Source organism: Rhodococcus tukisamuensis NBRC 100609, from assembly GCF_001894985.1.
Classification (GTDB): domain Bacteria; phylum Actinomycetota; class Actinomycetes; order Mycobacteriales; family Mycobacteriaceae; genus Rhodococcus_G; species Rhodococcus_G tukisamuensis.
The window spans coordinates 228,435-285,011 of the sequence record NZ_BCXG01000004.1; the positions used below are offsets into that span (position 1 = coordinate 228,435).

The window sequence follows — 56,577 nt, forward strand, 5'->3', positions numbered from 1 at the left end:
TCCCGCCGAAGCCGACCATGCCGACGATCAGCGTCATCCACACCTGGACCCGCCGCAGCGCCCCGAGTTCGGTGACGGGATTGGTCACCGGCATTCCGTCGAGCCGCGGGATCCAGGCCGCCAGCGCGGCCACGGTGGCGACCCCGATGACGGCGACCAGGGCGAACGCGCTGCGCCAGCCGAGGCCCTGTCCGATCCACGTCGCCACCGGCACCCCGACCACGTTCGCCACCGACAGCCCCATCATCACCGTCGCCACGGCCTTCGCCCGGTGCCCGGGCTCCGCGAGGTAGGCGGCCACCAGCGCGGCCACCCCGAAGTAGGCGCCGTGCGGCAGACCGGCGACGAACCGCGCGACCATCAGCGTCGGGTAGGACGGCGCGAGCACCGACGCGACGTTGCCGACGGTGAAGGCGACCATCAGCGCGATCAGCAGCGTGCGCCGCGGCACCCGCGCCGACAGTGCGGCAATGGTCGGCGCGCCGATCACCACGCCGAGCGCGTAGGCGGAGATCAGGTGCCCGGCCGTCGGCTCGGAGATCCCGAGGCCGCTGGACATCTCGGGCAGCAGGCCCATCGCGACGAACTCGGTGGTGCCGATGCCGAAGCCGCCGAGGCACAGCGCGAGGATCGCCGGCCGCCGGGAGACACCGCGGGTGGGGCCGGGTTCGAGCTCGGGACTGGGCGACGACAACTGCACTGGGTCAATGGTGGTCGCCGCGTCCGCGGAAGCGCCAGGTGAGACGGTGTGAGTTCACTCACCGGGTACCGCGAGCCGGTCCCGGGACGACGAAACGGGACGCCCGGATGTCCGGGCGTCCCGTTTCGTCGGTCAATCATGGCGGACCAGCGGTCAGTCCTGGCGAACTAGCGAAGTGCGTACGCCTTCTGCAGGTTCTCGTCCAGGGCGCCGAGGAACTCCTCGGTGGTCAGGTAGCCCTGGTCCCCGCCGACGAGCGAGGCGAGGTCCTTGGTCATCTGGCCGCCCTCGACGGTCTTGATGACGACGTCCTCGAGCTGCTGCGCGAAGCCGATGACCTCGGGGGTGTTGTCCAGCTTGCCGCGGTGCTCGAGACCCCGGGTCCACGCGAAGATGGACGCGATCGGGTTGGTCGAGGTGGGCTTGCCCTGCTGGTGCTGGCGGTAGTGCCGCGTGACGGTGCCGTGCGCGGCCTCCGCCTCGACGGTCTTGCCGTCCGGGGTCATCAGCACGGAGGTCATCAGGCCGAGCGAGCCGTAGCCCTGCGCGACGGTGTCCGACTGGACGTCGCCGTCGTAGTTCTTGCAGGCCCAGACGTAGCCGCCCTCCCACTTGAGCGAGGAGGCCACCATGTCGTCGATCAGCCGGTGCTCGTAGGTCAGGCCCGCGGCGTCGAACTCCGCCTTGAACTCTTCCTCGAAGATCCGCTGGAACTCATCCTTGAACATGCCGTCGTAGGCCTTGAGGATGGTGTTCTTGGTCGAGAGGTAGACCGGGTAGTTCTGCTGCAGGCCGTATGCCAGCGAGGCCCGCGCGAAGTCCTGGATCGACTTCTTGTAGTTGTACATGCCCATCACGACGCCGCCGTCTTCCGGCATCTGGCACACCTCGTGCTGGATCGGCTCGCTGCCGTCCTCCGGGGTGAAGGTGATGGTGACGGTGCCCGGTCCGCCGACCTTGAAGTCGGTGGCGCGGTACTGATCGCCGAAGGCGTGACGGCCGACGATCACCGGCTTGGTCCAACCCGGGACCAGACGCGGGACATTGGAGATCAGGATCGGCGCACGGAAGATCGTGCCGCCGAGGATGTTTCGGATGGTGCCGTTGGGCGAACGCCACATCTTCTTGAGGCCGAACTCTTCGACGCGGGCCTCGTCCGGGGTGATCGTCGCGCACTTGACGCCGACGCCGTGCTTCTTGATCGCGTTCGCGGAGTCGATCGTGACCTGATCGTCGGTAGCGTCCCGGTGCTCAATACCCAGGTCGTAGTACTCGAGGTTCACATCCAGGTACGGATGGATCAGCTTGTCCTTGATGAACTGCCAGATGATGCGGGTCATCTCATCGCCGTCAAGTTCGACGACGGTTCCTTCAACCTTGATCTTGGACATGTGTACTTCGCGTCCTCCTAGGAAGTTTCCCCTGGTCACACGGTTCGAGGCCCGCTTTGTGGGCGAGGCCTCGAAGCATCTCAATCAGTAGACCTAATTCAAGGCGCACAAACCGAGGCTTCCGCGCCAAACATGACAAGCGTACTGCTAGCGGCTCGATCCGCAAGCCCCGCCCCACCCCGCCGCTACCTACCGACGGGTAACTTTGCGCTGGTCAGCGCGGATGTCGGGGACGAGCGCACCGATCCCCCGGTGCAGGGCCCAGGCCAACGGCACCGAGATCGCCATGGTCGAGGCGAACAGCAGCGCCGTCGAACCCTGGAACTGCCCGTAGCCCAGTGCCGCGAACACCAGCTCCAGCACCAGCAGGTGCACGAGGAACAACTCGTAGGAGATCTCGCCGAGCCACACCACCGGCGCGGACGCGAACACCCGCCCGAGCGGGCCGCCGTCGTCGCCGATGACCAGCGGGGCCAGCAGACACACAGCCACCATCAGGTACAGCAGCGACTTGACCACCGCCTCTCCCGCGTCCGCGGGCACGATGGTCGCCTCCCCGGCCAGCGGGGTGCAGGCCAGGGCGAAGAAGTACAGCGCCAGCCCGCCCGCCGCGTACGGGTTGCACCGCCGCACGGTGGCCGCGCCGAGGGCGAGCAGCATCCCGCCGGCGAACCAGGCGACGAAGCCCGGCAACCACAGTCGCGCGACGTAGGGCAGACCGAAGTCCCCGTGCGTGAACACCGTCCACAGCGGCGTGACCGCCACGATCCCGAGCAGCGCCGCGGCCATCCGCCACGGCCGCCACTGCCCGCGGCAGACCCCCGAGACCACCACCGCGCCCAGCGCGGGCAGCACCAGGTAGAACGAGGCCTCCACGGCCAGGCTCCACATCTGCGTCAGGCCCGCGTGCAGGTCCCCCGCCCGGTAGATCTGGGTCAGGGTCAGGTTGCGCGCGAACCCCGACCAGCCGAGCCCGGTGACCCCCGGGTCCCGGAACAGGTAGACCGCGTAGACAGCCACCACGACCGCCCAGTACGCGGGCAGGATCCGGCGGGCCCGGTGCCACAGGTAGGTCCCCGTCGCGGGAACCGCGCCGCCCCCCGCGGCGGCCCGCACCCAGGGCCGGAACAGCAGGAATCCCGAGAGCACGAAGAACACGGTGACGCCGATCTCGAGCCGGGCGTACACCGCCCCGAGCAGGTCCGGGGTGTAGCGGCCGGTCCAGAACGCGGCGTGGGTGCCGACCACCAGCAGGGCGGCGAGGGCACGTACCCCCGTGAGCGCGGCGATCCGCGACGGCGCCCGCTGCGCCGCCTCGACCTCGTCGAGACCCACCGCCATCGCGCCACCCCCCCGGTTCCGCCGACCCACGGGCCGCCGGCCGGCCACGGGTTCTCGGCCGGGCCAGACCCTAGGGCATGTCCCCCGATCCCCGTCTCGGCGCCCCCGGCGTCCAATTGCCGCGCCGCGGCACTGTCGCCGACGCCGCCGACGGAGTGTGATGGAGGGTATGTACGCCGTCGACAGGAGCTGACGATGGACGAGCATCCCGCCGCGGGCCCACGACCGGTCCGCGCGCCCCGCGGCACCACGCTGTCCTGTCGCGGCTGGCCGCAGGAGGCTGCGCTGCGGATGTTGATGAACAACCTGGACCCGGACGTCGCCGAGCGGCCCGACGACCTCGTCGTCTACGGCGGCACGGGGCGCGCGGCCCGCAACTGGGAGGCCTTCGAGGCGATCGTGCGGACGCTGCGGACCCTCGCCGGCGACGAGACGATGCTGGTGCAGTCGGGCAAGCCGGTGGGGGTGTTCCGGACCCACGAGTGGGCGCCCCGGGTGCTGATCGCCAACTCGAACCTGGTCGGCGACTGGGCCACCTGGCCGGAGTTCCGCCGGCTCGAGGCGCTCGGCCTGACCATGTACGGGCAGATGACCGCGGGCTCGTGGATCTACATCGGCAGCCAGGGCATCCTGCAGGGCACCTACGAGACTTTCGGCGCGGTCGCCCGTAAGCGGTTCGGGGGCTCGCTGGCGGGGACCATCACCCTGACCGCCGGGCTGGGCGGCATGGGCGGGGCGCAGCCGCTGGCGGTGACCATGAACGGCGGTGTCGCGATCTGCGTCGAGTGCGACCCGGACCGGATCAATCGCCGCATGGCGCATCACTACCTGGACGCGAAGACCGAGAGCGTCGAGTCGGCGCTGGAGACGGCCGTCCTCGCCCGCAACGAGGGTCGCCCGCTGTCGATCGGGCTGCTCGGCAACGCGGCCGAGGTGCTCCCCCGGCTGCTCGCGACAGGCGCGCCGATCAACGTCGTCACCGACCAGACGTCCGCACACGACCCGCTGCGTTACCTGCCCGTCGGCGTCACCGTCGAGGACTGGCACCGGCTGGCCGAGAAGGACCCCGACTGGTTCACCGAGGAGGCGCGCGCGTCGATGGCCCGGCACGTCGCGGCGATGGTCGGCTTCATGGATGCCGGCGCGGAGGTCTTCGACTACGGCAACTCGATTCGCGACGAGGCCCGGAAGGGCGGTTACGACAGGGCCTTCGACTTCCCCGGATTCGTCCCCGCCTACATCCGCCCGCTGTTCGAGGAGGGCCGCGGCCCGTTCCGGTGGGCCGCGCTCTCCGGCGATCCGGCCGACATCGCCGCCACCGACCGGGCGGTGGCGGACCTCTTCCCGGGCGACGAGCACCTGCGGAGGTGGCTCACCCTCGCCGGGCAGAAGGTCCGGTTCGAGGGCCTGCCCGCCCGGATCTGCTGGCTCGGCTACGGCGAACGGCACCTGGCGGGTCTGCGGCTCAACGAGATGGTGGCGTCCGGCGAACTGATCGCCCCGGTCGTCATCGGCCGCGACCACCTCGACGCCGGCTCGGTCGCGTCCCCGTACCGCGAGACCGAGGCGATGGCCGACGGCTCGGACGCCATCGCCGACTGGCCGCTGCTCAACGCCCTGCTCAACACCGCCTCCGGGGCGTCCTGGGTGTCGATCCACCACGGCGGCGGCGTCGGGATGGGCCGCTCGATCCACGCCGGCCAGGTGTGCGTCGCCGACGGCACCGAACTGGCCGCCCGCAAGCTCGAGCGGGTGCTCACCAACGACCCGGGCACGGGGGTGGTCCGGCACGTGGACGCCGGCTACCCGCGGGCCGCCGAGGTCGCTGCCGAACGGGGCATCCGGATCCCGATGTGGGAGCGGTGACGCCCGTGCCCGGGCAGCCCTGGGTGGTCGTCGACAACATCGGCACCCTGGTCACCAACGACCCCGCGGCGGGCACCGGCCCGCTCGGCGTGATCCACGACGCCGCGGTGGTGCTCGGCGACGGAATCGTCCAGTGGGTCGGGCCGCGTTCGCGCCTGCCCGGTGGCGGCGCCGACACGAGGTACGACCTCGGCGGCCGTGCGGCCCTGCCCGGATTCGTCGACAGCCACGCACATCTCGTCTTCTACGGCGACCGGGCGGAGGAGTTCACGGCGAGGGTGAGTGGTGTCCCCTACCGTGCGGGCGGCATCCGCGCCACCGTCGCCGCCACCCGCGCCGCCACCAATGCCGAACTCGGCGCGAACACCGCCCGCCTGGTCGCCGAGGCACTGCGCTCCGGGACCACGACGATCGAGTGCAAGTCGGGCTACGGCCAGACCGTCGCCGACGAACTGCGCAGCCTCGCGATCGCGGCCGCCTGCACCGACGAGACGACACTGCTCGCCGCGCACGTCACCCCGCCGGAATTCGAGGGCCGCACGGACGAGTACGTGCAGATGGTGTGTGAGTGGATGATCCCGGTGTGCGCGCCGCACGCCCGGTGGGTCGACGTGTTCTGCGAGGCCGGCGCCTTCGATGCCGACCAGTCCCGGGCGGTACTCGAGGCGGGCGTCGCGGCCGGGCTCACCCCGCGCGTGCACGGCAACCAACTCGGCCCCGGCCCGGGCGTCCGGCTCGCCGTCGAACTGGGCGCGGCATCCGTGGACCACGTCACCTACGCCACCGACGCGGACGTCGAGGCGCTGGCGGCGGGCGACACCGTGGCGACGCTGCTGCCCGGCGCCGACTTCTGCACCCGCGGAAGGTATCCCGACGCCAGGGCGCTGCTCGACGCCGGCGTGACGGTCGCGCTGGCCTCGGACTGCAACCCCGGCACCTCCTACACCACCAGCATCCCGTTCGCGATCGCGCTGGCGGTGCGGGAGCTTCGGATGAGCCCGGACGAGGCCGTGTGGGCGGCCACGGCGGGCGGCGCGGCGGCATTGCGGCGCAACGACATCGGCAGCATCCGGGTCGGCATGCGCGCCGACCTGATCGCGTTGGACGCGCCGTCGCACCTGTACCTGGCCTACCGGCCGGGGGTCCCGCTGGTGCGTGAGGTGTGGACGGAGGGACGACTGAGATGACCGGAGTGGACATCGCCCCACCCGAGTGGTCCGGGCGCGACGACGGACCCGGGCCGGAGCACCTGCGCTGGCACGGCGCAGTCTCCCCCTACGACGGCGGCGCGGCGCCGGGCGCCTGCGTCCTGGTCGGGTTCCGCAGCGACGAGGGGGTGCGGCGCAACAAGGGCAGGCCGGGCGCGGCCCGGGGCCCGGCGACCCTGCGTCACGCGCTCGCATCCACGGCGCTGGCGCGGCCGGTGCGCCTGTTCGACGCCGGCGACGTGGCGGTGACCGGGTCGGACCTCGAGGGCGCGCAGCAGCGGCTCGGCGCGGCGGTCGCGGGCTTGCTCGACGCCGGGCACTTCGTGACGGTCCTCGGGGGCGGTCACGAGGTGGCCTTCGGCAGCTACCTGGGCATCGCGCGCAGCGCCGCCGTCGCGGCCGGTGCCCGGGTGGGGGTGCTGAACCTCGACGCCCACTTCGACCTGCGCGACGACGCGGCGCCCAGCTCCGGGACGCCGTTCCGCCAGATGGCCGAAAACGAAGCGGCGCAGGGCCGCTCACTGAACTACGCGGTGCTCGGCATAGCGCAACCCGGAAACACCGCGGCCCTGTTCTCCCGGGCCGAAGCGCTCGGCGTGCGGTACCTGCTCGACGAGGAGTGCGGCCCGTCGAACCTGCCCGCGGTCGAGTCGTTCGTCGAGGAGTTTCTCGGCTCGGTCGACCTGGTGCACCTGAGCGTCGACCTCGACGTGCTGCCCGCGGCGGTCGCACCCGGCGTCAGCGCCCCGGCGGCGTTCGGGGTGGGCCTCGAGGTGGTCTCGCGGGTGTGCGAGCTCGTCACGGTCAGCGGCAAGCTCGCGCTGTTCGAGGTGGCCGAGCTCAGTCCCGTGCTGGACATCGACAACCGCACGGCGCGGACGGCGGCCCGTCTGATCCACCAGGTGGTCACCGGTCGCACCCAACCGGAACCCGCGACGTGAACCCCCAGCGGATCGTGATTCTCGGCGGCGGTTTCGCGGGCCTGTGGAGCGCGGCCGGCGCCGCCCGCAAGCTCGACGAGCTCGGCGCCGGACCCGACGTGGCACGGGTGACGTTGGTCAATCGCGACGGATTTCACGGCATCCGGGTCCGCAACTACGAGGCCGACATCGGGCCGGCCCGCGTCCCGCTCGCGGACGTCCTGGACCCCATCGGCGTCGACCTGGTGCGGGGCGAGGTGACCGGCGTGGATCTGCCCGGGCGGTGCGTCACCGTCGGGACGGCCGCGGGGCCGCGGGTCCTGCCGTACGACCGGTTGGTCTTCGCGCTCGGCAGCGAACTCGCCCGCCCGCCCGTCCCCGGGCTCGCCGAGCACGCGTTCGACGTCGACACCTACGACCACGCCGTCCGGTTGACGGCGCACCTCGATTCCCTGGCCGACGCCGGTCGGTACCCCGGTCAGTTCACCGTCGTCGTGGTCGGTGCCGGGTTGACCGGCATCGAGACCGCGACCGAAATGCCCGGCCGGCTTCGGACCGTTCTCGACCGGGCCGGGCAGACCGGCCCCGCCCGGGTGATCCTGGCGGACCACAACCCCCGGATGGGCTCGGACATGGGCGATTCGGCCCGGCCGGTCATCGACAGCGCGCTGGCCGAACTCGGGATCGAGGCCTGGCCGGGCACCGAGATCACCTCGATCGACCCGACCGGCATCCGGCTCGGCTCCGGCACCGACGTTCCCGCGGGCACGGTGATCTGGTGTGCGGGCATGCGCGCCAGTCCGCTGACGCGACTGTTCCCGGTCGAGCGCGACCGCCTCGGACGCCTGCACGTCGACGAGTTCCTGCGACTACCCGGCCAGCCCGGGGTGTTCGCGGCGGGAGACTCGGCGCGCGCGATGGTCGACGCGGGCCGGCCCTCGGTGATGTCCTGCCAGCACGGGCGGCCGATGGGACGCATCGCCGGGCACAACGTGGTGGCCGACCTGATCGGCGCGCCGATGATCGCCCTGCGCATCGCCTGGTACGTCACCGTCCTCGACCTGGGACCCGCCGGCGCCGTCTACACGGAGGGCTGGGACCGTCGGGTCGTCACCACGGGCGCCGCCGCCAAGGCGACGAAGCAGACCATCAACTGCCGGCGCATCTATCCGCCGCCCGGCGGTGACCGCGCGGCGATCCTCGCCGCCGCCGCGCCGCTCGTGCAGGAGCCGCCGAAGGCCTGAGCGCCTCAGCCGAGCGCCCGATCACCGCCTCGGCGCTGTCGAGCAGTGCGCCGGACGCCGCCAACTGCACGGCCGCCTCGATCTCCGGGGCCAGGTGGCGGTCCGGGCCGGGCCCGGCGACCCGCCGCCTGATCGTCTCCCGCACCGCGGTTCCGCGGTCAGGCCAGCGGCACCGGTGCCGGCTCGTCCTCCTGCGCCGCCGGCCGCCGCGCCACGAAGACTCGGTAGGCGATCGTGAGCAGCGCCAACCACACCAGGCCGACGACCAGCGCCACCCGGGTGTCGGCGACCACCGCCAGCACCGCGACCACGACCAGCAGGAAGCCGAATGCCGCCCACTGCCCGTACGGCCAGAACAGCACCGGGAACCGCAGCGCGGCCACCTCGTCCTCGCTCATCTGCTTCCGCGACGCGTACTGCGAGAGCAGGATCATCAGCCAGACGAAGATGGTCGCGAAGGTGGCGATCGACGCGATGACGAGGAACACCCGGTCCGGGATCAGGTAGTTGAGCAGGACCGCCAGCAACAGCGCGCCGGTCATCACCACGACGGTCATCCACGGGACGCCGCTGCGCGAGACCCGCTTCATCACCGCCGGCGCCTGGCCGCGCTGGGCCATCCCGTACATCATGCGGCCGGCGCCGAAGACGTCGCTGTTGATCGCCGAGAGCGCTGCGGTGATCACCACGATGTTGAGGACCGTCGCGGCCGGACCGATCCCGAGCCCGGAGAAGATCTCCACGAACGGGCTGCCCTCCGACCCGATCTCCTGCCACGGGTTCAGTGCCATGATCACGGCGAGGGTGAGCACGTAGAACAGCACGATCCGGACCGGCACGGTGTTGACCGCCCGCGGGATGGTGTGCGCGGGGTCCTCCGCCTCCCCCGCGGTGATGCCGATGATCTCGGTGCCGCCGAAGGCGAACATCACGATCGCGAAGGAGGCCACGAAGCCGCCGAACCCGGTGGCGAAGAAGCCGCCGTCGGTCCACAGGTTGCTCACCCCGACGCTGGTGTCGTGGACGCCGAAGCCGAAGATCAGGATGGCCGCACCGCCGACGATCATCGCGACGATGGCGGTCACCTTGACCAGGGTGAACCAGAACTCCATCTCGCCGAACACGCGGACGCTGAGCAGGTTCATCGCGCCGATGAAGAACACGATGGCCAGGACCCAGATCCACCGGGGCACGTCCGGGAACCAGAAGCCCATGTAGATGCCGAACGCGGTCACGTCCGCCAGGCAGACGACGATCATCTCGAAGGTGTACGTCCAGCCGGTCACGAATCCGGCGAGCGGCCCCAGGTGCTTGCTGGCGTACTCGCCGAACGACCCCGACACCGGGTTGCTCACCGCCATCTCGCCGAGCGCCCGCAGCACGATGTACACCGCGGCGCCGCCGATCAGGTAGGCGAGCAGCACGGACGGGCCGGCCTTCTCGATCGCCTCCGCGGAACCGTAGAACAGCCCGGTCCCGATGGCGGATCCCAGTGCGATAAATCGGATGTGACGCGCGGTGAGACCCCGGGTCAGCGCCCCTGCGGCGGCTTTCACGATCGGCTCTCCCCAAGGTGGTGGCGAATCACAGGCGGGCGAACTCGCGCCCGGTGGGCGCGTCTCGCGGAGTGAATACGGGCGGCCAGCACTTTAGTCCTGTAACGCCGGTCACTGACGCCCGGCTGACCGCCCCGTACCCGGTGGCGCTACGATCGGCGACAGGTCAAGAGTTCCAGCGTCAAGCCCCGGCTCGCTGGTCGGCAACCCTCCATCCGCGGTGGGGTGCCCCGGGTGAAGACCTGGTTGTTCGAAGCAGAAGTGTCGGATGACAAGCGCGGGTCCGTCGGGACGGACCCACAGACCGGGCCACGACCCACCGGAGGTTCACCGTGTGTTGCTCTCGCTGACAGTCCCCATGTGTCCATCGGCGCACCGATCGCGCCTGGTCCAAGCGCACTGACCGCGCCGACCTCCCCCATCTTCTCCTGGAGCAGAGCCCACATGAGCGAGAACACGCCCGCACTCGACCCGACCGCAGCCTGGAGCTTCGAGACCAAGCAGATCCATGCCGGTGCATCGGCCGACAGCAACACCAACGCCCGCGCGCTGCCGATCTACCAGACCACGTCGTACACCTTCGACAACACCGACCACGCCGCCGCGCTGTTCGGGCTGGCGGAGCCGGGCAACATCTACACCCGGATCATGAACCCCACGCAGGATGCCGTCGAGCAGCGGATCGCGGCGCTCGAGGGCGGGGTGGCCGCGCTGCTGCTCTCCTCCGGGCAGGCCGCCGCCACCACCGCGCTGCTGAACATCGCCGAGTCGGGCGACCACATCGTCTCCAGCCCGCGGCTCTACGGCGGCACGTACAACCTGTTCCGCTACACCCTGCCGAAGCTCGGCGTCACCGTGAGCTTCGTCGAGGACCCCGACGACCTCGACCAGTGGCGTGCGGCGATCCAGCCGAACACCAAGGCCTTCTTCGGCGAGACCATCTCCAACCCGATGAACGACGTGCTCGACGTCCCGGGCATCGCGGCGGTCGCACACGAGAACGGCCTCCCGCTGATCGTCGACAACACCGTCGCGTCGCCCTACCTGCTGCAGCCGCTCGAGCACGGCGCCGACATCGTGGTGCACTCGGCGACGAAGTACCTCGGCGGGCACGGCACCGCCATCGCCGGCGTCATCGTCGACGGCGGCAACTTCGACTGGACCCAGGGCCGGCACACCAACTTCACCACCCCGGACCCCAGCTACCACGGTGTGGTGTTCGCCGACCTCGGCGCGCCCGCCTATGCGCTCAAGGCACGGGTTCAGTTGCTGCGCGACATGGGCCCGGCGGTGTCGCCGTTCAACGCGTTCCTGATCGGCCAGGGTCTCGAGACCCTGAGCCTGCGGATGGAGCGGCACGTGGCCAACGCGCAGCGGGTCGCCGAGTTCCTGCAGGACCGGCCGGAGGTCACCTCGGTCGCCTACGCCGGGCTGGCGTCCTCGCGCTGGCACCAGCGGGCACTGCAGCTCGCCCCGCGCGGCCCGGGCGCCATCGTGGCGTTCGAGCTGGCCGGCGGGATCGACGCGGGCAAGAAGTTCGTCGATGCCCTTTCCCTGCACAGCCACGTCGCTAACATCGGCGACGTGCGTTCCCTCGTCATCCACCCCGCGTCCACCACCCACTCGCAGCTGAGCCCCGCGGAGCAGCTGGCCGCGGGCGTCACGCCGGGCCTGGTCCGGCTCGCGGTGGGCATCGAGGGAATCGACGACATCCTGGCCGACCTCGAGACCGGCTTCGAGGCGGCGACATCTTGACCGTCAGCTCCTTTTCAGGCGCCCGTTCGGGGCGGCAGGCTCTGGCCTTCCCCGCCCCGGACGGGCGCCTGACAAGCGTCGACATCGGCGAGCTGAAGCTCGAGAACGGCGCCGTGCTGCCCGCGGTGACACTGGCCCTGCAGGCATGGGGGGTGCCCAACGCCGCGCGCGACAACGTGGTGCTGGTCGAACACGCGCTCACCGGCGACTCGCATGTCACCGGACCCGCCGGCGCGTCCCACCCCTCCCCCGGCTGGTGGGACGGCATGGTCGGACCGGGCGCCCCGCTCGACACCGACGAGTGGTGCGTCCTCGCCACCAACGTGCTCGGCGGCTGCCGGGGTAGCACCGGGCCGACGACGCTCGCACCGGACGGCCGCCGGTGGGGGTCCCGCTTCCCGGAGACGTCCATCCGTGACCAGGTGGCCGCCGAGGTGGCACTCGCCGACGTGCTCGGCATCGAGCGGTTCGCGTCCGTCATCGGCGGCTCGATGGGCGGCATGCGGACCCTCGAGTGGGCCGTCGGCCATCCCGATCGGGTGGCGTCCGCGCTGATCCTGGCGGTCGGTGCCCGCGCGACCGCCGACCAGATCGGCACCCAGACCACCCAGATCGCGGCCATCACGAGCGATCCCGACTGGCAGGGCGGCGACTACCACGACACCGGCCGGGCCCCCCGGGCCGGATTGCGCATCGCGCGCCGGATCGCGCACCTGACCTACCGCACCGAGCACGAGCTCGACACCCGGTTCGGCAACGTCGCACAGCCCGGCGAGGACCCGTGGCACGGCGGCCGGTACGCGGTCCAGAGCTACCTCGAGCACCAGGCCGACAAGCTCGTGGCACGCTTCGATCCGGCCACGTACGTCCTGCTCACCGAGGCGATGAACCGGCACGACGTGGGCCGGGGGCGCGGCGGCATCGAGGCCGCGCTGGCCGCGTGCACCGTCCCGGTCATCGTCGGCGGCGTCGACTCGGACCGGCTCTACCCTCTGCGCCAGCAGGAGGAGCTTGCCGACCACCTGGCCGGCTGCGAGGGCCTGCGGGTGGTGAACTCCAAGGACGGTCACGACGGCTTCCTGACCGAGGCCGAGTGGGTCACGAACCTGCTCGGCGAGACCATGACGCTGGCCCGTGCCGGTCGCCACGGCCCCGCCGGTTAGCTCCCGACCATCCCCGCAACACCCGTCTCACACCCGTCTCACCCGGTTACCAGAATTTGCTGGACGGTCGGCCAGAATTGGCTGATTGCGCCTCCACCGACGGACCGGGTCACTACCATCGGCCCGGTGCGCTCATCTGTGATTCAACCCAGCTCTACGCCCGACTCGACGCAGACCGAGGTGGCAACGCCCCCGACCGGGCGTGACGACGTCGCGGCGTCCGCGGCCGGCGCCCGGGCCTTCGCGCCGTTCCCCCCGTCGGACGGAAGCCTGACCAGTATCGACATCGGTGCGCTGCAGCTCGAGAGCGGTGCGGTGCTGCCGGACGTGACCATCGCGATGCAGTGCTGGGGCACCCCGAACCCGAATCTGGACAACATCGTGCTGATCGAGCACGCGCTGACCGGTGACTCGCACGTCACCGGCCCGGCCGGTCCCGACCACGTCACCGCCGGGTGGTGGAACGGCATGGTCGGTCCGGGTGCGCCGATCGACACCGACGAGTGGTGCGTGCTCGTCACCAACGTGCTCGGCAGCTGCCGCGGAACGACCGGACCGAGCACGCCCGCACCGGACGGCCAGATCTGGGGATCGCGTTTCCCCGCGATCTCCATCCGCGATCAGGTCGAGGCGGAGCGCGTGCTGGCGGACACCCTGGGGATCGCACAGTTCGCGACCGTCATCGGCGGCTCGCTGGGCGGCATGCGCACCCTCGAATGGATGATCGGCCACCCCGACCGGATCCGCTCGGCGCTGCTCCTCGCGGTCAGTCCCCGCGCGACCGCGGACCAGATCGGCGGCCACACCGCCCAGATCGACGTCATCGCCGCGGACCCGAACTGGCACGGCGGCGACTACTACGGCACCGGCGTCTCGCCCGACAACGGACTGAACATCGCCCGCCGGTTCGCCCACCTGACCTACCGCGGCGCGGCGGCCATGGACGACCAGTTCGCGAATGCCGCGCAGGAGGGCGAGGACATCTGGAACGGCGGCCGCTACGCGGTCCAGAGCTACCTCGAGTACCACGCGAACAAGCTGGTGTCGACGTTCGACGCCGGCTCCTTCGTTGCCCTCACCCACTGCGCCAACAAGCACGACGTCGGTCGCGGCCGCGGCGGCATCGAAGCTGCCCTGCGGTCGACCCCTGTCCCGGTGGTCGTCGGCGCCATCGACTCGGACCGGATCATCCCGCTGCACCAGGCCCAGGCCATGGCGGAGCTGCTGCCGGGCTGCGACGGCATTCGGGTGGTGCACTCGCCGGCCGGGCACGACGGCTTCCTCACCGAGGTCGAGTGGGTCACCGAGCTGATGGGCGAGACCCTGGCGCTGGCCAGGGTCGGACGCACCGCCCCGTAGTCGAGGTGAGGCCGGTGCTGCCGCCCCAGGGCGGCAGCACCGGCACGCCTTCAGCTGCTTGTTCAGGCGCGCACCGGCGACTCAGGCGCGGCTCAGCCGGTGCCCAGGGGGTCGATCGAGACCGACAACCACACGATCGCGACACCGACCGTCGTCATCGCGGCCACGTCGAAGCGCTGACCACGCACCGCCAGCACCCCGACGTCCTCGGGCGCCAGGCACAACCGGAAGCCCGCCGCCACCAGCGTCGCGAGCCCGAAGACGAAGGCGCCGCGGCGCCACCGGTCGGCCAGCACGAACACGGCGGCGACCAGGACCACGGCGAGCACCGCCAGCAACGGCAGGTTCCGGCGGGCGAGCCGGAGCCAGCCGTTGGTGGTCGACGACCGGGCAGCGGTCACGTGGACTACGCCGAACCGGCCGCGAGCTGCTCCGCGCGCTCGACGACATTGCTCAGCAGGAACGCCCGGGTCAGGGGGCCGACACCACCGGGGTTCGGGGACAGGAAGCCCGCGACCTCCCGGACGTCGTCGGCGACGTCGCCGCGCAGGCCCTCCGCGGTGCGGCTGACGCCCACGTCGATCACTGCGGCGCCCGGCTTGACCATGTCCGCGGTGATCAGACCGGCCACGCCGGCGGCGGCGACGACGATGTCGGCGCGCCGCACCTCGGCGGCCAGGTCCTTGGTCCCGGTGTGGCAGAGGGTGACGGTCGCGTTCTCGCTGCGACGGGTCAGCAGCAGACCGATCGGGCGGCCGATGGTGACGCCGCGGCCGACGACGGTGACGTGGGCACCGTCGATCGGCACGTTGTAGCGACGCAGCAGGTGCACGACGCCGCGCGGGGTGCAGGGCAGGGTCGCCTCCTTGCCGAGCACGAGGCGGCCGAGGTTGACCGGGTGCAGGCCGTCGGCGTCCTTGTCCGGGTCGATGCGCTCGAGCGCGGCGTTCTCGTCGAGGTGCTTGGGCAGCGGCAGCTGCACGATGTACCCGGTGCACTCGGGATTGGCGTTGAGCTCGTCGATGGTGGCCTCGAGCTCGGCCTGGGTCACGTCCGCGGGCAGGTCGCGCCGGATCGAGGTGATCCCGACCTTCTCGCAGTCGCTGTGCTTGCCGCGCACGTAGGACGCCGATCCGGGATCGTCACCCACCAGCACGGTGCCCAGTCCGGGGGTGATCCCCCGGGCACGCAGGGCGTCGACCCTGGCCTTCAGGTCGATGAAGATCTCGTCGCGGGTTGCCTTGCCATCCAGGATCGTCGCAGTCACGACCGCCATTGTTTCAGGTAAGACTGAGAGCATGGCACCGACTCCGAAAGTTGCCCCCGAACTGCACGGCCCTCGGGTCCTGTTGACGCCGCTGCGACCCGAGCACCGCGCCCGGCTGCGCGAGATCCACCGGCAGCCCGAGGTGCGCAAGTGGTGGCAGATGCCCGACGACGACTGGCCCGAGGTGCAGGAACCGGACACCGTCAAGTACACGGTGCTCGAGGATGATCAGGTCGTCGGGTTCGCCCAGTGGTCCTTCGAGCCGGATCCGGACTACCGGCACGCCGGCCTGGACCTGTTCCTCGCGCCCGAGACCCAGGGCCGCGGTCTCGGCACCGAGGTGGTGCGGGTGCTGTGCGCGCACCTGATCGACGACCACCGCTACCACCGGCTGGTCATCGACCCGAAGGCCGCCAACACCCCCGCGATCGCCTGCTACCGCAAGGTCGGGTTCAAGGACGTCGGGGTGATGCGGGAGTACGAGATGAACCACGACGGCACCTGGGCCGACGGCCTGCTGATGGACCTGCTGGCGCGCGAGTTCGTGCGCTGACCGGGTCCGCTACGGCTCGACGACCAGGCCCAGCGCGGACGCCATCGCGATCGCCTGCGTCATCTCGATCTTCGCCTGGTCCAGCTTGGCGCTGGTCCACAGGGCGGCGTCGACGTGCGCGCCACGCAGGTCCGCCCCCTCGAGCCGCAGGCCCGCGGTGCGGGCACCGTTCAGGTCCGCCGACTGCAGCACCGCCTTGCGCAGGTCCGCCTCCACCAGGTTCGCCTCGCGCAGCCGACAGTCGGTCAGGTCCGCCCCACGCAGGTCCGCACGGCCGAGGGAAGCCAGCGTGAAGTCCACGTCCTCGAACACGATGGGCCGCAGCCGGCAGTCCACGAAGCTCGAGCCGAGCAGGGTCGAGGACCGGAAGGTGCTGTGCCAGAGCCTGGTCCGGGTGAACGTGCAGGACCGGAACGCGCTCGCCTCGTGATGCGAGCCGGTCAGGTCGGCGCCGGTGAAGTCGCAGTCGGTGAAGACCACCCGCTCGGTGCGCAGCTCGCTCAGGTCGGCGTCGCGGAAGTTGCAGCCGGTGTAGTGCCGGTCCTGCCAGTGCTGGCGCGGCAGCCGCGCGTCCGAGTAGTCCTCGCCGACGATCTGCTCGGGTTCCTGTGCCATGCACCGATCCTGCCCTGGGCCGGTGACACGGAAGTACACGGGAGGCAGTCCGGGGTCCGCCGGCGGTCTGCTACTCCGGTCGGTCAGCCGGGGGTCAGCCGCACCCGTGTCGGGGTGATACGCAGCTCGGTGCTGTAGATCCGGTCGATCTCCGCGACCGTGGTGCCGAGCTCGCCGGTGATCGCGGTCTCGTACTTGTCGAGGTAGCCGGGCAGGCCGCTCGCCTTGACGTTCGGCGTCGCCGACACCGTGCCCTTGATGACGACGATGTCGCCGCCGGGGGGATCGGAATTGAAGTTCAGGGTCACCGTCGGCCGCTGGCGGACGTTCTGCACCTTGCGCGACTCGGGCGCGGTGAACACCACCAGATCGTCGCCGTCGGGCACGAACCACACCGGATTCGGCGAGGGCACACCGCTGTCGGTCACGGTGGTCAGCCAGACGACGTGCTGCTGGACGACAACAACCGTAAGCCGATCATTCGCCTGTACCTGAACGGCAAGAAGCGTGAAGTACGTGATGACGTTGGAGGGTGGCAACAAGGCCGAAGTTCGACACGACATCGGATCAGTCGTGGACATCTACAAGGTTGCTGAGCAGGTCCGGTCAGTCATCCGCGAGTACGCGGGCGACGACGAGCTGACTCCGGTTAGCTGATCGCCCAGACGGGCACCGATCGGTCGGTGTCGGTCCCCAGGAGTATTTTCCGGTTGTCGCGGGTCAGGATCGGAGGGACACGCCGATTCTGGCCCGCATACCTACCCTTCGGGCCTTGGCCAAAGCCTTCATCGACCGTTTGAACTCGCGCACGTCGTGGAGCGACTGCGAATCGAACACATCGGCAACCGACCAGTGCGGACCGTTGTCGCCGTAGTCGTCGGCGCCCCCACCCTCCAAGTGGTTTCGGAGGGCGGGAGGCCTGAGGCACGGACCGGCGGTGCAATTCGGGCAGGCTTCAACGGGCCTCGTCAATCAGCTTTATCGCCTCTAGGTAGCGATCTTTGCCCTCTGTCGCTTGCCGTTGGATGAAGACCGCTGCACCCCCGGTCGCAACCGCACCGATCGCAACAATGACGCTAATGACAACGTCGATATTGCTCGGGTCTCCGAAGACTAGGCGAACGATGCCGATGACAAGTGCCCCTGCTGCGACGATAGCAAGCACAAGGACCAACAACTGGAAGCAGACATAGAAGCCGTACTGCGTTCTCGCGTATAGCTTGAGCTGGGCGGTTCGCTCAACGGCAAGCTGATCCTCGATCGCAGCGGTGGTCTCAGCGACTTCATGCTTGAGTTCATCGATACGCTCAACGGCAAGTGCCTGGTCGACCGCCTCGACTGAATCGCTCGCAGTCTTTACGACTGATCCGTCAGTTTCCGAACCTGGCGTTGACCCCGTATCTCTTTCTGTCGCAGGCTCTTTGCGACGACGGAGAAAGGCTGTCTTGAGTAGGTCTACGACGGAGCCGCCGACAAGCGGGCTCACGGGTGAGAAGAAGACCATCGTCTCGCCTCAATTCGATTCGGCCGATCGCTAGCCGTGCCCCCTCAAAGGATACTTCGGTAGTTTGCCAGGAACGAGCAACTCATAGACATCAATTGGGCCGCGCCGCACGAAAGAAGGGCGCGTATCAGTCCTCGGAAGCATCCGAATTCAGTCGCGGGTCAGGGTCGGAGGGAAGCCGTTTCTGGCCCGCGTACCTGCTGTCCTGTCACCCCTGAGAGTTTGCGGCGTAGCCGAGGTTCGCCCACCACTCGTCAGGTACGCGAAAGTCAGACTTGAGAGACCCTGGATTACTCCCAGCGCGCCGGCCACCAGTCCCGCTGATGCTGACGGCCACCGTGATCCCGGACCTTCGCAACAGTTCCCTACACGCGTCGGTGTCCGACGATTCCCACACCGACCGATATGTCCCTCCGATGGGCCTGCACTCCCATGGGGATTCCCGAGCCGGGGTCGATTCAAGCTCCGCGATCAGGGCATCAATCGCCGCAATCTGGGCCTCAAGATCCCGTTCGCCGTCGCTGATGCGACGCTGCCGAGGATCCGAGTCAGATTATGAAACGCCGTGCTAGCCTCCCGTAGTTCCTCATCTCGCGAGTCGCCCGGAACCCAGACACGCTGTCGGACTTCAAGGTCCCCAACCTCGAATAAGAACCGTTCCTCCGTGGACTACTCAAGCAGCTCTGCCGGAATCATCGTGGTGTCCGGGTTCTCGCAGCGGTAGTACCGATACTCATGGCCACGTGCCACGTGCCGAGATCGGTGCAGAGTCATTCCACATTGCAAGCAGACCGCCACCCCAGCGAGCGGACTTGATTCCGGGCGACGGATACCGCGCCGGTATTCTTGTTTTCGGTCGAGGATTCCCTGGACCAGCTCCCACTCATCCAGCGTCACCATCGGGTCGGCCAACTGGATCGGCCTGCCCTCGTCATCGTGGACCGTCTCCCCGTTGTGGTGGATGTATCCACGGAGCGACTTGTTACGGAGCAGGTTCCGCAGTGAGGTTGGCGCCCGCTTGGGCTTTCGATTCCCGTAGCCATCCTTCGGGAGTTCGTCGTACGGGAGTTGCAGCGTCGGGCCGCCGCTCCTGACGCTCGCGTAGTACTCCGAAGGTGTCAGGTACCCCTTAAGTTTGAGGTCACGGGCAAGCTGGTTCGTCGGCTTGACGTCGAGTACGTCGTTGACCCTTCGCCGGATAAGCGAATGTGCCACGGGGTCAACCTCAAGCGTCCAGCCTTCCCCGCCGTCACGCTTCATTGCCGTGTACCCGAATGGCGGCTTGCCGCCTGCCCAACGTGCCCGTCCTCGAAGGGCACGCGGTGATCCACGGGACCACTCCCGGATCGCCTCCAGCTCGCCCTCAGCGAGTCCAGCGATTACACCGGCCAGCATCCGACCGGGTCGATGGATTCCGAGCATGAGACCAGCGTCTTGTCGTGCTCGCCGCACCACCCGAAGAGCTTTGAAAGTTGGATCGCGTTACGTCCGAGCCGGTCAAATTTCCGCGCGGCGAGGATGTCCCACTCGTGCATTCGATCGTTCAGCCACGGCCCAGCTTCGGAGTGTCGAACTGATCCACCGCCCCGGAAACGTCTACGTCCTCAGCCCAGCCAACAGTGTGACCATTAGCAACGGCCCGCTGCTGGATAATCTCGCGCTGGCGCTCGATGGATATGAACTCAGCCGTCGCCGTCAAGGCCGAATCCTGCCAAGCACGCGACCGCTGCGCGAGGGCTGCTGCCGCGCCGGGGCAGGTACAGTCCCGTTGTGTTCCGACTGATGTTCCTCGAGCCCAAGATCCCGCCCAACACGGGCAACGCCATCCGGATGGTCGCCGGGACGGGCTGCGAGCTGCACCTGGTCGGGCCGCTCGGCTTCGACCTGTCCGAGCCGAAGCTGCGTCGCGCCGGCCTCGACTACCACGACCTCGCCTCGGTGACCGTGCACGAGAACCTCGACGCGGCCTGGACCGCGCTGGCGCCGGAGCGGGTGTTCGCGTTCACCGCGCACGCGGAGACCTCGTTCGCGGACGTCGCCTACCTGCCCGGCGACGTGCTGCTCTTCGGTCCCGAGCCCACCGGGCTGCCGGAGGAGGTGCTGGCCGACCCGCACGTCACCACCCAGCTGCGGATCCCGATGATCCCGGGCCGGCGCTCGCTCAACCTGTCCAACGCGGCCGCGGTCGCGGTCTACGAGGCCTGGCGCCAGCACGGGTTCGCCGGCGGCGTCTGAGACCCGGCCCGGCGTCCGGCACCGGTCGGTCCCGCACCTCGCTCACCCCGCCGCGATGTCGAGGAAGTCGCGGGCCGGGCCGCGCAGTTCGCGGCCGGCGGACCACACCGCGAGCAGTCGCCGGGGCAGTCGCAGCCCGTCGACCGCGACGGCGACCAGCCGCCCGTCGGTCAGGTCCGCGGCCACCGCCAGCGACGACACCACCGCGGGCGCGTTGCCCGCGACCACGGCTGCCTTGACGGCGGTGCACGAGGTCAGCTCGAGCAGCGGGTCCACGCAGTCGGGTATCGCCTGCTCCAGGGTCGTGCGGGTGCCGGACCCGAACTCGCGCTGGATCAGCGGGGTGCGGGCCAGCTCGGCCGGGGCGATCGGCCCGGACCGCGACCACGGGTGTCCCGGCGGCACGATCACCACGAGCTCGTCCCGGGCGACCTCCCGCGAGTCCAGCCCGACCGGCACCTCGGGACCCTCGACGAACCCGAGGTCGGCGTCCCCCGCGAGCACCTGCGTGGCGACGTCGGCGGAGTTCAGCAACCGCACCGAGGTGACCACCGTCGGGTTCTTGCGGCGCATGGTCACGGTCCAACCCGGCACCAGGTACTCGGCGATCGTCATGCTGGCCGCGACGGTCAGGTTCGCCTCGCGTTCGCCGCGCAGGGCCGAGATGCCCGACGCCAGGTGCTCGGCGGCGGTCAGGGTGCCGCTGGCCCACTCGAGCACCAGCCCACCCTCGTAGGTGGGGGTCACGCCGGTGGGCGCGCGGTCGAAGACCCTGATCCCGAGCTGACGTTCGGCGGAACGGACCCGCGCGCTGACCGCCTGCTGACTGAGCCCGTGCTCGCGACCGGCGGCGCCCATGCTGCCCAGCCGCGCGACGGACACCAGCACGTCGAGGGCGGCGAGTTCGGGTACTCGGGGCGAGAGCGGCATCACACCAGGATAATCCGTCACAAGCAGAAATTGTGAGCGCGCAACGACAAGGCCTCTACCTGGCACGACGCGGACCAAGCAGGCTTGAGGCCATGCTCACCACCGACGCCGCGGCCCCCGCCCGCCGCCCCGCGCCCCAGTCGGCGCCCGCGCTGGCCCGGCTCACCCCGAACTGGTTCGCCGTGGTGATGGGCACCGGGATCATCGCGGTGGGCGCGGCGGCGCTGCCGGTGGACCTGCCGGGTCGCCGGGTCGTCGCGCACGCGTTCTGGCTGCTCGCCGTCGCGGAGCTGACGGTGCTCACCGTCGCGTTCGCCACGCTGTGGCTGCGGCACCGCGAGCACGCCCTCGGCCACGCCCGCAATCCGGGCACCGCGCCGTTCTTCGGCGCCGTGTCGATGGGCATCCTCACCGTCGGCGCCGGCACCCTCGGGGCCGGGGCGGACCTGATCGGCGTTCGGCCGGCCGCGGCGATCGCGCTGGCCCTGTGGGTGGTCGGCACGGTCGTCGGCGTGACGGTGGCGGTGCTCATCCCGCCGCGCATGGTGGCGGGCACCCCGACGCCCGCCTGGCTGATGCCGGTGGTGCCGCCGATGGTCTCCGCCGCGACCGGGGCCGCGTTGATCGGGCACCTGCCGGCCGGGCAGGCGCGACTGGCCATGCTGATCGCCTGCTACGCCCTGTTCTCGGCGACCCTGGTCGCCGCGGCCACGGTGATGGTGGCGGTGGTCGGCCACGCGCGTCGGCACGGACTGCCCGCGCTGCAGGCCATGCCGACCGTGTGGATCCCGTTGGGCGTGATCGGGCAGTCGGTGGCCGCGGCGAACCTGCTGGGCCGGGCCTCCGCCGAAGTGGTCGGCCCCGACACGGCCGCCGCACTGCACGCGTTCGGGGTCGGGTACGGCACGGTGGTCGGCGGCGCCGGGGTGCTCGCGTTCGGCTACGCCTGCCTGCTGACCGCCCGCGCCCTCGCCCGCGGCCTGCACTTCACCATGACCTGGTGGAGCTTCACGTTCCCGATCGGCACCTGCGCGGGCGGCGCGGGTGCGCTGGGGATCGCCACCGGTTCCGTTGCCGTCCAGTGGTTGTCGGTGACCCTGCTGGCCCTGCTGCTCGGCATCTGGGGCGTGGTGGCCGCGCACACCGCACGCGGGCTGTGGACCGGGACGCTGCTGGGAGCGCCCGGCAACGCCGCCGCTCCCGTCTCGCGCTAGAGCAGCAGTACCGCGGCCCCGGCGAGCAGCAGCACCACGACCACCACCGCCGCGAGGACGACGGGCAGCTTGCGCGAGGCGGACTTGCCGGGCTCGGCCTCGTCGACGTCCGCGGTCTCGTCGTCCGGCGCCGCCTCGACGGAGGCCACCGTCGCCGTCGCCACCGGCGGCTCGGCGCCCGCCTCCAGCCCCACCACCTTGCGGCCGGGGATCGCCGCGAACACCTCGGTGACGTCGTAGGACGGCGGCAGTCCGATCGGCCGCTTGGGTTGGACGGCGGGGCTGAAGCCCGCCGCCAGGACCGCGGCACCGAGCGCGGCCGCCTGCTCCGGTCCGGGGCCGACAACGCAGCGCACGCCGAACTTCTGGGTGATCGAGTCGGCCAGGCCGCGCAGGGCGTCCGCGTCCCGGGCGACCAGGCCGTCACCGGTCACCACGACCGCGTCCAGGTTCGACGGCAGCCAGCCGAACGCGCCCAGCGCGCTGGAGAGCTGCGAGGTCGGCGACGAGCCGCTGCCGGCGGGGAACCGGAACGAGCGGCCGACGACGCTGCCCGCACGCACCAGCGTGAGCGTGGCACCCCCGTCGTCGACGTGATAGGTGCCGACCAGCTGACCGGGCCGATCGGCGATCTCGGACGCGAACCAGGCGCTGGTCGCCTCGGCGTCCGAGACCAGCGACACCTGCTGCAGGCCCGCATAGTCCAGCGCCTCACGCAGCTCGGAGACGATCTCGGCGTCCCAGCGCGACGGGTAGGCGGCCACCACGTCCGGGGTGCCGCCGGTGCGTCCCCCGGACGACGGCAGCGGCTCGCACTCGCGGAGCAGGCTGCGCAGCGCGCTGGCGACGACGTCCTCGGCCCGGTACCGGGTGCCGTCGCTGCCCGTGACGCCGTCCGGGTCGCCGACTCGCGCGAGGAACCCGGAGACGGTGCTGCTGTGCTCGGCGCCCTCCTCGAGCGGTTCCGCCCCACCGAGGACGGTGCCGCCGTCCGGGTACACGTAGAGCACGGTGTCGCGGGCGATGACCGCCGGGTCCGGGGTGCCCGCGTCGTTCGCCGCGACCACCGTCGTCGACACGATGCTGCCGACCCTGAGCCCAATTCCCACGGACATGCGATTTAACCCCGTTCGGTGACGACCAAATAGCGACGACCGCAGCCGGTGGAGTCGATTCTCCACCGCGCCACGGAGTTACATACTGCTACCCGGCGTTCCGGGGCCGCGGGTCAGCCCGCAAGAGTGGCGATCGCGGAGCGCAACCGGGCGGTCGCGTCGTCGGCCACAGACCGCAGTTCCGGGTCACCGGACACCTGCACCATCAGCTCCGGATTCATCGCCTCCACCACCACGTCGCCGCCGTCCTCGCGGACCACGACGTTGCAGGGCAGCAGCAGACCGATCTGGCGGTTGACGCCGACCGCGCGGTGCGCGAGCTGCGGGTTGCAGGCCCCGAGGATCAGGTAGCGGCCGATGTCCTCGCCGATCTTGGCCTGCAGCGTGGCCTGCATGTCGATCTCGGTGAGCACCCCGAAGCCCTGCTCATGCAGCGCCTTACGGGTGCGCTCCACGGTGTCGTCGAAGGGTGCGGTCAGTCGGGTTCCGATGCCCAGTTCCATGATGTCCGTCCTCGGGTCGATGTGGTCTGTTCAGTACGTGCGACGGCGGGTCACCGGTGCGTCGCGAGCCCCCAGCGGGACGCCTCGAGCAGGATGTCGACGGCGACGCCGTCCCCCGCGGGCCGGCAGACGTGCTCGAGCGCGTGCACCCGCAGACCCTCGGCCGCGCTCGCCAGGTCCGCGACGGTCGGCAGGATCGTCGGGTCCGGCGGGCCGCCGACGCCGCGGTGGTAGTTCTCCAGCGAGTGCCCCAGGTACAGGAGGGTTCCGTCCGGGCCCAGCCACTGCGCCGCCCGGGCGATCTGCGCCGCCAGTTCGTCGGTCGGCAGGTGCAGGAAGCTCATCAGCACCAGGTCCACCGGTCCGTCCGGCGTCCACTGCGTGACATCGCCGACCTGCCAGTCGATCCCGCCGTCGGGGTCCGTCGCGCGGGCCTGCTCGATCGCCACCGCCGAGTAGTCGACGCCGGTGACCGTCCACCCCGACCGGCGCAGCCAGCGGGCGTGCCTGCCGTCGCCGCAGGCCAGGTCGACGGCCCGGCCGGGGGTCCGGCCGGCGAGCCGCTGCGTGATCGTCCCGGCCGGATCCTGCCCCCACGGGTCGGGGCGCTCGCGGTACCGGGCGTCCCAGTCGCCCGCGTCCATCGCGGCGCTCACGCCAGCGCGAGGAAGAGCTTCTCGAGCTCCGCCTCGGTCATCGGCGCCTGGTTGTCCCGGCTGGTGCCCTCGAGGCAGTCCCGCAACCCGGTCGCGACGATCTTGAAGCCGGCCCGGTCGAGGGCGCGGGAGACCGCGGCGAGCTGGGTGACCACGTCCTTGCAGTCGCGGCCGCTCTCGATCATCGAGATGACGCCGGCCAGCTGCCCCTGGGCCCGCCGCAGCCTGTTGAGCACCAGGGCGATGCTCTCCTCGTCTCCGGTCATGCCGACACCTCCGTTTTCATGTAGTTCGTCGAACTTCATCTGGTTCATCGAAACCGACTGCCCCCAGGGTACCCCTCGGGGTATCGCGCGGGCCCATCCTGGCGGCGACGCCACGCCGCGCTCACACTGGAGGCGAGGCCCGCCCCGCACCACTAGGAGAGATCATGAGCGACCACGGACCCTCGGGCTTCGACCCCGAGAACCTCGACCGCCTGGCCAAGGAGGTGGGCGACGGACTTCGAGACGCCCTCGGGAAGTTCGGCGGCCTGCTCGGCGACGTCGGCTTCGACTTCGGCACGGCCTGGAGCAGCCACTCCGGCGACCGCACCGCCCGACGCGGGTGGCCGTCCCCTCGCCCGACCACCACCGGCGACGTCGGCGACGGGGTGTGGGCGATCTACACCGTCACCGCCGACGGCGCCGCGCGCGTCGACGAGGTCTACGCGACCGAACTCGACGCATTGCGGGCCAACAAGAACAACACCGACCCGCGGCGGCAGGTCCGCTTCCTGCCCTACGGGGTGACGGTCAGCGTCCTCGACGAGGACCGCGACACCGGAAACCAGGGCAGCGGGGACCAGGGCAGCGGGGACCGGTCCGACTCCCCCGACGCCGAGCCGACCTGACCCCGGCCACGGCGAGCCGCCGCGGCCGGGGTGGTCGCCGTCAGCCGTGCGTGAACGAGATCCTCGGCAGCACCCGGTCCAGCCAGCGCGGGGTCCACCATGCCGCCCGGCCGGTCAGCCGCAGCAGCGCCGGCAGCAGCACCAGTCGCACCAGGACCGCGTCGAGCAGCACCGCGACGCCCAGGATGACGCCCATCTCCTTGGGCGGCAGCGGCTCCGCGAGCGCGAAGCTGAAGAACACCCCGACCATGACCGCGGCCGCCGCGAAGATCACCCGGCCCGAGCGCGCCATGCCCTCGATCTGGGCGCCGCGGGCGTCGCCGGTGCGCTCGACGTGCTCCTTGACCGTCGAGAGCAGGAACACCGTGTAGTCCATCGCGATCGCGAATATCATCGCGAAGAAGAACACCGGGCCCCAGCCGTCCAGGAAGCCCTGCGGGTCGAAGCCGAGCAGCCCGGACAGGTGCCCGTCCTGGAAGATCAGCGTCGCCACGCCGAACGCGGCGGCCGTCGAGAGCAGGCTCACCACCGTGCCCAGGAAGGCGATCACCGGCGCCCGCAGCGCAACGAGCAACAGCACGAAGCCGAGCACCAGGATCACCGCCATCACGATCGGCAGGTAGTCGTTCAGGGCCTGCTGCAGGTCCAGGTTCTCCGCGGGGGCCCCGCCCACCACGGCGGAGTCGGGCAGGTCGGCGCGCAGCGCGTCCAGCGTGCCGGCCAACGCGGGATCCGACGGGTCGACGGTCGGGATCGCCTGCAGCAGCACCCGGTCGGTGCCGTCGGCGACGGAATCGAGACCCGCGGCTCCGCCCGAGGTGGGCATCGGCGGGGTGACCGCCGCGATGCCCTCGGTGGCCGACGCGATCCGCGCGGTCTCCTCGGCGTCGGCGGTCGACGCGACGATCTGCAGGGTCCCCGGCACGCCGTCACCCAGCCGCTCCTGGACCAGGGCGTAGCCCTGCCGCACCGGGGCGTCCTCCGGGACCACCTGGATGGACGGCATGGCGACCTTCATCCCGAGCACCGGCAGCGCCAGGAGGGCCAGCACCGCGAGCGCGCCGAGCGCCAGGGGCCAGGGCCGCCGGTCGACGACCTTGCCCCAGGCACCGAACCACGGCGAGTGCGCCTGCTGGCGTCTGGCGTACGGCAGTGCGGCGGCGTTGACCCTCTCGCCGAGCTTGCCGAGCACGGCGGGCAGCAGCGTCAGGGTCGCGGCGAGCACGAACACCACCGCCAGCATGATGCCGACGGCCATGGTCCGCACGGCGGGCGCCGGCACCAGCAGCACCGCGGACAGGCTCACCAGCACGGTCAGCCCGGACAGCAGCACGGCCTTGCCCGCGGTGTCCATGGTCTCGGCCACCGCCATCCGCCGGCTCGCCCCGCCCCGGAGTGCGTCCCGGAAGCGGACCACCAGGAACAGCGCGTAGTCGATGCCCAGCGCGAGGGCGAACATCATCGCGAAGTTCATGGCCCACACCGAGATCGGGACGATCTCGTTGATCAGCACCAGGGCGCCGGCGGAGGCGACCAGGCCGGCCATGGTCAGCAGCAGCGGCAGGCCGGCGGCCACCAGCGAGCCGAAGGCCAGCACCATGATCGCCAGAGTGACCGGCCAGGAGATCATCTCGGCCTTGATCATCGCGTCGTGGTTGGCGGCATTGAAGTCGCTCCACAGCGCCGACGCGCCGGTCGGATACACCTCGATGCCGTCGCCGGCAATCTCGGCCAGCGGGTCGGCGAGGTCGGTTGCGGCCCGGACCATCTCGTCCGGGTCGGCGGCCGCGCCGCCGAGCACGACGGCGGTGTGCCCGTCCGGGCTGATGCTGACACCCGGCTGCGGGGGCACCACCGCGGAGATGCGCGCATCGTCGGCGAGCACCCCGGTGACGGCGGCGATCGCGGCCGTCATCTCGGGCGAGTCCACGGCGGCCGTGTCCGAGTGCACCACCACCTGCAGCGCGGAGCTGCCGGCGCCGCCGAAGTGCTGCTCCGCGAGCTCGCGGACGGCGACGGACTCGGAGCCGTTGGCCTGCCAGCCGGCGCCGGCCAGCGAGGAGAACACCGACGGCGCGGCGGCGCCGAGCAGCACCACCACGGCGAGCCAGGCGGTGACCACCCAGCGGAAGTGGTCGGACATGGCCGCGCCGAGGCGGGCCAGCGGGCCGCCCACCGGCGGCGCGTGTTCGGGTGCCCCGACGGGGCTGGTGACGGACATCGGTACCTCGCTTGCCTTGGAGACGATCGATCGAAAATACGGGTGGGGGTATATGGAGGCCACACATGCACCCCCCTACGAACCGGACCCCACGCCGGCCCAGATACCCCCTTGGGTATCGAGACGCTGGGCAACTATACCCATGGGGGTATCAACCCGCGGCTCGCGTGCACTGTTCCCCCGGCGACCGGAGTCCACGCCGGACGACCGGGCCGGGCGCGGCGACCAGCCCGTCGGGCCGTCAGCCGGCGCGCCGCCCGGTCACCGGAAGTCCCTCGACTTGCCCGCCGTCCGCAGGTCCATCCGCTGCAACCGGTCCGCGACAACGGTCACCGCGCCCTCCGCGTTCTGCACCCGCCCGCGCACCAACAACGCCGGCGCGGTGTGTGCGAGGGCGCGGTAGCGGGCCCACAGCCCCACCGAGCAGACCACGTTCACCATCCCGGTCTCGTCCTCGAGGTTGATGAAGGTGACCCCCGCCGCGGTGGCCGGGCGCTGCCGGTGGGTGACCGCGCCGCCGACCAGCACCCGGTCGCCGTCGGGGACCGCCAGCAGGCCCGACGCCGGCACCACCCCCAGCGCGTCGAGCTGGGGGCGAAGGAACTGGGTGGGGTACGAGCCCGGGGAGACACCGGTGGCCCACACGTCGGCGGCCGCCAACTCCACGTCGCTCATCCCGGGCAGCGTCGGCGCGGTGACCGCCGCCCCCACCCCCGGCAGCCGGTCCGGCCGCTCCCCCGCCGCCGCGCCTGCGGCCCACAGCGCCTGCCGCCGCGAGCCGGCGAAGCCGCCCAGTGCGCCGGCCGTGGCGATCGACTCGGCCTGCGCGGTGCTCAGCCCCACCCGGCCCGTCAGGTCCAGCAGCGAGGCGAACGGGCCGCCCTCCTGCCGGTCCTCGACAATCTTCTCCGCGAGCGCCGATCCGATGTGCCGCACCGCGCCGAGACCCAGGCGCACCTCGGCGCCCCCACGCTCGAGTCCGGCGTGGGCGAGGGAGGCGTTCACGTCCGGCCCGTGCACCCGCACCCCGTGCCTGCGGGCGTCGGCCACCAGCGACTGCGGCGAGTAGAAACCCATCGGCTGGGCTCGCAGCAGCCCCGCACAGAACGCCGCCGGATGGTGCAGCTTGAACCAGGCCGAGTAGAACACCAGCGAGGCGAAGGACTGCGAATGGCTCTCGGGGAAGCCGAAATTGGCGAAGGCGTAGAGCTTCTCGTAGATCCGGTCGGCCACCTCGCCGGTGATGCCGTGCAGCTCGCGCATGCCGTCGTACAGCCGGCCCCTGAGCCGCTCCATCCGCTCCGGCGACCGCTTCGACCCCATCGCCCGGCGCAACTGGTCGGCCTCGGCGGCGGTGAACCCGGCGACGTCCACCGCCATCTGCATCAGCTGCTCCTGGAACAGCGGGACGCCGAGGGTGCGTTCGAGCGAGTTCTCCAGCGAGGGATGGTCGTAGGTGACGGGCTCGAGCTTGTTGCGGCGCCGGATGTACGGGTGCACCGAGCCGCCCTGGATGGGGCCGGGCCGGATCAGCGCGACCTCCACCACCAGGTCGTAGAAGGTGCGGGGCCGCAGCCGCGGCAGGGTCGCCATCTGGGCCCGGGACTCCACCTGGAACACGCCGACCGAGTCTGCCCGGCACAGCATCTCGTAGACCGCGGCCTCGGACAGGTCCAGCCGCGCCAGGTCCACCTCGACGCCCTCGTGCTCGGCGACCAGGTCGATCATGTAGTGCAGGGCCGAGAGCATGCCGAGACCGAGCAGGTCGAACTTCACCAGGCCCACCGCGGCGCAGTCGTCCTTGTCCCACTGCAACACACTGCGGTTCTCCATCCGCGCCCACTCCACCGGGCACACGTCCGCGATCGGCCGGTCGCAGATCACCATCCCTCCGGAGTGGATACCGAGATGCCGTGGGAATCCCTCGATCTCGCCGGCCAGCTCGAGCACCGCTCGCGGGATGTCGGTGTCGGTCTCGTCCTTCACGCCGCTCCAACGGCTGACCTGTTTGCTCCACGCATCCTGCTGGCCCTGCGAGTAGCCCAGCGCGCGGGCCATGTCCCGCACCGCCATCTTGCCGCGGTAGGTGATGACGTTGGCGACCTGCGCGGCGTAGTCGCGGCCGTACCTGCCGTAGACGTACTGGATGGCCTCCTCCCGCCGGTCCGACTCGATGTCCACGTCGATGTCCGGCGGGCCGTCCCGCTCCGGGGAGAGGAACCGCTCGAAGAGCAGCCGGTTCCCCACCGGGTCGACGTTGGTGATCCCGATGGCATAGCAGACCGCCGAGTTGGCCGCCGACCCCCGGCCCTGACAGAGGATGTCGTTGCGGCGACAGAAGGACACGATGTCGTGGACCACCAGGAAGTAGCCCGGAAACGTCAGCTGGGCAACGATTGTCAGTTCGTGCTCGATCTGCCGGTAGGCGTCGGGACGCTGCTCGGGGGTGCCGTAGCGCCGGAGCGCGCCGGCCATCGTCAGCTCCCGCAGCCAGCTGTCCTCGGTGTGCCCGTCGGGGACGTCGAACGGCGGCAGCCGCGGCGCGATCAACCGCAGGTCGAAGGCGCACTCGCGGCCCAGTTCCGCGGCGGCGAGCACGGCGCCCGGGTGTGCGGCGAACAACCGCGCCATCTCCGCGCCGGAGCGCAGGTGCGCGCCCCCGGTCGGGGCCAGCCAGCCTGCCGCCTCGTCCAGGCTCCGCCGGGACCGCACCGCGGCCATCGCCATCGCCAGCCGTCGCCGGGACGGCCGCGCGAAATGTGCTGCGGTGGAGGCGATGACGGGCAGCCCGCAGCGGTCCGCGAGGTCGGCCAGGACGGCGTTGCGCTCGTCGTCCTCGGCGACGCCCAGGTGGGTGAGCTCGACGGTGACCCGGTCGGACCCGAATCGCTCGACCAGCCCCCGCAACTCGGACTCGGCGGCCGCGGCGCCGCCCTCCGCGAGCGCCGCGCGCACGTGCCCCTTGCGGCAGCCCGTGAGGATCTGCCAGTGCCCGCCCGCGGCGGCGGTCAACGCGTCGAGGTCGTACCGGGGCCGCCCCTTCTCGCCACCGGCCAGGTGCGCCGCGGCGAGCTGCCGGGACAGCCGCCGGTAGCCCTCCCCGCCGCGGGCCAGCACCAGCAGGTGGGTGCCGTCCGGGTCCGCGGCGCCGGTTCGCGGATCGGCCGAGCCCGAACCCTGTGGCGGCAGGGACAGCTCGGCCCCGAAGACGGTGCGCATGCCCAGCTCCTTGGCGGCCTCCGCGAACCGCACCACCCCGTAGAGCCCGTCGTGGTCGGTCAGCGCGACCGCCTCGAGGCCGAGCCGGACGGCCTCCTCCACCAGCTCCTCGGGTGGGCTCGCGCCGTCCAGGAAGCTGAAGGCCGAGTGTGCGTGCAGTTCCGCGTAGGGCACGGTCGGCGCCGCGTCCGGGACGATGACGCTGCCGCGGTACTCACCGCGCTTGCGGGACCAGGCCGGGCTGTCGCTGCCGTCGCCGGGGTACATCGCCTCCGGCGGGTTCCGCCCCGGACGACCCGAGAGCACCCGCTCCATCTCCGACCACGTCGGCGGCCCGTTGCCCCAGCCCATTGCCACTCCTTCCCGTCCGCATCCGCAGCAGAGAGCTCTGCCTGCGGTGCCCGAGCGGGGAAGTCGCATCGAACGTGCGTTCTATTGTGCGGCGCGGGGCGGCGGGGTGTCAACCGGCGGGGTCGGCCGCGGCGTCCCCGCCACGTCACACGACGAGCACTGCGGCGCCGCTCACCCGGCCCTCTCGCAGGTCCGTGAGCGCACGGTCCGCCTCGTCGAACGAGTAGGCGTTGGCGGTGACGAGGAGCCGGTGCGCGCCCGCGAACTCGAGGAACTCCCGGGCGTCCGCGCGGGTGTTGGCGGTGACCGACCGCAGCCGACGTTCCTCGAACAGGTGCCGTTGGTAGTTCAGCCGCGGGATGTCGGACAGATGGATGCCCGCGACCGCCAGCGTGCCGCCGCGGTCCAGTGCCTCGAGCGCGGGCGGAACGAGCGTGCCGACCGGGGCGAACAGGATCGCCGAGTCCAGCGGCACCGGCGGCGGATCCGCCGCATCCTGCGCCGACGACGCCCCGAGGTCGAGCGCCAGCGACCGCGCCCGCGCCCCGCGGGTCATCACGTGCACCTCGGCGCCCCGCGCGAGGGCGACCTGCGCGGCAAGGTGTGCGCTGCCACCGAACCCGTAGATGCCCAGCCTGCCGCCCTCCGGAAGTTCGGCACAGACCAGTGCCCGGTACCCGATGATCCCGGCGCACAGCAGCGGCGCCAGTTCCTCGTCGAGGTAGCCGTCGGGCAGTCGGTGCGCGAACGCGGCCGGCACGACGGCGTACTCCGCGTAGCCGCCGTCGACGTCCCAGCCGGTGTACCGCGAACCGGGACACAGGTTCTCCCGCCCGGCGAGGCAGTACCGACACTCCCCGCAGGTCTGCCGGAGCCAGCCGATGCCGATCCGGTCGCCGAGCCCGAATCCCGGGCCCACCTCGCCGCCCCAGTCCACGACCTCGCCGACCACCTCGTGACCGGGCACCACGCCGGGCCGGTGCACCGGGAGGTCTCCCTCGGCCACGTGCAGGTCCGTCCGGCACACGCCACACACCCGGACCCGCACGAGGAGCTCGTCCGGCCCGGGCGACGGCACCGGCATCGACACCTGATCCAGCGGTCTGGCGCGGATCGGCCCGGGCCGGCGAACCTGCCACCCGGTCATGACGCCGGGAACGTCCATGCGGACAACTCTGCACCCCTGCGCCGCCCGGCACCAGCGTCTGGAGGTGACCGACCGAAAACCCGGACGCCGTCGGTAGAGTCGTGGCGCCGTCCCGACCCCACCTGAAGAGAGCAGCAACATCTATGACGCGCTGGGCCTCGTTCGTCGTCTCCCGGAAATGGTGGGTACTGGTCCTCGCGGTCCTCACCGTCGTGGTCAGCGGGCTGTGGGGACTCGGCGTCTTCTCCAAGCTCAGCCAGGGCGGGTACGTCGACCCGAACAGTGAGGCGGCCCAGGTCAGTTCGCTGGTCCACGACCGCCTCGGGTCGCAGTCCCCCGACATCGTGGCGATCTACACCGCACCCGAGGGCCGGACGCTCGCCGACATCGGCCCCGAGGTCCAGCAGACGCTCGCCGCGTTCAAGGAGCAGGTGCCGACGCGGTCCGTCATCTCGTACTGGTCCGTGGACCCCGCCTCCGCGGCGCAGCTGACCTCCAACGACGGCACCAAGGCCGTGGCGACCGTCTCGATCGACTGGGACGCCGGGCCGCAGCTCGCCGACCTCGACGAGATGACCCGTGCGCTCAGCCCACCGGGGATCGACGCCCAGTTCGGCGGCGGCACCGTGGTCGGGAACTCGTTCAGCCAGCACCTGCAGCAGGACCTGGTGCGCGCCGAGGCGATCGCACTGCCCATCACCCTGCTGCTGCTGGTGCTGGTCTTCGGCACCGTCGTGGCCGCCGCCGTCCCGGTGTTCGTCGGCATGCTCACCGTCTTCAGCGCGTTCGCCACGCTCCGCATCCTGACCATGTTCACCGAGGTCAGCTCGTTCGCCCTGAACGTGGCCTCGCTGCTGGGCCTGGGTCTGGCCATCGACTACGGCCTGTTCGTCGTCAGCCGGTACCGGGAGGAACTCGCCGCGGGCAGCGAACCGGGCGAGGCGGTGCGCCGGACCGTCACCACGGCGGGCCGGACGGTGCTGTTCTCCGGTCTGCTGCTGGTGTGCGCCTTCGCCGGCATGCTCGTCTTCCCGCAGGCGGTCATCCGGTCGCTCGGCTTCGGCGCGATCGCCGCGGTGATCAGCGCGGCGCTGCTCTCGCTCACCGCGGTGCCCGCCCTGCTCGCCGTCCTCGGCCACCGGATCAACTCGCTGGCCTGGCGGCGCGGCGCCGTCGAGCGCGGCGAGGAGCGGGCGACCCGGTTCTGGGGCGGCGTCGTCACCCGGGTGATGCGCCGGCCGGTCACCTTCGCGGTCACCATCGTCGCGGGCCTGCTGCTGCTGGCGTCCCCGCTGCTCGGCGCCTCCCTCGGCGAGATCACCTACACCGCACTGCCCCCGGACGATCCCGCCCGGGCGGCCTCGCAGACCTTGTCCACCGAGTTCCCCACCACCGGCGAGGCGGCCAGCGTCCTGGTGCGCGGCGAGGACGGGGCACCGCCGACCACCGCGCAGCTCGCCGACGTCGGCGCCCAGGCCCGCGCCCTCGACGGGGTCAGCCAGGTGCGGATGGTCGCGGCCGCCGACGACTTCGCGCTGCTGCAGGCCACCTACGCCGAGGGCACGGCGCCCGCCGACACCGTGCGGGAACTGCGCGCCATCGACGCGCCGGCCGGCACCGACGTGAAGGTCGGCGGTGGTGCGGCGCTCACCCTCGACGGCAACACCTCCATCGCCGAGAACCTGCCCCTGATGATCGCGATCATGGTCGGCTCCACCCTCGTGCTGCTGTTCCTGGCCTTCGGGTCGGTGGTGCTGCCGGTCAAGGCCGTCGCGATGGCGGGGCTCAGCCTGGCCGCCACCTTCGGCGTGCTCACCTGGGTGTTCCAGGACGGTCACGGCGCCGCGATGCTGGGCGTGACCCCGAACCCGCTCGAACCGACGTTCGTGGTGCTGATCCTGGCGGTGGTCTTCGGCCTGTCCACCGACTACGAGGTGTTCCTGATGTCCCGGATGGTCGAGGCCCGGGAGAACGGCGCGAGCACCGAGGACGCCGTCCGGATCGGCACCGAACGGACCGGCCGGATCGTCACTGCGGCGGCCGCGCTGCTGATCATCGTGACCGGGGCCTTCACCCTGTCCGGGCTGTCGATCATGCGGTTCCTGGGTGTCGGCATGATCGTCGCGTTGATCATCGACGCCACCGTGGTGCGAATGCTGCTGGTGCCCTCGCTGGTCAAGCTGATGGGCGACGCCAACTGGTGGGCACCGGCCTGGATGAGGCGGGTGTACGAGAAGGTCGGCATCGGGCACTAGTCACTGGGCCCGGCGCGCGGACCGCGCGCCGGGTCAGGAGTGCAGCCGGGTCAGGAGTGCAGCCGGGTCAGGAGTGCAGCCGGGTCAGGAGTGCAGCGGCGCCAGGAGGACGGGGCTCGGGTCAGTGGGAGTGCTTACGCCCAGGGCCGCGGCCTCGTGCATCGGCAGTCCGACCGCCATCTGCATGGACATCTTCTTCTCGCCGCCCGCGACGAAGCTGCCGGCGGGCATCCTGCTCCCGTCCGGACGCTCGAGCCACACCGCGTATCGCTGGCCCTGCGGCAGGCCGGTGACGTCGAGGGCGATGCTGGTGCCCCAGTTGCGGTTCTCCACGCTGGCCGAGGCCTGTACACCGGCGGGCGGCTCGGCGAAGGCGACCGACTGAGAGTTGTTGCCCGGCTGGGAGTTCCGCTGCCCGGCGATGACGAAGGCTCCCCCCAGCGCGACGACCAGCACCGCCGCCGCCGCGGCGAGCCGCACGGTCCGGACCGAGCGCGTCCGGCGTCGCTCCTGCTCGACCGCGGTGAACACCGCGGTGCGCAGCGCCGGGGGCGGACCGGCGGGCTGATCGTCGACCCGCTCGGGGTCGGCCTGGCGCAGGGCCCGGGCGACGCCGCGCAGTTCGCGCAGTTCGGACCGGCAGTCCGGGCAGCCATCGAGGTGGGCCTGAAGCGCCACCGCCGCGGCCGGTTCGAGCCGGTCCAGGGCGCACATGCCGAGGTGGGTTCGCATCTGCTGGCACTGGTCAGTAGTCACCGTGCCACCCCATTTCTTCCAGTACGAGTTTGAGGGCCTTGAGACCGTAGTAGACGCGACTGCGGACGGTGCCCTCGGGAATCCCGAGCGCGGCGGCGACCTCGGCGGCCGGCCGGTCGCGCAGGTGCACCTCGACGAGAACCTGCCGGTGCTGCTCGGACAGCCGGCGCAGGGCCTCCTCCACCTGCAGGCCCACCACCAGTTCCTCCAGCGGCTGCGAGGCACTGGGGGCATCGGCCGGTTCGGCGGCGGCCAGCGGCGGCCGGCTGGCCCGGGCGCGGCTGATGTCGATGACGATGTTGCGGCAGATCGAGAACAACCAGGTGCGCAGCGACGCCGTGTCCGGCTGGAAGCTGTGCGCCGCCCGCCAGGCTCGCAGGAACGTCTCCTGCACGGCCTCCTCCGCGCCGCCCGCGTCGCCCAGGGAGCGGTGCGCGAACCGGAACAGCTCGCCGGCGTGGTCCTCGTACGCCGCGCGCAGCGCGGCCTCGTCGCCGAGCCCGCCGGCATGCCGGCGTTGCGAGATCAGCCGCATGCCTTTCACCTCCGCACCATCGTGTCCCCAACGCGCCGGTCACCGGCGAAGTTCTCACCCGGGTATACGGACCGGTCCCTCGAATCCTTCACGCCGCCGGGACGACAAGCGAGTGACATGTCACACAGTCACGGAGTGAACGCGCGCCGCGCCCGCGTCCGTATTCCCGGTCAGCTCGCACAACTGCGATCACGAACGGAAGCGAGACAACGATGAAGAAGCGAACGCTCCTGGCACAGACCGTCGGGCTCGGCGCCGCGCTGGTGTTGCTGTCCGGCTGCGGCAGCGACACCGCCGCGCAGGACGCCCAGTCGAACAGCCCTGCCCCGAAGGCCTCCGCCGCCCCGGCCTCCCCCACCCCCTCCGACGCCGCCCCCGTGGCGCAGCTCGGCGCGACCAGCACCGCCCTCGGCGACGTCGTGACCGACGCGGCCGGCTACACGCTGTACTGGTTCACGCAGGACACCCCGACGACGTCCGCCTGCGTCGGGCAGTGCGCCACGATCTGGCCGCCGACGCTCGGCGCCCCGAAGGCGGCCGACGGGACGGATCTCCCCGGCACGCTGGGCACCGTCACCCGCCCCGACGGCGGGGCGCAGCAGGCGGTGTACGACGGCCGCCCGCTGTACCGGTTCGCGAAGGACGACGCGCCGGGCCAGACCAACGGCGAGGGCGTCAAGGGCCAGTGGCACGTCGCCCTGGTGACCCCGGCGCCGACCGCGCCCGCCGCCGGCCAGTAGGGACGAGGCGATGGCGGACGACACCGAGCGGCGGATCCTTCGATCACGCACGGACATCAGTCGGCGCGGCGTCCTCCTCGGGTTGGCCGCCGTCGGGGGGATCGCCGCGGTGGACGTCGGCGGTTTCCTCTACGCCAAGGGCCGGTTGACGCCGGACGCGCTGACGCCGTCGCGAATAGCCGACCGCTTCGAGCAGCTGGGCGGCAAGCACGAAGGGTTCCGACGGAACCACGCCAAAGGACTCAGTGCCACTGGGCATTTCGACAGCAACGGGGCCGGCGCCGCGGTGTCCACCGCCGTCGTCTTCCAGCCCGGACGGGTTCCGGTGACCGGCCGGTTCTCGCTCTCGGGAAGCCTGCCCGACGCCGCCGACGCGAGCGCCACCGTCCGCGGCCTGGGGTTGGCGTTCGCGCTGCCGAACGGGGAGCAGTGGCGCACCGCCATGGTCAACCTCCCGGTCTTCCTCGACAGCACGCCACACGGCTTCTACGAACGACTGCTCGCCTCCAAACCCGTTGCCGCAACCGGGAAACCCGATCCGGAGAAGATGGCCGACTTCCTGGCCAGGTACCCGGAGACCGCGGCGGCCATGCAGGTCGTCCGGCAGCACCCGCCGACCTCCGGGTTCGGCGACAGCACCTTCCGCGGACTCAACGCGTTCCGTGTCACCGACGCCGCCGGGGTCACCGCTCCGGTGCGCTGGATGCTCGTCCCCGAGCGACGACCCCTGCCGGCCCACCAGGCGCAGCCCGGCAAGAACTACCTCTTCGACGAGGTGATCCGCGCGGTCGCCGCCGAACCACTGCGGTGGCGCCTGGTCCTCACCGTCGGCGAACCCGGCGACCCGACCCACGACGCCACCAAGGCCTGGCCCGAGGGCAGGCGCACCGTCGACGTCGGCACCGTGACGATCGACTCGGTGCAGACCGAGGAGGCGGGCAACGCCCGGGACGTCAACTTCGACCCGCTCGTGCTCCCCGCCGGCATCTCGGCGTCGGACGACCCCCTGCTCAACGCGCGGTCGGCGGTCTACGCCCGGTCCTTCACCCGCCGATCCGGCGAACCCACCCGACCGAGCGCCGTCACCGTCCAGGAGGTGCTCGATGCCCGCTGAGCCGACCCCCGGCCCCGCCCGGTACGCCCTTCCGTCGCGCCTGCTGCACTGGGTCATGGCGGTCATGGTCATCGCCCAACTCGTCGTCGGCGCCGCCATGATCGCCTCGCTGACCGACTACGCGCGACTGCGGGCCGTCCACGAACCGCTGGGGATCGCGATCCTCGTCCTGGTGGTGATCCGGATCGGAAACCGGTTGCGTCGCCGGCCGCCGCCGTTCCCGTCCACCATGCGCCCCCTGGAACGCCTCGCGGCAAAGGGAACCGAGTACCTGCTCTACGCGCTGATGCTGGCGCAGCCGTTGATCGGATGGGCCATGCTCTCGAGCGCGGGGTCCCCGATCGTGATCTACGAAGGCCTGCACCTGCCGGCCATCGCACCGCAGGACGCGGGCACCTACGCGATGTTGCAACAGGCCCACACGGTTCTGGCCTACCTGCTGTTCCTGACGTTCACCGCGCACATGTGCGCAGTCGCGTTCCACACCCTGGTGCTGCGCGACCGGCTCCTCGACCGGATGACGCCGCTGCCGGTCCGGTCGGACTAGGGTCCGGCGCGCTCGGTGACCGCGGCGGCGACCACCGCGGTCACCGACTTCGCCAGTGCGCCGCAACTCGGCGGTCGCGCCTCGAGTTCGACGCGGGTGGTCTCGACCGCCCAGGACCGGCCGTCGCGGTGCCGCACCAAGGCCCCGGCCTCACGCCCTCCCACCAGGAGGTCCTCGACGGTCAGGTCCGCGTCGGACGCCGAGACCCGTTCCCGCACCGCGATTTCCGCGACCTGGCCGTCCGGGCTCCAGCAGCTGCGCCCGCGCAGGCCCGGCAGGTACACCTCGCCCCGGCCCGCCGCGAGCACCGCCTCGACGCTGGCCTCGGGGCCGAGCCTGCCGTAGGTCAGTCCGGTCGGCAGCAGGATCAGCGACGGCGCGAACCGGTGCCCACCGGTGTGCGAGCACTCCCACACCGCGTCACCGAACCGGTCCGCCAGCGTCGCGGCGACCGGACGGCCCAGCACCGCGCAGCACAGGTCGCGTTTGCCGTGCGCGCACACCAGCGCGACCGGGTCGCTGACCGGCGTCCCGATTCCCGGCGAGGCCGCGGTCAGCGTCAGGTCGAGGTCGAGCAGGTCGGCCGGGTCGGCGACGTCGAACCGCTCGCACCACCCGCCGGCCGGGTCCGGGCGTCCGAACAGCACGGTGCGGCGGGCCGGCCAGGCGGCGCGGCCGGGACGACGGATCAGCAGCAGTCGCACCCCCGCCGCCTCGGTGTGCCGTTGCAGCGCCTCGGACAGGTCCGGGTCGAAGGCCTCGCCGCCGAACACGTCGCGGCCCCACGCCCCCGGATGTTCCAGGCAGAGCCACCCCGCGGTCTGCGAGGCGGTGCCGGGCAGCGGTTCGTCCACCGCGGACATCGCCGAACAGGTCGACGCGACCGCCTCGGCGGTCGTCTCGTCGACGCCGGGGGCGTCGTAGTCTGCGGTGCGGGCTGGCTCGGTCACCGCACCATTGTGCCCGCGGCAGTCGTCAGTTCGGCGGAGTGCCCTCCGCGAACATCTGGACGAACTTCTCGATCCGGCGGGCCCGGGTCTCCGGCCTCTTCGCGTCCTGCAGGCGATAGACGACGGCGTACCGGTTGGACTTGTTCATCGTCGCGAAGAACTCCTCCGCCGCGGGCACCTTCGCCAACGCGTCGAGGAAATCCTGCGGCACGGTCGCCGAGGCCTGCCCCTCGTAGGCACGGTCCCAGCGCCCGTCCGCCCGGGCCGCCGCGATCGCCGCCTGCCCGGCGGGCTGCATCAGCCCGTCGGCGATCAGCCGTTCGGTCTTCTCCCGGTTGCGCTTCGACCAGGGACTCCGGGCCCGACGGGGGGTGAAGCCCCGCAGCCAGAACTCGTCGTCGAGGGGGCGGGCCTGGCCGTCGATCCAGCCGAAACACAGGGCGATGTCCAGTGCCTGGTCATAGCTGACACTCGAGTGCCCCGAGTCCTTCTTGGCGAACTTGAGCCAGATCCCGGGCGAGCGGTCGTGCTGTTCAGCGAGCCAGGCGCGAAACGCCTCCGGGTCGGGGAAGTACTCGATGCTGCGTTCGACGGCCATGACCTCACCGTAGGCGGACGCCCGGTCAATCGCGCCGATTCCGGCGCCCGACCGCCATGCCCGCCCACACCCGCACGAACCCCTGGGACAGGTACGCGAGCGCGCCGATGCTCAGCACCCACTTGGTGATGCTGACCGTGGAGATCGCCCGCACCCGGGCGTCGGTGATCGCCTCGCGGTGGTCGAGCAGGTGCAGGTCAACCACGTTCTCCACGTAGTCGGCGACCGCGGCCGCCACCGGCGCGACGGCCAGCGCGCGCCGGGTGGCCGGCGACAGGTCGGTCAGCTGCCCGAGCCGCCGCGCGCCGGTGCACAGGGCGACGGCGTAGATCACCGGGTGCACCATGTCCGGCGCGAAATGGCTACGGAAGCGGGCGGTCTCGGACTCGTCCATGCTGTCGAGCACCGCCCGGTAGGACCGCGCGGACAACGCCGTCTGGGTCTGCAGGAGCTTCGGCGCGGTCGGGCCGAGCAGCCGCGCAATGTTGGCCTGCGACAGCACGTATGCCGCCGACCATCCGATGAGTTTGCCGTCGAGAGCCGTCAGTGCCATGCCGCGACCCTAGCCTCGATGCGCCGGCCCGATCCGGGCGTTACCGTTGTTCACGTCGTCGATGTTGACGGATCGGGACGCCGTGTTTGACGGCATGGGACGGGAGAGCACAGTTGCCGAGGTTGCGTAGCGCGGTCTTGAACGGATACCTCGAGGTGGCGAAGTCGGTCGGGTTGAACCCGTACCCGCTGATGCGGGTCTCCGGACTGGACCCGGCGACGTTCTCCGCCACCGCGGGGTGGATCGAGGCGAAGTGCGTGGTCGAGCTGTTCGAACTCTCCGCGCTGCAGTCCGGCTGCGACGACTTCGGCGTCAGGATGTTGGGCAACCGCGGCGTGTCGAACCTGGGCCCGGTCGGCCTGATCGCCCGCGAGGAGCCGGACGTGCGCAGTGCGATGGGAATCGTGCTGCGCCACATGAGCTTGCACAACGAGGCAATCCTCCTGGACCTGACCGAATCGGGGGGGCTGGCCACGATCCAGGTCCGGCCGGCGACCGACATGGCGCTCGGACGCCAGTCCACCGAACTGGTCGTCGCGTCGATCTTCCGGATCCTGTCCGACTTCCTGCCCGACGGATGGCTGCCCGTGGCCACCTGCTTCGCTCACGGAGCCCCCGCCAACGGGGAGGTGCATGCCCGCGTCTTCGGCCCGTCGATCTACTACGACCACGAGATCGACGGGATCATCATCGCGACCGGCGACCTGGACGCACCGAACCGCCTGTCGAACCCGGTCCTGCGACCGTTCGCGCAGGAGTACCTCGGGCTGCTGGCGCCGCGCGAGAACTCCTCCACCGCCGGGCAGGTTCGGGACCTGATCGCCACCCTGCTGCCGACGGAGCACTGCTCGGTCACCCGCATCGCACACAGCCTGCGGATGGACAGGCGGACCCTGCACCGGCGACTGGCGCAGTCAGGCGAGACGTACTCCTCCATCCTCGACTCGGTTCGCAAGGAGCACGCCACGGCGTCCATCGCGCGGGGAGACCGCTCCTTCACCGAGATCTCCTCGGAGCTGGGGTTCTCGGAACTGAGCGCGTTCTCCCGGTGGTTCCGCCAACAGTTCGGGGTCAGCCCGAAGGCCTGGTCGGTCGACCAGGGCGAGCCTGTCCCAGAACGTCAACAATATTGACCTAATCCGTCAAATGTGACGCCGCCAGGCTGCCTACAGTGATTCACGTCACCCCAAGTCCCGGCCGTAGCCCGCATCACAGATGGAGTCCTGGCATGAATTTCCACGACGACGCATTCTTCCCGGAGAACCAGGACAAGCTGGTCATCACCGTCGCCCCGTACGGCCCGGAGTGGGCGGTCGAGGACTTCCCCGAGGACCTGCCCCTGACGATGGACGAGCACGTCCAGCAGGCCGTCGACTGCTACGAGGCCGGCGCCACCGTGCTGCACATCCACGTCCGCGAGGAGGACGGCAAGGGCTCCAAGCGTCTGTCGAAGTTCAACGAGCTCCTCGGCCGCCTCCGCGAGGCCGTGCCGGAGATGATCCTGCAGGTCGGCGGCTCCATCTCCTTCGCCCCCGAGGGCGACGGCGCGGACGCCAAGTGGCTCTCCGACGACGTGCGCCACATGCTCGCCGAGCTGGACCCGAAGCCGGACCAGGTCACCATCGCGATCAACACCAGCCAGATGAACATCATGGACCTGATGACCCCGGGCGACATCAAGGGCACCTCCCTCGAGAACGCCGAGCTGGCGCACACCTACCGCGAGATGACCGTCCCCGCCGGCCCCGAGTGGGTCGAGGAGCACCTGCGTCGCCTGCAGGCCGCCGGCATCCAGCCGCACTTCCAGCTCTCGTCCATCCCGCAGCTCGAGACCGTCGAGCGCCTGATCCGCCGCGGCTTCTACACCGGCCCGCTGAACCTGACCTGGGTCGCGATCGGCGGCGGCTTCGACGGCCCGAACCCGTACAACATGATGCAGTTCGTCAACCGGGTCCCGGACGGCGCCTGTCTGACGCTGGAGACGCTGATGCGCAGCGTGCTGCCGGTGAACACGATGGCCATCGCGATGGGCCTGCACCCGCGCTGCGGCAACGAGGACAACCTGTGGGCCCCGAACGGCGAGGCGAAGATCACCTCCGCCGAGCAGGTCCGCCAGCTGGTGCGCGTCGCCAAGGAGCTCGGTCGTGAGGTGGCCACCGGCAAGGAGGCCCGCGACATCTACGGGATCGGCAAGTCCTACAAGGATGCCGACGAGACCCTGGCGAAGCTCGGTTACGCGCCGAACCGCAAGCCGGGCCAGACCGGATTCACGCAGCACGCGTAAGGGCAGCTCCGCCCCGCGACACCCCTGAAGTCTTCTCGAAACGAACCAAGGAATAGCAATGGTGCTGCAAGCTCAACCAATCGAGAGCCACGCCGAAGCCTCCACGCCCACGCGTAAGCGGCGGATCTACCCGTGGGTGGTCTTCGCCCTGGCATTCGGCCTGCTGCTGTCGGACTACATGTCCCGGCAGGTCCTCAGCGCGGTGTTCCCGATCCTCAAGGCCGAGTGGTCCCTGTCGGACTCCCACCTCGCCTCGCTGAGCAGCATCGTCGCGCTGATGGTCGGACTGCTCACCTTCCCCCTCTCGCTCCTGGCGGACCGCTGGGGCCGGGTCAAGAGCCTGATCCTGATGGCGGTGCTGTGGAGCGTCGCGACGTTGCTGTGCGCGATCGCCACCAGCTACGAGCAGATGCTCGGCGCCCGCTTCCTCGTCGGGGTCGGTGAGGCGGCCTACGGCAGCGTCGGTATCGCATTGGTGCTCAGCGTGTTTGCGCCCCGCGTCCATGCCGCACTGGCCGGCGCCTTCATGGCCGGCGGGTCGTTCGGGTCGGTGATCGGTGTCGCCATCGGCGGCTTCATCGCGGTCCAGTTCAGTTGGCGCTGGTCGTTTGCCGCAATGGCGGTCTTCGGCCTCCTGCTGGTCGCGGTCTTCCGGGTGGTCGTCACCGAGGCGAGGTTGAAGCGGTACGCCGTCGAGGACGCCACTCCCGGCGCCGCACTCGAGGCCGACGGATTCCGAGCCCCCGTCTCGAGCCTGTTCACCAACCCCACGGTGTTGTTCGTCTACCTCGGTGGCGGACTGCAGATGTTCACCGCCGCGGTCCTGCTGGCCTGGATGCCGAGCTTCTTCAACCGGTACTACGGTCTGGCGCCGGACAAGGCCGGCGTGGCCGCCTCGGTGTTCGTCCTGCTGGTGGGTACGGGCATGATCGTGTGCGGCATGATCACCGACCGGGTGAGCCGCAACGACCCGGCCGCCAAGTGGACCTCGGCGATCGCCTACTGCCTGATCTCGCTGGCGTTCCTGACCGTGGGATTCAGCATCGGCACCGGCACCGCCCAGCTCGTCCTGCTCGGGATCGGCGCGTTCTTCTCCGCCGGGTGTTCCGGTCCGAGTGCCGCGATGGTCGCCAACCTCACGCACACCTCGATTCGAGCCTCCGCCATGGGAACCCTGACCGTGGCCAACAACCTCCTCGGACTGGCCCTCGGCCCCTTCGTCGTCGGGATCCTCGCCGATCACCTGGGCCTGCTCGACGCCATGCGGCTGGCACCGCTCGTCTACATCGCCGCGGCCGCGGCGCTGGTGCTGGGCAGGCGCTCCTACCCGGCCGGGATGCGGCGGCTGGCGGAGTTGCGTGCGAACGCAGCCCCCGCCGCACCGGCCAACTGAGTCCGCTCGACCCTACGAAACACGGAGAGATCATGAGCGAGAACGAGAGCAGCTATCCCGTGGTGGACGCGATGAAGGCCGGTGGCGGCTGGAACTCGCTCTGGGACGGGTTGCACGAGATGGACCCGGAGTGGACCGAGCTGTACATGAAGATGGCGATGCAGCCGTACCAGAGCGGGGTGCTCTCGCCGAAGGTCATCCAGCTGCTTTGCATCGCCGTCGACGCCTCCGCCACCCACATGTACGCGCCCGGTACCCGGCGCCACATCCAGGCAGCCTTGGACATCGGGGTGACGCCCGAGGAGATCCTCGAGGTGCTCAAGCTCGCCACCGTCGTCGGCATCCACTCCTGCAACATCGGGGTGCCGATCCTCGTCGAGGAGATGGCGGCACACAAGGAACGCCAGGCTGCGGCCTAGATACGGACCCGACCCGATCGCGCCTGTGCGGCACCACGTCCTGCGTGGTGCCGCACAGGCGTGTCAGTGCCCCTCTTCCTTTGAGACAAGGGTTCTCGTTCAACCAGCGCGACGCGCGGACTGGCGCGGCTCGAGCCGGAAGACCGGGATCCGACGACCGATCTTCGTCGTCTTGGCGCGATAGTCACCCCACCCGGCGTAGACCTGCACGGCGAGCGCGTACAGGCGTTCGTACTCTTCGGGGGCGGTGACCTCGGTCGCCACAAATCCCTCGCCACCGAATTCGCACTCGGGGTGCGCGATCAGGTTGCGAGACCACTGCGGGTTTCTCGTCCCACCGAAATTCGAGGCGACCACGACCACGTCACGCCCATCGTGGAAGTAGGCAATCTGTACAGCCCGGGGCAGACCCGACCTGGCGCCGGTGGTCTCGAGCGTCGCCGATGGGATCAGCCCCAACTGCCAGGTCAGGCGGCCACCCGTGACCCGGTCCAGCCATGGGTCGCTGCGCACGACAACGTGGCGCGCGAAGGCCTGTCCTGCCCGCGTACGCCCGAAACGCTCGGACAGTTTGTACAGGCGTCCATGCCTACGGGTCGGATCGATGTAGCGCAGCGGCACCCGGCGCACCATGTGCCGTCGACGGCGGCCCACATGCACACCAGGTGCGCGACGACGGGTGTCCGACGCAGGAATTCGCGAAGACATGATTCAACGCGCTGTTGGCGTCTACACCTGAGCCGGAAGGCGAATGCCATCGACAATCAAGCCAGCCAGGCTGACAGTCAGTACGACGATGCAGGCAACGACTGACCAGCCTGATGCATTGCCCGCAAATCCCAGAATGCCGGTCGCTACGGTGGCCGCTGCGGCGATTCCGCTGACGACACACAGGACCATGAGCGCGAGCGGCATACGCGGATTGTCTTGGTCGTTCGTTTCGCGGTCATGCCGTGAGCTGGTGTTCTGGAGGTCAGCCGGCGGTAGGTGGTTCGTCCGGTAGGCGAGTAGTGACATGTTCACTCCTTCGCGGGTAGGTCCCATTTTCGGCGCGGAAGCTCGTGCCGGACTCGGGCTGAGATCGGTCCGAACTGTGCTCATGGTGAATCCTTTCGGTGCGTTGATTGTTCGTGCCGTGACGGCGGCCGCGGGTTCACACCGGTTCGCGCATGACCTGACCGACGTGCAGCACCCCATTGGGGTCGTGATCGGCGACCAGCGCGCCGAGCCAGTGAGCTGTGTCCTCGTCGTAGGACCGTGCGATCTGCGTCGGATCAGAGCTGCCGCAAAGTTCGGCAGGGTGCGCCCGGTGCTCCACGGCGACAGTGCTCGTTCGATGACGCCGGCGTGTTCGACGACCGCCTCTGCCAGCGGCGGAACCAGGACGCCAACGACCAACAGCGCGAACGACGCGTCGCGATGACAGAAGGCGCTGCGATGCCGTGGCTCGCGGGCCTGCCTGGCGCGGGAATCGTTCGTGTCAACATGATTTGAGGCTAGGGCGCGCGTCGGCGCAGTCGCATCGGGCAATGGTTGTATTCCTCGCCGCGCGAACCAGCCGCAATGGGTCTTTCGACCCACAAGCGCGTTCGGCCGCGCGACCTCTTGCGGTCGCGCGGCCCGCGGTGAAATGTCATGGCTATGGTCGACGATCTCACGCGCGGCCGTGCCGCATACCGGGGGCAGGTGTGGGACGAGGCGTACGCATTTCTCGGTCGCGCGGACCAATCGGCGGCCCTGGATCCGGACGATCTGGAGGCGCTCGCCGAGTCTGCCCACTTCACCGGCAGGACAGATCGCTGTGTCGAGGCGCGCAGCCGGATCTACACCGACCGGCTGCGCAACGGCGACAATCGCGGCGCTGCCATGTGCGCATTCCGGGTCCATATCGTGTTGATGCTGCACGGCGACCTGTCCCCGGCCATGGGGTGGCTCGCCCGCGCGCAGCGCCAGCTGCAGCAGGAGCCGGAGTGCGCGGTGCACGGCTACGTGTGCGTCGCCGAGGCGGAGGCGAACTTCTATGGCGGCAACCTTGCGGGTTCGCTCGATCTGGCGCGCAGCGCGACCCGGATCGGCACCCACTTCACGGATCCCGATCTGGTGAACCTCGGCTTGCACCAGGCGGGGCGCGCCCTCGTCGCGCTTGGTGACGTATCAGGCGGAACCGCACTGCTCGACGAGGCGATGGTCGCCGTCGTCGCGCGCGAGGTGAGTGCATACAACTGCGCGTGGATCTACTGCAGCTCGATCAACGTGTGCGACTACATGTCGGACTTCGGGCGCGCCAGCGCGTGGACGTCCGCGTTCGAGAAGTGGCTGTGCACGCAGCCCGGAGCCACGGCCATGACCGGCTCGTGCCGGATGCACCGATCCCGGATCATGCGTCTGCACGGGGCATGGACCGACGCCGAACGTGAAGCGCGGCAGGCCTGCGCGGAGCAGAACAGCACCATTGCCGTGGACGCGGGCCAGGCGTGGTACCAGGTCGGCGAGATCCGGCGGCTGGTCGGTGACCTGCCCGCCGCGGAGGAGGCGTTCGGGCACGCCGGCAGTTACGGCTGGGACGTGCAGCCCGGCCTGGCGCTGCTGCGGGCCGCGCAGGGCCGTCCCGACGCGGCCGACGCGGGTCTCGCCCGTGCGCTGGCCGAACATCCCTCGGACCGCCTCGCCAGGGCGAAACTGCTCCCGGCGCAGGCAGAAATCGCGACGGCCGCGGGGAACCTGGAACTCGCACGGGCGGCCGCCGACGAACTCGCCGCCATGGTCGGCGCCCCCTTGGCCGTCCGGGCCGCGGCAGTGCAGGTTTCCGGTGCGGTGCGGCTCGCCGAAGGCGACCCTGCCGGCGCGCTGCCCTGCCTGCGATCCTCCGCGCAGATCTGGGCGGACCTGGACATGCCGTACGAGGCCGCACGCAGCCACCAGCTGATCGGACTCGCCTGCCGTGCGATCGGCGACGAGGACACCGCGCGCCTCGAATGGGACACCTGTCGTGCGGTGTTCAGCCGCCTGGGTGCAGTACCGGACCTGAAGCACACCGACGCATTGCTCGGATGTGCACACCAAACGACACCACTCCCGGACGGTCTCAGCGCCCGGGAGGTCGAGGTGCTGCGACTCGTCGCCGCCGGACTGACGAATCAGGAAGTCGCTACGAGTCTGTCGCTGAGCAAGAAGACCGTCGCGCGGCATCTGAGCAACATCTTCGGCAAGATCGGCGTCACCACTCGCGCTGCCGCGACCGCCTATTCGTGCCACCACGGCCTGGACTGATGCGCACCGTGCCCATGGGGGGTCGTATTGCCCACGAGGACCGCTTCGTGCGGCGGTGGATGCGACGATCGCCCGATGCGTCGACGGCGACCGGCGACCTACCGTCGGATCATGTCGATGGGACTCGAACCGCCACGCCGCCGCGGCGTCCGAATGCTCGGCGTCCGGATGCGAGTGGGACGTGAAACGAGTAGTCGGCCGGGGGCCGGTCCTGTCCCACGCTCGAATCCCCTCCGCGTGGGCGAGGCGGCGAGATTCAACGAGATCACGGCGGGACAGGCCGAGCGCGAACGCTTACGCGACCTGCTCTGCCGACACGTCGGCCGCGACGTCGCCCACCGCGCACTCGAACACGACGCGCTGCCCGACCGCGACGGGTTGGCCGGCGGCGAGGTCACCCAGGCCGCGGTTCTCTTCATCGACGTCGTCGGCTCCACGAACCTGGCGGCGACCCGGCCGCCGGACGAGGTGGCGACCGTGCTCAACGCGTTCTTTCGGATCGTGGTCGCGACGGTCGAACGGCACCACGGTTTCGTCAACAAGTTCCAGGGCGATGCCGCCCTGGCAGTCTTCGGTGCCCCGCGGCCCGTCGCCGACCCAGCCGGATCCGCGCTCGCGACGGCCCGGGAACTGCGGCCCACGCTTCGCGCGCTGGACGTGATCGACTTCGGTATAGGCGTCTCGTTCGGCGAGGTGTTCGCGGGGAACATCGGAGCCGAACAGCGGTACGAGTACACCGTCATCGGCGATCCCGTCAACGAGGCCGCCCGGCTCACCGAGGTCGCGAAGACCTGCGAGTACCGCGCCCTCGCGTCGGGGCACGCCCTCACCGCCGCGGCCTGGGACGAATCGCAACGCTGGATGCCGGTCCGGAGCGTGACGCTGCGGGGGCGCACCGAGCCGACCCTCCTGGCCGAACCCGTACTCGAACTCGACCTTTCACGGCGTCGAGCTGCGGTGCGGGCGGCCGACTCGGGCTAGCCTCGACGGGCCTCGCGGGCAAGACCGGCCCGGCGAGGGGGGCACGCGGCGGGGAGGTTCGATGCGGCAGTGGTGGTCGGCGTTCTGGGACCGTCCTCCGGGTTGGGTGCTGCTGGCCGCCACGGTTGCGGTGTGCCTGGCGGGCCTGTGGGCGCTGAGCTACCCCACCCCCAACGGGTGGATCCTGGTGCTCGGGTGTTTCTGGCCGACCGTGGTGATCGCAGCCTGCTGGCTGACCCGGACCGCCGCGTTCCTGGCGCGGACCAAGACCTGGTCGGCCTGGCTGCTCGCGGTGCCGGCCGTCGCGGTGGTCAGTGCCGCACTGGCGGTGTTCGACGCGCCGCTGCAGGCGCGGTGGTCCCTCGCGGCGGGCGACTTCTCGGCCGCCGTCGACGAGATCCGGGCCGGCACCGACTCCGGGCGGGAGCGCCGGATCGGCAGCTACGACGTCGGTGGCGTACGCACGCACGGCGACAACGTCTACTTCGTCATCCCCGCCAGCGGCTTCCTGAACGACGACGGCGTGGTCTACCTGCCGAACGGGGAGCCCACCACGCCCGACCCGGTCGGCGAGGGCGTGCGGGTGTGGCACCTGCGCGGGCCCTGGTACTCGTTCAGCGCGGGCTGGTGACGCGGGCCGTTCACTCGCCGGCGAGGAACGCCGCGACCACGGCCTCGAACTGGTTCGGCCGGTCACGGTGCACGCTGTGCCCCACTTCGATGGTCACCACCCGGCAGTTCGGGATCGCCGCGGCCGCCGCCGTCAGCCTGCCGGGATGCACCATGCCGGACGGTCCCCCGCAGACCACCAGCGTCGGCGCCGCGATCCGCGGCAGCCGGTCCCACCAGGCGGGGTTCGGCCGGTGGAATTGGGCCAGCGCGCTGCGGGTCATGGACCGGTCGAAGGCCAGCGCCGCCCGGGGATGACGCAGCAGGCTGGTGGTCGCGTGCCACAGTTCGACGGGTGTCGGCAGCCGGCCGGACATCGGCCCGACGGTCTCGCCCGGGCGCAGCGGCAGCGGCGTCTCCTCGAGCACCAGCCGCCGCACCAGCCCGGGACGCGACTGGGCGAGCAGGCTCGCGCAGTGCCCGCCGAGCGAGTGCCCGACCACGTCCACCTCGTCGAGTGCCAGGTGCTCGCACAGCGCGAGCAGGTCGTCGCCGAACTCGTCGAACAGGTACGACGGCGCGTGCGCGCTGCGCCCGTGGCCACGCAGGTCGACGGCGACCACGCGACGACCGCCCTGCGCCAGGGTCCTGGCGAACCGGTCCCAGGTGCGGCTGTCGCCGCCCATGCCGTGCACCAGCAGCACCGGCACGGCGTCCGGTCCGCCGGAGTCCCGGTAGGAGATCTCGAGCCCGTCGACCGTGGTGGCCACAGCCGTCGTCACCATCGGTTACCGCCCTTCACGCCGTTCACCTGCCCCTGCGCAGCGAGGCTACCGAGCGGGCGTGCCGAGGATCGCCTCGGGACGCAGGTCCAGTCGCCGGAGCAGTTGGGCGTTGACCGCCACCACCACCGTCGACGCGGACATCAGCAGGGCACCGACCTCCATCGGGAGGGTGAAACCCCAGGGCGCCAGGACCCCCGCGGCGAGCGGCACCGCGATCACGTTGTATCCGGCCGCCCAGGTGAGGTTCTGGATCATCTTGCGGTAGGTGGCGCGGGAGAGTTCGATCACCGACAACACCGAACGCGGGTCGTCGCTGGCCAGCACCACCCCGGCGGAGGCGATGGCCACGTCGGTGCCGGCGCCGATGGCGATCCCGACGTCCGCCTGGGCCAGCGCCGGGGCGTCGTTGACGCCGTCGCCGACCATGGCGACCCTGCGGCCGGCGGACTGCAGCTCCTTGACCTTCGCGCCCTTGTCCTGCGGCAGCACCCCGGCGAACACCTCGTCCGCAACATTCCCCGTCGCTCCGCTCGCCACGAACCCCAACCGACGCGCCACCGACTGCGCCACTGCCTCGGCGTCGCCGGTGATCATCGCGACGTGCACGCCCCGCTGGTGCAGGGCATCGATGGCCTGCTCGGACTCCGGGCGGATCTCGTCGGCCAGCGCGACCGCCCCGACGACGACGCCGTCGCGGATCACGTGCAGCACCGTCGACCCCTGCGCCGCCCAGTCCCGGGTCTGGGCCAGTGCGTCCAGCCCGCGGTCGGCGAGCATCTTCGGTCCGCCGACGCCGACCTCCGCCCCGGCGACGGTGCCGGTGACGCCCACGCCGTTGTGCGCGCGGAACGCGTCGGCAACGGGCACGGTGAGTCCACGGTGTTCGGCGGCCGCCACGATGGCCCGGCCGAGCGGGTGCTCGCTGTCGCGCTCGACAGAGGCCGCCAGAGCGACCGCCTCGTCCTCGCCCACCGCGCCGGCACCGGCCGCGGCGACGAGGGCGGGGCTGCCCTTGGTGAGGGTGCCCGTCTTGTCGAAGAGCACCGCGTCGACGGTGCGCATCGACTCGAGCGCCCGACGGTCGGTGATTAGCACCCCGGCCCGGGCCGCCCGCTCGGTCGCGATGGACACCACCAGCGGGATGGCCAGACCCAGCGCGTGCGGGCAGGCGATGACGAGGACCGTGATGGTGCGGGTGACCGCGTCCTCGGGGGCGCCGAGGATCAGCCAGACCGCCGCGGTGATCAGCGCGGCCCCGAGGGCGAACCAGAACAGCCAGGCCGCGGCGCGGTCGGCGAGCACCTGGGCGCGCGAGGAGGAGTTCTGGGCCTCGCTGACCAGACGGCGGATGCCGGCGAGCGCGGTGTCGTCGCCGACCGCGGTGACGCGGACCCGCAGCGCCGAGTCGGTGCTGACGGTGCCGGCGACCACCCGGTCCCCCGCCTCGCGCCGCACCGCCAGCGACTCCCCCGTGATCATCGACTCGTCCACGTCGGCGGCGCCGTCGACGACGGTGCCGTCCGCGGGGATCCGGCCACCGGGCCGGACGACGACCAGGTCGCCCGCGGCCAGGTCCGCGGTCGACACGGTCACCGTCTCGTCGCCCTCGACCCGTTCGGCCTCGTCCGGCAGCAGGGCGGCCAGGGACTCGAGCGCGCTCGACGCCTGGCCGAGGGATCGCATCTCGATCCAGTGCCCGAGCAGCATGATCACGATGAGAAGCGCGAGTTCCCACCAGAAGTCGAGGTCGTGGGCGAGCAGGCCGAGGCTGGCACCCCAGGAGGCGACGAACGCGACGGTGATGGCCAGCGCGATCAGCAGCATCATGCCGGGCTGGCGGGCCCGGATCTCGGCGACCGCGCCGGACAGGAACGGCCGGCCGCCCCACAGGTACATGACCGTGCCGAGCAGCGGCGAGACCCAGGTGATCGCCGAGCCGGCGGGCAGGGAGTAGCCGACCAGGTCCGCGAACATCGCGTTGGCCAGGACCACCGGCACCGCGAGCACCAGCATCACCCAGAACAGCCGCCGGAACTGGGCGACGTGGCCGCCGTGCCCGGCGCCGTGCTGGTCGTGACCGCCGTGCTGGTCGTGACCGTCGTGCTGGTCGTGACCGTCGTGACCGGACAGGTGCACGCCGTGGTCCGTCCCCTCGGGGGCCTCGACGTCCGGGTGGTCCGTGTGCATCTCGCGCTCGGCGTCCATGCCCGCAAAGCTTACCCCCTAGGGGTATAAATCGCAGGGCGTGGAGCTGCGGGCGACGTCCTCACTCGTACACCCCCTCGACGGCCCAGCTCGCGCCGACGAAGATCAGCAGCAGCGCCTTCGGCTCGTCCAGCAGCACCTGCGCCCGGGCCGAGCGCCGCGACTGCGCCGGGTCCCACCACCGCTCGTCGAGCAGCCACGGGCCCGCCCAGCCCCGCAGCTGCCAGCTCCGCCTGCCCCACCGCAGCAACGTCGGCGACGCACTGAAGGCACCCCGCTCGGTGACCCACACCGCGTCGCCAGCCGCGTCCTCGAGCGTCACCGCCGGACGGCCCGCCAGCACCGCGGAGGGCGCGGGTTCGGGCAGCCGGCCGGGCCACGGCGCCGCGGGGTCCGCCGCGGGCACCAGCTCGTCGCCCAGCGGCAGCAGGGTGACCCGTTCCCCCGGACCCCGGCCGCCGCTGAGCACGCCCACCTGCACCGCGTCGCCGCCGAGTAGTCCCTGGACCCGGACCAGCGCGCGGCGGGCCCGCTCGTCCTGCGCACCGACCCCGCCCCACAACCCCAGCTGCAGCGCCCCGGCCGCCACCACCTCCACCGGCTCGAGCCGTAGCACCTCGATTCCCGCGGTCGGCCGGGACTCACTGCGGCCGGTGAGCCAGCCGTCCAGCTGCCAGCGCACTCGGTCCGCCGTGCCCTCCGGGGTAAGTGGCTCCGCGCAGCGCCAGGTTCGCGAAAGATGTTCTCCGTTACCGGTACTCGCATGCACCAGCAGACGGGTGCAGGCCACCCCCGCGGCGGCCAGCCGGGCGTGCAGCCGCTCCGCCAACGCCCGCGCCGCGAAGGCCGCCGCGTCCACCCGGTCGAGAGGCGGGTCCGGGCGGTGCTCGACCGCGAGGTCCGGCGGCAGCGGCCGCGCCGAGGGCGGACGCTCCGGCTCCCCGCGGGCGCTGCGGTGGGCCGCCGCGGCGTCGGCGCCGAAACGGGACGCCACCGCCACCGGGGCCAGGGCCGCGAAGTCGCCGATGGTGCGCAGGCCCAGCCGGTGCAGCAGGTCCACCAGGTCCGCACGTTCGGGCGCGGACAGGGCGGGCTCGGCGGCCAACTCGGACACCGGCATCGGCGCCAGGAACCGGGCGCCCCCGCCGGGTGGGACCAGCACCGCCCGGCGGGCCGCGATCACGGCGGTGGAGAGCTCGTCCGCCACCCCCACCTGACACTCCACCCCGGCCGCCGCGGCCTCGTCGACCAGCCGTTCCGCGGCGGACTCCTCGGAACCGAAGTAGCGACTCACCCCGCGCGCGGCGAGCACCAGCAGCCCCGGGCGCAGCACCTCCACCCCGGGCGCCGCCGCGTCGACGGCCGCGGCCACCGGCTCGAACAGTCGGGCGTCGCGGCCGGGGTCCGCGGCGAACACGTGCAGCCGCGGGCAGCGCCCCTGCGCCTCGCGCCTGCGCAGCCCCCGGCGGACCCCCTCGGCGCGGGCCGGCGCCGAACACGCGATCACCCGGTTGCCCGACAGCACCGCAACCGGTTCGGTCGGAGCCAGGCCCGCCACCGCCGCGGCGGCGACCGCCGGCCAGTCCGGACACCACAACGCCAGCACCCGGGCCGGACTCGACACGATCCCGGCACTCATGCGACACCGCTTCCGAGTTCGCGCGGCCCTGCCCCGGCCTGCGCCGCAACGGCGACCTCCTCCGGCACCCATTCCACCCGCCCGCGGACCGGACGCAGGTCCAGCCGGGCGGTGCGGGCCTGGAAGGCCCGGCCCTCCGCGGTGACAGCCAGCCGCAGCCCGTGCAGCCGCCCGCGACCTGACTCCCCCAGCCCCTGGTAGTCGCGCACCACGGCCGCCAACCGCACCTCGGCGCCGCCCCAGTGCCCGTCCGTAACCACCAGCGTGGCGCCCTTGCTCCGGGCCCGGGCCACGATCGCCCGCGTCCGCGAGGGCGGCACCGCCAGCCCGGCGAGGCCCAGCACCACCAGGTCCATGCCGTCGAGAAGGACCGCCGCCACCTCGACCGGATCCGGCCCCGGGTCCGGGATCACCGCCAGCCGGCCCAGTTCCGCGCCCATCTCGACGGCGGACAGCAGGCCCAGCCGGGGCAGACCGATCACCGCCGCATGCCCGCCCGACTCCGTCACCGCGGCCAGCAGGCCCGACAGCAGCGAACCTGCACCGGACACCGAGACCACCGAGCCGCGCGCGAGCCCGCCGCCGGGCAACAGCCTGGCCAGCGCGGGCGGCACCGGCAGCACCGGTCGACCGCGGCCCTCGTCGGGCGTGACCCGGGTGCCCGGTACGGCCCGGCCCGGTTGCCCGGCACCGCCCCAGGTCCGGGCCGGGCGGGCCACCGCCTCGCCACGTGCGGGCACCGCGGCGATCTGGCGGCGAAGCTGCTCGAGCCGCTCAGGTCGGGACAGCCCCACGACCGAGTCGACCCCAGCCGCCGGAACCGAAGCCGTCGCAGCCAAATCCGTCGGCACCGAACCCGACAACACCGCGCCTGACTCCACCACCACAGCTCCCTCCGCCGACGTACGCCGGACGACACCCGCGGGGAAGACGCAGAAATCGAACACTCTTTCGATCAAACCCAGTAAAGCCCACTCCGTCCGTCGACGTCAAGGCAACCGAGCCGGTCCGCGTCGGCCACGAGACGCAGCTCACCGTTCGGACTGGCTGCACCGTCGGCAACGTCCACTACCCTCACGGTGTGGCGGAGCAGGAGCAGGAGCGGGAGCAGCGGATCGTCGGACCGGACTACCTGGTGGCCGGTCGGTACCGCCTGAGCGCCAAGCTCGGCGGCGGCGGGATGGGTTCGGTCTGGCTCGCCCGCGACACCCTGCTCGACCGCGAGGTCGCCATCAAGCAGGTCATCTCCACCGCCGGACTCACCGAGGAAGCCGCCCGCGACGTCCGCGCCCGCGCGATGCGCGAGGGCCGGATCGCGGCCCGGCTCTCCCACGACCATTCCATCGCCATGTACGACGTGGCCCTCGAGGGCGGTGAGCCCTGGCTGGTCATGGAGTACCTGCCCTCGCGCAGCCTGGCGCAGGCCCTCAACGTGACCGAGGCCCTGCCGCCGCTGCAGGTCGCCCAGATCGGCGCCCAGGTGGCGGACGCGCTGTCCCAGGCCCACGCCGCCGGCATCGTGCACCGCGACATCAAGCCCGGCAACATCCTGATCGCCGACCGCGGCCGCGCCGCGGGCACCGTGAAGATCAGCGACTTCGGCATCTCCCGCGCCAAGGGCGACCCGCACGTGACCCAGACCGGGGTGATCACCGGCACCCCCGCCTACTTCGCGCCGGAGGTCGCCCGCGGCGAGGACCCCACCGAGGCCTCCGACGTGTTCTCGCTCGGCGCCACGCTGTACACCGCCACCGAAGGGCAGCCCCCGTTCGGCATCGACGAGAACTCGATCGCCCTGCTGCACAAGGTCGCCAAGGCAGAGATCATGCGGCCGGTGCACAGCGGCGACCTCACCGACGCACTGCTGCTAATGCTCGAACCCGACCCGGCACGGCGCCCCACCATGGCGCAGGCCCGGGACCTGCTGGCCCACATCGCCGCGGGCAGCGGCGGCAGCATCGGCTACGTCCTCGACGCACCCCTGCTCGAACCGGACGGCACGGTGCCGTTCTGGGCGCG

General features: G+C 71.2%; 53 protein-coding genes, 1 pseudogene and 1 riboswitch (2 of these 55 running past the window's edge). Of the genes and pseudogenes, 24 read left to right on the forward strand and 30 right to left on the reverse strand.

Features of this window, described 5'->3' with window-relative positions:
* The 3 genes from RT2_RS06470 to RT2_RS06480 all read right to left on the reverse strand — a co-directional run.
* Window positions 1-694 carry the 5' portion of an MFS transporter gene (locus tag RT2_RS06470; RefSeq protein WP_072843810.1) on the reverse strand. The gene continues 521 nt to the left of window position 1, outside the view, so only the first 694 of its 1,215 coding nucleotides appear in the window; it begins with the start codon at window positions 692-694; the stop codon falls past the left edge of the window.
* Between the two features lie 173 nt (window positions 695-867).
* Window positions 868-2,091, reverse strand: a complete 1,224-nt coding sequence (locus RT2_RS06475; protein ID WP_072843708.1) for an NADP-dependent isocitrate dehydrogenase — start codon at window positions 2,089-2,091, stop codon at window positions 868-870.
* A gap of 189 nt (window positions 2,092-2,280) precedes the next feature.
* Complete coding sequence (locus RT2_RS06480) at window positions 2,281-3,432, reverse strand: acyltransferase family protein (RefSeq protein WP_072843709.1); 1,152 nt, start codon at window positions 3,430-3,432, stop codon at window positions 2,281-2,283.
* 195 nt (window positions 3,433-3,627) lie between these two features.
* Between RT2_RS06480 and hutU the strand changes: the two genes are divergently transcribed.
* The 4 genes from hutU to RT2_RS06500 are packed head-to-tail and all read left to right on the forward strand — an operon-like array spanning window position 3,628 to window position 8,670.
* Window positions 3,628-5,298: a urocanate hydratase gene (hutU, locus tag RT2_RS06485; protein ID WP_072843710.1), complete on the forward strand. Its 1,671-nt coding sequence runs from the start codon at window positions 3,628-3,630 to the stop codon at window positions 5,296-5,298.
* Between the two features lie 5 nt (window positions 5,299-5,303).
* Complete coding sequence (hutI, locus tag RT2_RS06490) at window positions 5,304-6,485, forward strand: imidazolonepropionase (RefSeq protein WP_072843811.1); 1,182 nt, start codon at window positions 5,304-5,306, stop codon at window positions 6,483-6,485.
* The gene (hutG, locus tag RT2_RS06495) at window positions 6,482-7,447 is read left to right on the forward strand and encodes a formimidoylglutamase (protein ID WP_072843711.1); all 966 of its coding nucleotides are present in this window, start codon (window positions 6,482-6,484) and stop codon (window positions 7,445-7,447) included. The genes hutI and hutG overlap by 4 nt, the downstream gene beginning before the upstream one ends.
* Window positions 7,444-8,670, forward strand: coding sequence for an NAD(P)/FAD-dependent oxidoreductase (locus RT2_RS06500; RefSeq protein ID WP_072843712.1), 1,227 nt, complete (start codon window positions 7,444-7,446; stop codon window positions 8,668-8,670). Before hutG ends, RT2_RS06500 begins: the two co-directional genes overlap by 4 nt.
* A 158-nt stretch (window positions 8,671-8,828) precedes the next feature.
* Here the strand turns inward: RT2_RS06500 and RT2_RS06510 are convergent, their stop codons facing one another.
* Window positions 8,829-10,226, reverse strand: coding sequence for an amino acid permease (locus RT2_RS06510; protein ID WP_072843714.1), 1,398 nt, complete (start codon window positions 10,224-10,226; stop codon window positions 8,829-8,831).
* Between the two features lie 164 nt (window positions 10,227-10,390).
* Window positions 10,391-10,510, forward strand: a riboswitch (SAM riboswitch).
* A gap of 160 nt (window positions 10,511-10,670) precedes the next feature.
* On the opposite strand from RT2_RS06510, the gene RT2_RS06515 reads away from it, so the two are divergent.
* The 3 genes from RT2_RS06515 (at window position 10,671) to metX (RT2_RS06525) (ending at window position 14,503) form a co-directional block, all read left to right on the forward strand.
* Window positions 10,671-11,981 (forward strand): bifunctional o-acetylhomoserine/o-acetylserine sulfhydrylase, encoded by a 1,311-nt coding sequence (locus RT2_RS06515; protein WP_072843715.1) that lies wholly within the window; start codon window positions 10,671-10,673, stop codon window positions 11,979-11,981.
* Window positions 11,982-12,022: 41 nt separating this feature from the next.
* A complete protein-coding gene (gene metX, locus RT2_RS06520) occupies window positions 12,023-13,144 on the forward strand; it encodes a homoserine O-acetyltransferase MetX (protein ID WP_072843812.1) in 1,122 nt (373 codons plus the stop codon).
* Between the two features lie 180 nt (window positions 13,145-13,324).
* On the forward strand, window positions 13,325-14,503 hold the full coding sequence (metX, locus tag RT2_RS06525) for a homoserine O-acetyltransferase MetX (protein WP_083577110.1): 1,179 nt from the start codon (window positions 13,325-13,327) through the stop codon (window positions 14,501-14,503).
* A gap of 92 nt (window positions 14,504-14,595) precedes the next feature.
* On the opposite strand, the gene RT2_RS06530 is transcribed toward metX (RT2_RS06525), so the two are convergent.
* Both RT2_RS06530 and RT2_RS06535 read right to left on the reverse strand, forming a co-directional pair.
* A complete protein-coding gene (locus RT2_RS06530) occupies window positions 14,596-14,904 on the reverse strand; it encodes a DUF3017 domain-containing protein (protein WP_072843716.1) in 309 nt (102 codons plus the stop codon).
* 5 nt (window positions 14,905-14,909) lie between these two features.
* Window positions 14,910-15,770, reverse strand: coding sequence for a bifunctional methylenetetrahydrofolate dehydrogenase/methenyltetrahydrofolate cyclohydrolase (locus RT2_RS06535; protein ID WP_217635611.1), 861 nt, complete (start codon window positions 15,768-15,770; stop codon window positions 14,910-14,912).
* Window positions 15,771-15,801: 31 nt separating this feature from the next.
* On the opposite strand from RT2_RS06535, the gene RT2_RS06540 reads away from it, so the two are divergent.
* Complete coding sequence (locus RT2_RS06540) at window positions 15,802-16,323, forward strand: GNAT family N-acetyltransferase (protein WP_072843718.1); 522 nt, start codon at window positions 15,802-15,804, stop codon at window positions 16,321-16,323.
* 9 nt (window positions 16,324-16,332) lie between these two features.
* Here RT2_RS06540 and RT2_RS06545 read toward each other — a convergent pair whose 3' ends face one another.
* Together RT2_RS06545 and RT2_RS06550 are read right to left on the reverse strand one after the other, a co-directional pair.
* Window positions 16,333-16,938, reverse strand: a complete 606-nt coding sequence (locus tag RT2_RS06545) for a pentapeptide repeat-containing protein (RefSeq protein ID WP_072843719.1) — start codon at window positions 16,936-16,938, stop codon at window positions 16,333-16,335.
* An 83-nt stretch (window positions 16,939-17,021) separates the two neighbouring features.
* Complete coding sequence (locus RT2_RS06550) at window positions 17,022-17,366, reverse strand: pyridoxamine 5'-phosphate oxidase family protein (protein WP_169888181.1); 345 nt, start codon at window positions 17,364-17,366, stop codon at window positions 17,022-17,024.
* A 79-nt stretch (window positions 17,367-17,445) separates the two neighbouring features.
* Here RT2_RS06550 and RT2_RS25755 point away from each other — a divergent pair, with 79 nt between their 5' ends.
* Entirely contained in the window at window positions 17,446-17,595 is a 150-nt protein-coding gene (locus tag RT2_RS25755) for a hypothetical protein (protein WP_169888184.1), read from the forward strand.
* A gap of 298 nt (window positions 17,596-17,893) precedes the next feature.
* Here the strand turns inward: RT2_RS25755 and RT2_RS06555 are convergent, their stop codons facing one another.
* The gene (locus tag RT2_RS06555; protein ID WP_072843720.1) at window positions 17,894-18,442 is read right to left on the reverse strand and encodes a hypothetical protein; all 549 of its coding nucleotides are present in this window, start codon (window positions 18,440-18,442) and stop codon (window positions 17,894-17,896) included.
* Between the two features lie 669 nt (window positions 18,443-19,111).
* A complete protein-coding gene (locus RT2_RS26300) occupies window positions 19,112-19,702 on the reverse strand; it encodes a recombinase family protein (RefSeq protein ID WP_072843721.1) in 591 nt (196 codons plus the stop codon).
* A gap of 510 nt (window positions 19,703-20,212) precedes the next feature.
* Between RT2_RS26300 and RT2_RS06565 the strand changes: the two genes are divergently transcribed.
* Window positions 20,213-20,677 carry a tRNA (cytidine(34)-2'-O)-methyltransferase gene (locus tag RT2_RS06565; RefSeq protein ID WP_072843722.1) on the forward strand — a complete coding sequence of 155 codons (465 nt, stop codon included), beginning with the start codon at window positions 20,213-20,215 and terminating at the stop codon, window positions 20,675-20,677.
* Between the two features lie 42 nt (window positions 20,678-20,719).
* Here the strand turns inward: RT2_RS06565 and RT2_RS06570 are convergent, their stop codons facing one another.
* Entirely contained in the window at window positions 20,720-21,607 is an 888-nt protein-coding gene (locus RT2_RS06570; RefSeq protein WP_072843723.1) for a LysR family transcriptional regulator, read from the reverse strand.
* 92 nt (window positions 21,608-21,699) lie between these two features.
* On the opposite strand from RT2_RS06570, the gene RT2_RS06575 reads away from it, so the two are divergent.
* Window positions 21,700-22,821: an SLAC1 family transporter gene (locus tag RT2_RS06575; protein WP_072843724.1), complete on the forward strand. Its 1,122-nt coding sequence runs from the start codon at window positions 21,700-21,702 to the stop codon at window positions 22,819-22,821.
* Here RT2_RS06575 and RT2_RS06580 read toward each other — a convergent pair.
* The 4 genes from RT2_RS06580 to RT2_RS06595 all read right to left on the reverse strand — a co-directional run bounded on the left by RT2_RS06580 (window position 22,818) and on the right by RT2_RS06595 (window position 25,361).
* Window positions 22,818-23,936 (reverse strand): DUF7159 family protein, encoded by a 1,119-nt coding sequence (locus RT2_RS06580; RefSeq protein ID WP_072843725.1) that lies wholly within the window; start codon window positions 23,934-23,936, stop codon window positions 22,818-22,820. The two genes, RT2_RS06575 and RT2_RS06580, sit on opposite strands and share 4 nt — an antisense overlap.
* A 113-nt stretch (window positions 23,937-24,049) precedes the next feature.
* Entirely contained in the window at window positions 24,050-24,439 is a 390-nt protein-coding gene (locus RT2_RS06585; RefSeq protein ID WP_174556671.1) for a DUF302 domain-containing protein, read from the reverse strand.
* Window positions 24,440-24,489: 50 nt separating this feature from the next.
* Window positions 24,490-25,095, reverse strand: coding sequence for a class I SAM-dependent methyltransferase (locus RT2_RS06590; RefSeq protein ID WP_371851143.1), 606 nt, complete (start codon window positions 25,093-25,095; stop codon window positions 24,490-24,492).
* Window positions 25,092-25,361: a metal-sensitive transcriptional regulator gene (locus tag RT2_RS06595; protein WP_072843816.1), complete on the reverse strand. Its 270-nt coding sequence runs from the start codon at window positions 25,359-25,361 to the stop codon at window positions 25,092-25,094. The genes RT2_RS06590 and RT2_RS06595 overlap by 4 nt, the downstream gene beginning before the upstream one ends.
* A gap of 164 nt (window positions 25,362-25,525) precedes the next feature.
* Between RT2_RS06595 and RT2_RS06600 the strand changes: the two genes are divergently transcribed.
* Window positions 25,526-25,987, forward strand: coding sequence for an Rv0313 family protein (locus RT2_RS06600; RefSeq protein ID WP_072843727.1), 462 nt, complete (start codon window positions 25,526-25,528; stop codon window positions 25,985-25,987).
* A gap of 40 nt (window positions 25,988-26,027) precedes the next feature.
* Here the strand turns inward: RT2_RS06600 and RT2_RS06605 are convergent, their stop codons facing one another.
* The 3 genes from RT2_RS06605 to RT2_RS06615 form a co-directional block, all read right to left on the reverse strand.
* On the reverse strand, window positions 26,028-28,208 hold the full coding sequence (locus RT2_RS06605; RefSeq protein ID WP_072843728.1) for an MMPL family transporter: 2,181 nt from the start codon (window positions 28,206-28,208) through the stop codon (window positions 26,028-26,030).
* A 261-nt stretch (window positions 28,209-28,469) separates the two neighbouring features.
* Window positions 28,470-31,778: an error-prone DNA polymerase gene (locus RT2_RS06610; protein WP_072843729.1), complete on the reverse strand. Its 3,309-nt coding sequence runs from the start codon at window positions 31,776-31,778 to the stop codon at window positions 28,470-28,472.
* A gap of 145 nt (window positions 31,779-31,923) precedes the next feature.
* A complete protein-coding gene (locus RT2_RS06615) occupies window positions 31,924-32,925 on the reverse strand; it encodes a zinc-binding alcohol dehydrogenase family protein (RefSeq protein WP_092776224.1) in 1,002 nt (333 codons plus the stop codon).
* 143 nt (window positions 32,926-33,068) lie between these two features.
* On the opposite strand from RT2_RS06615, the gene RT2_RS06620 reads away from it, so the two are divergent.
* Window positions 33,069-35,180, forward strand: coding sequence for an MMPL family transporter (locus RT2_RS06620; RefSeq protein ID WP_072843731.1), 2,112 nt, complete (start codon window positions 33,069-33,071; stop codon window positions 35,178-35,180).
* An 84-nt stretch (window positions 35,181-35,264) separates the two neighbouring features.
* Here the strand turns inward: RT2_RS06620 and RT2_RS06625 are convergent, their stop codons facing one another.
* Both RT2_RS06625 and RT2_RS06630 read right to left on the reverse strand, forming a co-directional pair.
* Window positions 35,265-35,936 carry an anti-sigma factor gene (locus tag RT2_RS06625; RefSeq protein WP_245709403.1) on the reverse strand — a complete coding sequence of 224 codons (672 nt, stop codon included), beginning with the start codon at window positions 35,934-35,936 and terminating at the stop codon, window positions 35,265-35,267.
* On the reverse strand, window positions 35,926-36,471 hold the full coding sequence (locus RT2_RS06630; protein ID WP_072843733.1) for a sigma-70 family RNA polymerase sigma factor: 546 nt from the start codon (window positions 36,469-36,471) through the stop codon (window positions 35,926-35,928). The genes RT2_RS06625 and RT2_RS06630 overlap by 11 nt, the downstream gene beginning before the upstream one ends.
* A gap of 212 nt (window positions 36,472-36,683) precedes the next feature.
* Between RT2_RS06630 and RT2_RS06635 the strand changes: the two genes are divergently transcribed.
* Genes RT2_RS06635 through RT2_RS06645 form a run of 3 tightly spaced genes read left to right on the forward strand, consistent with a single transcriptional unit; the run spans window position 36,684 to window position 38,872 of the window.
* Window positions 36,684-37,211 (forward strand): COG4315 family predicted lipoprotein, encoded by a 528-nt coding sequence (locus RT2_RS06635; protein WP_072843734.1) that lies wholly within the window; start codon window positions 36,684-36,686, stop codon window positions 37,209-37,211.
* Between the two features lie 10 nt (window positions 37,212-37,221).
* Window positions 37,222-38,325 carry a catalase family peroxidase gene (locus tag RT2_RS06640; protein ID WP_072843735.1) on the forward strand — a complete coding sequence of 368 codons (1,104 nt, stop codon included), beginning with the start codon at window positions 37,222-37,224 and terminating at the stop codon, window positions 38,323-38,325.
* Window positions 38,315-38,872: a cytochrome b gene (locus tag RT2_RS06645; RefSeq protein WP_072843736.1), complete on the forward strand. Its 558-nt coding sequence runs from the start codon at window positions 38,315-38,317 to the stop codon at window positions 38,870-38,872. Before RT2_RS06640 ends, RT2_RS06645 begins: the two co-directional genes overlap by 11 nt.
* Here RT2_RS06645 and RT2_RS06650 read toward each other — a convergent pair.
* The 3 genes from RT2_RS06650 to RT2_RS06660 form a co-directional block, all read right to left on the reverse strand.
* Window positions 38,869-39,735, reverse strand: a complete 867-nt coding sequence (locus RT2_RS06650; RefSeq protein ID WP_072843817.1) for a ferredoxin family protein — start codon at window positions 39,733-39,735, stop codon at window positions 38,869-38,871. The two genes, RT2_RS06645 and RT2_RS06650, sit on opposite strands and share 4 nt — an antisense overlap.
* 112 nt (window positions 39,736-39,847) lie before the next feature.
* Complete coding sequence (locus tag RT2_RS06655; RefSeq protein ID WP_072843737.1) at window positions 39,848-40,420, reverse strand: YdeI/OmpD-associated family protein; 573 nt, start codon at window positions 40,418-40,420, stop codon at window positions 39,848-39,850.
* Between the two features lie 25 nt (window positions 40,421-40,445).
* Entirely contained in the window at window positions 40,446-40,973 is a 528-nt protein-coding gene (locus RT2_RS06660; protein ID WP_072843738.1) for a hypothetical protein, read from the reverse strand.
* A gap of 122 nt (window positions 40,974-41,095) precedes the next feature.
* Between RT2_RS06660 and RT2_RS06665 the strand changes: the two genes are divergently transcribed.
* The 4 genes from RT2_RS06665 to RT2_RS06680 all read left to right on the forward strand — a co-directional run bounded on the left by RT2_RS06665 (window position 41,096) and on the right by RT2_RS06680 (window position 45,069).
* Window positions 41,096-42,106, forward strand: coding sequence for an AraC family transcriptional regulator (locus RT2_RS06665; protein WP_217635610.1), 1,011 nt, complete (start codon window positions 41,096-41,098; stop codon window positions 42,104-42,106).
* Between the two features lie 95 nt (window positions 42,107-42,201).
* The gene (locus tag RT2_RS06670) at window positions 42,202-43,257 is read left to right on the forward strand and encodes a beta-keto acid cleavage family enzyme (protein WP_072843740.1); all 1,056 of its coding nucleotides are present in this window, start codon (window positions 42,202-42,204) and stop codon (window positions 43,255-43,257) included.
* A 58-nt stretch (window positions 43,258-43,315) separates the two neighbouring features.
* Window positions 43,316-44,650 carry an MFS transporter gene (locus RT2_RS06675; RefSeq protein WP_072843741.1) on the forward strand — a complete coding sequence of 445 codons (1,335 nt, stop codon included), beginning with the start codon at window positions 43,316-43,318 and terminating at the stop codon, window positions 44,648-44,650.
* 32 nt (window positions 44,651-44,682) lie between these two features.
* Complete coding sequence (locus tag RT2_RS06680) at window positions 44,683-45,069, forward strand: carboxymuconolactone decarboxylase family protein (protein WP_072843742.1); 387 nt, start codon at window positions 44,683-44,685, stop codon at window positions 45,067-45,069.
* Window positions 45,070-45,168: 99 nt separating this feature from the next.
* Here the strand turns inward: RT2_RS06680 and RT2_RS06685 are convergent, their stop codons facing one another.
* From RT2_RS06685 to RT2_RS26120, 3 genes are all read right to left on the reverse strand, one after another.
* Window positions 45,169-45,690, reverse strand: coding sequence for a nitroreductase family deazaflavin-dependent oxidoreductase (locus RT2_RS06685; RefSeq protein ID WP_072843818.1), 522 nt, complete (start codon window positions 45,688-45,690; stop codon window positions 45,169-45,171).
* 108 nt (window positions 45,691-45,798) lie between these two features.
* Window positions 45,799-46,086, reverse strand: coding sequence for a hypothetical protein (locus RT2_RS25330; RefSeq protein ID WP_139191325.1), 288 nt, complete (start codon window positions 46,084-46,086; stop codon window positions 45,799-45,801).
* Between the two features lie 136 nt (window positions 46,087-46,222).
* Window positions 46,223-46,387, reverse strand: coding sequence for a hypothetical protein (locus RT2_RS26120; RefSeq protein WP_174556672.1), 165 nt, complete (start codon window positions 46,385-46,387; stop codon window positions 46,223-46,225).
* A 317-nt stretch (window positions 46,388-46,704) separates the two neighbouring features.
* On the opposite strand from RT2_RS26120, the gene RT2_RS06690 reads away from it, so the two are divergent.
* From RT2_RS06690 to RT2_RS06700, 3 genes and pseudogenes are all read left to right on the forward strand, one after another.
* The gene (locus RT2_RS06690; protein WP_072843743.1) at window positions 46,705-48,339 is read left to right on the forward strand and encodes a helix-turn-helix domain-containing protein; all 1,635 of its coding nucleotides are present in this window, start codon (window positions 46,705-46,707) and stop codon (window positions 48,337-48,339) included.
* Window positions 48,340-48,594: 255 nt separating this feature from the next.
* A pseudogene (locus RT2_RS06695) lies at window positions 48,595-49,320 on the forward strand (adenylate/guanylate cyclase domain-containing protein); the annotation flags it as partial.
* Window positions 49,321-49,381: 61 nt separating this feature from the next.
* On the forward strand, window positions 49,382-49,951 hold the full coding sequence (locus RT2_RS06700) for a hypothetical protein (RefSeq protein WP_072843745.1): 570 nt from the start codon (window positions 49,382-49,384) through the stop codon (window positions 49,949-49,951).
* A gap of 10 nt (window positions 49,952-49,961) precedes the next feature.
* Here RT2_RS06700 and RT2_RS06705 read toward each other — a convergent pair whose 3' ends face one another.
* The 4 genes from RT2_RS06705 to imuA' form a co-directional block, all read right to left on the reverse strand.
* Window positions 49,962-50,714, reverse strand: a complete 753-nt coding sequence (locus tag RT2_RS06705) for an alpha/beta fold hydrolase (protein WP_072843746.1) — start codon at window positions 50,712-50,714, stop codon at window positions 49,962-49,964.
* A gap of 45 nt (window positions 50,715-50,759) precedes the next feature.
* A complete protein-coding gene (locus tag RT2_RS06710; RefSeq protein WP_092776485.1) occupies window positions 50,760-52,919 on the reverse strand; it encodes a copper-translocating P-type ATPase in 2,160 nt (719 codons plus the stop codon).
* Window positions 52,920-52,980: 61 nt separating this feature from the next.
* Window positions 52,981-54,558: a DNA polymerase Y family protein gene (locus RT2_RS06715; RefSeq protein WP_072843747.1), complete on the reverse strand. Its 1,578-nt coding sequence runs from the start codon at window positions 54,556-54,558 to the stop codon at window positions 52,981-52,983.
* Complete coding sequence (imuA', locus tag RT2_RS06720; RefSeq protein ID WP_072843820.1) at window positions 54,555-55,397, reverse strand: DnaE2-dependent mutagenesis accessory factor ImuA'; 843 nt, start codon at window positions 55,395-55,397, stop codon at window positions 54,555-54,557. Before imuA' ends, RT2_RS06715 begins: the two co-directional genes overlap by 4 nt.
* A gap of 242 nt (window positions 55,398-55,639) precedes the next feature.
* Here imuA' and RT2_RS06725 point away from each other — a divergent pair, with 242 nt between their 5' ends.
* On the forward strand, window positions 55,640-56,577 hold the 5' portion of the coding sequence (locus tag RT2_RS06725) for a serine/threonine-protein kinase (RefSeq protein WP_072843748.1). The gene runs 265 nt beyond the window's last position; 938 of the gene's 1,203 nt are visible here — the first part of the coding sequence; its start codon is at window positions 55,640-55,642; its stop codon lies off the right edge, out of view.

Coding starts and splice junctions, on each gene's coding strand:
- RT2_RS06475 (WP_072843708.1), bottom strand. CDS start 2,091: ATGTCCAAGATCAAGGTTGAAGGAACCGTCGTCGAACTTGACGGCGAT.
- RT2_RS06480 (WP_072843709.1), bottom strand. CDS start 3,432: ATGGCGGTGGGTCTCGACGAGGTCGAGGCGGCGCAGCGGGCGCCGTCG.
- hutU (WP_072843710.1), top strand. CDS start 3,628: ATGGACGAGCATCCCGCCGCGGGCCCACGACCGGTCCGCGCGCCCCGC.
- hutG (WP_072843711.1), top strand. CDS start 6,482: ATGACCGGAGTGGACATCGCCCCACCCGAGTGGTCCGGGCGCGACGAC.
- RT2_RS06515 (WP_072843715.1), top strand. CDS start 10,671: ATGAGCGAGAACACGCCCGCACTCGACCCGACCGCAGCCTGGAGCTTC.
- RT2_RS06540 (WP_072843718.1), top strand. CDS start 15,802: ATGGCACCGACTCCGAAAGTTGCCCCCGAACTGCACGGCCCTCGGGTC.
- RT2_RS06545 (WP_072843719.1), bottom strand. CDS start 16,938: ATGGCACAGGAACCCGAGCAGATCGTCGGCGAGGACTACTCGGACGCG.
- RT2_RS06555 (WP_072843720.1), bottom strand. CDS start 18,442: ATGGTCTTCTTCTCACCCGTGAGCCCGCTTGTCGGCGGCTCCGTCGTA.
- RT2_RS26300 (WP_072843721.1), bottom strand. CDS start 19,702: ATGAAGCGTGACGGCGGGGAAGGCTGGACGCTTGAGGTTGACCCCGTG.
- RT2_RS06570 (WP_072843723.1), bottom strand. CDS start 21,607: ATGCCGCTCTCGCCCCGAGTACCCGAACTCGCCGCCCTCGACGTGCTG.
- RT2_RS06575 (WP_072843724.1), top strand. CDS start 21,700: ATGCTCACCACCGACGCCGCGGCCCCCGCCCGCCGCCCCGCGCCCCAG.
- RT2_RS06580 (WP_072843725.1), bottom strand. CDS start 23,936: ATGTCCGTGGGAATTGGGCTCAGGGTCGGCAGCATCGTGTCGACGACG.
- RT2_RS06585 (WP_174556671.1), bottom strand. CDS start 24,439: ATGGAACTGGGCATCGGAACCCGACTGACCGCACCCTTCGACGACACC.
- RT2_RS06595 (WP_072843816.1), bottom strand. CDS start 25,361: ATGACCGGAGACGAGGAGAGCATCGCCCTGGTGCTCAACAGGCTGCGG.
- RT2_RS06600 (WP_072843727.1), top strand. CDS start 25,526: ATGAGCGACCACGGACCCTCGGGCTTCGACCCCGAGAACCTCGACCGC.
- RT2_RS06605 (WP_072843728.1), bottom strand. CDS start 28,208: ATGTCCGTCACCAGCCCCGTCGGGGCACCCGAACACGCGCCGCCGGTG.
- RT2_RS06610 (WP_072843729.1), bottom strand. CDS start 31,778: ATGGGCTGGGGCAACGGGCCGCCGACGTGGTCGGAGATGGAGCGGGTG.
- RT2_RS06615 (WP_092776224.1), bottom strand. CDS start 32,925: ATGACCGGGTGGCAGGTTCGCCGGCCCGGGCCGATCCGCGCCAGACCG.
- RT2_RS06620 (WP_072843731.1), top strand. CDS start 33,069: ATGACGCGCTGGGCCTCGTTCGTCGTCTCCCGGAAATGGTGGGTACTG.
- RT2_RS06630 (WP_072843733.1), bottom strand. CDS start 36,471: ATGCGGCTGATCTCGCAACGCCGGCATGCCGGCGGGCTCGGCGACGAG.
- RT2_RS06635 (WP_072843734.1), top strand. CDS start 36,684: ATGAAGAAGCGAACGCTCCTGGCACAGACCGTCGGGCTCGGCGCCGCG.
- RT2_RS06640 (WP_072843735.1), top strand. CDS start 37,222: ATGGCGGACGACACCGAGCGGCGGATCCTTCGATCACGCACGGACATC.
- RT2_RS06645 (WP_072843736.1), top strand. CDS start 38,315: ATGCCCGCTGAGCCGACCCCCGGCCCCGCCCGGTACGCCCTTCCGTCG.
- RT2_RS06650 (WP_072843817.1), bottom strand. CDS start 39,735: ATGTCCGCGGTGGACGAACCGCTGCCCGGCACCGCCTCGCAGACCGCG.
- RT2_RS06655 (WP_072843737.1), bottom strand. CDS start 40,420: ATGGCCGTCGAACGCAGCATCGAGTACTTCCCCGACCCGGAGGCGTTT.
- RT2_RS06660 (WP_072843738.1), bottom strand. CDS start 40,973: ATGGCACTGACGGCTCTCGACGGCAAACTCATCGGATGGTCGGCGGCA.
- RT2_RS06670 (WP_072843740.1), top strand. CDS start 42,202: ATGAATTTCCACGACGACGCATTCTTCCCGGAGAACCAGGACAAGCTG.
- RT2_RS06675 (WP_072843741.1), top strand. CDS start 43,316: ATGGTGCTGCAAGCTCAACCAATCGAGAGCCACGCCGAAGCCTCCACG.
- RT2_RS06680 (WP_072843742.1), top strand. CDS start 44,683: ATGAGCGAGAACGAGAGCAGCTATCCCGTGGTGGACGCGATGAAGGCC.
- RT2_RS25330 (WP_139191325.1), bottom strand. CDS start 46,086: ATGTCACTACTCGCCTACCGGACGAACCACCTACCGCCGGCTGACCTC.
- RT2_RS06690 (WP_072843743.1), top strand. CDS start 46,705: ATGGCTATGGTCGACGATCTCACGCGCGGCCGTGCCGCATACCGGGGG.
- RT2_RS06700 (WP_072843745.1), top strand. CDS start 49,382: ATGCGGCAGTGGTGGTCGGCGTTCTGGGACCGTCCTCCGGGTTGGGTG.
- RT2_RS06705 (WP_072843746.1), bottom strand. CDS start 50,714: ATGGTGACGACGGCTGTGGCCACCACGGTCGACGGGCTCGAGATCTCC.
- RT2_RS06710 (WP_092776485.1), bottom strand. CDS start 52,919: ATGGACGCCGAGCGCGAGATGCACACGGACCACCCGGACGTCGAGGCC.
- RT2_RS06715 (WP_072843747.1), bottom strand. CDS start 54,558: ATGAGTGCCGGGATCGTGTCGAGTCCGGCCCGGGTGCTGGCGTTGTGG.